Source organism: Streptomyces sp. NBC_00667, assembly GCF_036226825.1.
Classification (GTDB): Bacteria; Actinomycetota; Actinomycetes; order Streptomycetales; family Streptomycetaceae; genus Streptomyces.
The window spans coordinates 3,305,221-3,359,788 of the sequence record NZ_CP109022.1 but is presented as its reverse complement, the minus strand read 5'-3'; the positions used below and the strand labels follow the sequence as shown (position 1 = coordinate 3,359,788).

The window sequence follows — 54,568 nt, the reverse complement described above, 5'->3', positions numbered from 1 at the left end:
GAGCGCGGTCGCGCCCTGCTCGGCGCCGACGAGGTAGAGCAGGAAGAGGGTGACGATGCCCGCGAAGACGGCCCAAGGGGCCAGCGCGGAAAGGGAAATCGGGGCGACGGCGGCGGGAGCCGTCGTGGGCACGGCGGAGTGGGCCATGGCAGAACCTCCAAGGGAACACGCGTCCCGGTCAGTGGTGCTCTTTTGGCGAAGGTGGCGGGTCTGACTTCCCTCCCCGTATCCGTGCGGGAGGTTTCACAGTGGCGCGACCGTGCCGGATTCTCACCGGTACTTCCGTCATACCTTCGTCATGTCGTCCGTGACCGTACCGCGCGCCCGGCCCGATTACCACGGCGTGTGGGCGCCGTCTCACGCCCGGGGCGCGCGCCCTACCCTCTTCCCATGCCCGCTGTACGCCTGCGTCTGGTGACGCCACCGCTCGACCGGGCCGCCCGCCAGGGGCGGTTCGGCCACGGGGAACCCTGCCCGGGCCACGAGGGCCTGCGCGGCCCCGACATGGGCCGGTGGGCCGGCCGGACCCTGGACGAGGTCGCCGCCGAAGACCCGGATGCGCTCCGGCAGTGGCTCACGGATCCGTCGTACGCGCCCCCGGGCGGCGGGGAGTCGGTGGCCGCGCTGATCGCACGAACGGGCGCCCACCTCGCCGGCCTCGCCCCCGGCACGTACCGCGCGCGGGTGGAACAGGCCGTCGTCCGGGCGGCGGTGGTGTACGCCCTGGACCTGCCGACGGCAGCCTTCTGGCGGCTCGACGTACGGCCGGAGACCGTCACCGCGCTCACGGGACGCTCCGGGCGCTGGAACCTGCTCGTGGGGCAGCCGGACGGCCCGGAGGGCGCGGACCCGGGAGACGCGAGCGGCCCGGACCCCGCGACGCGGTCCGGGCCGAACTGAGCGGTGCGCGACGGGCTTACGCGACGATCCAGTCGCTGGTCGCGATGACCGGCTGCACCCCGTCACGGTGGATGGTGCCCTCGATCAGGCCGTACATCCGGTCCGCCGCGAAGTAGACCTCGTTGTCGTTCTTGAGGCCGAACGGCTCCAGGTCGACGAGGAAGTGGTGCTTGTTGGGCAGGTTCAGCCGGACCTCGTTGACCCGCGGGCAGTTGTCCAGGACCCGCTCCGCCATCTGGTTCAGGGTCTGCTGGAGCGAGTAGGAGTACGTCTCCGCGAAAGCGTCCAGCATGTGCTTGCGGACCTTCTTGTACGACCGGTCCCAGTCGTACGCGGGGTCGTCGGCGGCGAGCGCCGAGTGCGCCCAGCGCGCGGTGACCTTGGTCGCCAGGATGCGGTCGTACGCCTCCTGGAGGGTCGTGTACTCGTCCTTGATGTAGCCGTGGAACTCGGAGTTCGTCGAGTTCATCACCGTCAGGTCCTTGAGGCCCGAGATGACCTGGAGCCCCGTCGTCTCGCTGTAGGTGATCTGAGCGGTGCGCACTTCCTGACCCTTGCGGACGAAGGAGTGCTGCTCCTTGCGCGTCGGCACCGGGATGCGGTCCCAGACGTACTCCTCGATGCGGATCTGCGCCTCGCGGATCGGCTGCTGGGAGGAGACGAAGTGCTTGGCGAGGAGGATGCCGAAGGCCTCGGGGGAGTCGATGCCGTGTTCCTTGCCGAAGGCGTAGACGGTGTTCTTCGTGGTGTCCGTCGGCAGGCAGTTGGCGTTGTCGCCGGTCAGGTGGACGTCGCGGAACTCACCGCGGAGCGCGACCGAGACGTTGAGGTCGCGGATCTCGTGCCAGGAACCGTCACTGCCCTTGCGGGTGACCTTGACGATGCGGTTCTCGGCCTTGCCGTACTGGTTCTGGGCCAGGACGTGCTTGCTCATGCTGTCTTCCTTCGGGTCTCGGGAACACGGAGTCCGGTGGTCTGGATCCCGTACGCCCGGCGTCCAGCGTCCGCCCGAAAGAAGGCGTGCCGCTCCCCGCCGTTCGGCCGCGTGGGGCCGCCCCGGGACTGACGTGCATCCCGGTCCGTAGGTGCTGGTGGTGGTGCTGCCGCGGTGCTCGGTGGCGCTTCGCACCGCTCCACGGATTGCAACACGCGTACGGTGCCGTATCCACCGCACGGATCATCCGAATACCCGCACCCACGCCTTGGGCGACCCCACAGCAACGGGGCTGTTCGCGCAGGTCAGACCATGTGCGCGTCCGCGACCGACAACGCCTCGTCGAGGATCGCCAAGCCCTTCGTCACGTCCTGCTCCGAGACGTTGCACGGCGGCGCGACGTGGATGCGGTTGCCGGCGACCAGCGGCCAGAGCCCGCCCTTCTTGCAGGCGGCCGCGAACGCGGCCATCGGCGCGTTGTCGGCGCCGGAGGCGTTGTAGGGGACGAGCGGCTCGCCCGTCTCCGCGTCCCGTACGAGTTCCAGCGCCCAGAAGGTGCCCAGGCCCCGGACCTCGCCGACCGAGGGGTGCTGCTCGGCGAGCGCGCGCAGGCCCGGACCCAGCAGCTCGGCGCCGGTACGGGCGGACTGCTCGACGATGCCCTCCTCCTCCATCGTGTTGATCGTGGCGACCGCCGCGGCGCACGCCAGCACGTGACCGGAGTACGTCAGCCCGCCCGGGTAGGGCCGGCGGGCGAAGGTCTCCGCGATGGCGGCGGAGATGGCGACACCGCCGAGCGGGACGTAGCCGCTGGTCACGCCCTTGGCGAAGCAGAGGAGGTCGGGGGTGACGTCCCAGTGCTCGCAGGCGAACCACTTCCCGGTGCGGCCGAAGCCGACCATGACCTCGTCCAGGATGAAGACGATGCCGTAGCGGTCGCAGAGCTCGCGCACCCCGGCCAGGTAGCCGGGCGGCGGCACGAGCACGCCGGGCGCCCCTCCGACCGTCTCCAGGATGATCGCGGCGATCGACTGCGGGCCTTCGAAGACGATGGTGTCCTCCAGGTGGCGCAGCGCGCGGGCGCTCTCCTCGGCGTCGGTGGTCGCGTGGAAGGGCGAGCGGTAGCGGAACGGGCCCCAGAAGTGGACGACACCGGCGGTCGCCGAGTCGTTGCCGAAGCGGCGGGCGTCACCGGTCAGGTTGATCGCGGTGGACGTGGCGCCGTGGTAGGAGCGGTACGCGGCCAGCACCTTCGGGCGTCCGGTGTGCACGCGGGCCATCCGGACGGCGTTCTCGACGGCCTCGGCGCCCGCATTGGTGAAGAAGATCTTGTCGAGGTCGCCGGGGGTCCGCTCGGCGATGAGGCGGGCCGCCTCGGAGCGGACGTCCACGGCGAAGCCGGGGGCGACGGTACAGAGCTTCGCGGCCTGCTCGGCGATGGCGGCGGCGACCTTGGGGTGCTGGTAGCCGATGTTCGTGTAGACGAGCGCGCTGGAGAAGTCGAGGAAGCGGTTGCCCTCGTAGTCCCAGAAGGTGGAGCCCTCGGCCCCCGCGACGGCGAGCGGATCGATGAGTTCCTGGGCCGACCAGGAGTGGAAGACGTGCTTCCGGTCGGCGTCTTTCACGGCGGCGAGGGCGTCGGCTGCTGCGTTCATAATCCGAGGGTAGTTGTCCAATATGTGGACATACTCGCCGACGGACCTGACGGATCGGGTGGGCACGGCTTCGGCGCCGTCCGGGAGCACCGCTAGCGTCGGCCGCCCGTCTCCGGGGCGGCAGGGCGGGGCGGCCGGGAGGTTTCCGCACGGGGGTGGGAAACGTTCCGGCCGGCCGTCTCGCCGCCCACCGTTTGTTTCGCATGGCGGAAAACTTCTTCCGTTGCACGGAAGAAACTGAAGAGATTCTGTGACGTTCCCGTGGTGGTTGAGAAGGGGTGCATAAAGGAATATCGGGATTGGTTGCCCCGGGCGGGGGTAGGTGCGGCGCGCAGGAGTGCGCGCGGAGACGGGCGTGCGGACACGTACGCGCGGAGACGGGAGGCCCTGTGGCCGAGCAGACTCGGAGGCTGGTCCTGGGCGGCGCGACGACCGGCGTCGTCACCCGTTGCCGCGACTTCACCCGGCAGGCGCTCACGGACTGGCAGTGGCGCCGGGACCCCGAGGCGATGGAGGACGTGCTCCTGCTGGTCTCGGAGGTCGTCACCAATGCCTGTCTGCATGCCGGAGGCCCCCGCGAACTGGTCCTGCGTCACGGCCCGGGCGGCCTGCGCGTGGAGGTCAGCGACGACAGCCCCGATCCCCCCCGCCGCCGGCCGGCGGGCGACCGCAGCCGCCCCGGCGGGCACGGCCTCATCGTGCTGGCACGGCTCGCGAGGAGCTGGGGCGCCGAGCCGTCCGGCGGCGCGTTTCCCGGGAAGACGGTGTGGCTGGAAGTGCCGCCGCCCGCTGTGCCCGCCCAGCCGAGTCCCCCGGCTCCCGACGGGACCCGGGGTCCCCAGCCGTCCCAGGACCGTCCTGCGGGTCCTCAGCGTCCGTGAGGAACTCCTGACGGAGCCGGGTCAAGGTCCGGTTCAGCAGCCGCGAGACGTGCATCTGCGACAACCCGAGCAGCCCGCCGATCTCGGACTGTGTGAGTTCCTGCCCGAAGCGCAGCTCCAGCAGGGTCCGCTCGCGGGGGGAGAGCCCGGCCAGCATCGGCTTGAGGGACTCCAGGCACTCGATGAGGTCGTACGCGGCCTCCTCCTCGCCCAGCGCCGTCGGCGCGGCGTAGGGGTCGCGCTCGCTCTCCTCCTGCGCCGGCGCGTCCAGGGAGCGCGCGGAGTAGGCGCGCGCCGCCTTGCGACCCTCGACCAGCTCTTCCGGCGTGACGTGCAGCTGCGCGGCGAGTTCGATGTCGGTGGGCTCTCGGCCGAGGTCCTGTTCCAGCGCGTCGTGTGCCTTGGCCGTGTCGATGCGCAGCTCCTGGAGCCGCCGGGGGACCTTGACGGCCCAGCTCGTGTCGCGGAAGAACCGCTTGATCTCGCCCGTGATGGTGGGCATGGCGAAGGAGGTGAACTCGACCCCGCGGTCCGGGTCGAACCGGTTGATGGCCTTGATCAGGCCGATCGTGCCGACCTGGACGATGTCCTCCATCGGCTCGCTGCGGCCCCGGAATCGCCGGGCCGCGTACCGCACCAGGCTGATGTTCAGCTCGACGAGGGTGTTGCGGACGTACGAGTACTCGGCGGTGCCCTCCTCCAGCCCGGCCAGCCTGCGGAACAGGGCCACCGAAAGGGCCCTGGCCTCGTGGGTCGCGACGTCTGTGAGCTCTGTACGGTCCATAACTCTGCGCTCCTGCGACGGAGGGGTCCCGGGTAGGGGCCGTCGTTGCGCTGTCCCGGGTGATATACCCGTCCCAACCATTACATACCCGACGTTTCCTTCCGGTCTTCCGGGGCGGCTCCCGGGTTGCGGCGACAGGGATCCGTGCCGGGTCGCACCGCCCGCCCTGGCCCGGCCGCCCCCGGCCCGGTCCACGGCGACGGCAGTCTCCCGCCCCGGCCCCGGCCGCGCGGGGGGCCCGGAAGAGGCCGGTGGGGCTGGCCCCCGTACGGCCGTCCCGGCAGCCGGATGGGGCGGCGCCCGGCTCTCGACAAGCATGGGGCCATGCCCAGTCACCGCCGCCGCAAGGCCGCCGCCCTCTCCGCCCTCGCGCTGTGCGCCGTCGCAGTCACCACCAGCCCGGCCGACGCCACCACCACCCCCGGGACGACCGCACGGCGGGCCGCCGCCGTGCCCGCCCTGGACTGGCAGGACTGCACCCACAAGGGCGCCCTGCCCGGACAGCAGTGCGCGACGCTCGCCGTCCCCCTCGACTACGCCGACCCCGGCGGCCGCCGGCTCCGCGTCGCCGTGACCCGGCTGCGCAGCGATCACCCGCAGGCCCGGCGCGGGACGCTGCTGGTGATCCCCGGCGGCCCCGGCGGCTCCGGCATCCAGAAACTGACGTCGACGGGCCCCGCCCTGGCCCGGGAGCTGGCCGGCGCGTACGACCTCGTCTCCCTCGACCCGCGCGGCGTCGGCGGCAGCAGTACCGCCGCCTGCGGCCTGGCCGAGGAGGACCGGCACCTGGTCACCCTGCGCTCCTGGCCCGGCCCGGACGGAGACGTCGCGCAGAACGTGGCGCGCTCCCGCAGGGTCGCCGAGGCCTGCGCCGCACACGGGGGGCCGGAGCTGCGCAGCTTCACCACCGCCAACGAGGTGCGCGACATCGACCGCCTGCGCCAGGCCCTCGGCGAGCGGAAGCTGTCGGCCTGGGGCACCTCGTACGGGACCTACGTGGGTGCCGTGTACGCCCAGCGGTTCCCGCAGCACACCGACCGCCTGGTACTGGACAGCAGCGGCGACCCCGACCCGGCCCGCGTCGCGCGCGGCTGGCTCGCGAACATGTCGGCCGGCGCCGACGACCGCTTCCCCGACTTCGCGGCCTGGGCGGCCGACCAGGCGCGGGACGCCGAGGGCCTGCGGCTCGCCGCGCACCCCGAGGACGTACGCCCCCTCTTCCTGGAGATGGCGGCGAAGCTCGACAGCGAGCCCAGGCAGTCCAACGTCCCGGATGTGCCGCTGACCGGCAACCGGCTGCGCCAGGCGCTCCAGACCACCCTCTACGGCAACGACTTCGCGCCCCTCGCCCGGCTCCTGCTGGCCACCCGGGACCCGGCCGCCCGACCCGTGCTGCCGCCCGCGGTCTCGGGGCCGCTCCCGGACACGGACGCGGCGGCGGTCCTCGGGGCCATCTGCAACGACGTGTCCTGGCCCCGGGACGTGGCCGCGTACGGGCGCGCCGTCGCCGCCGACCGGACGGCGCACCCGCTCACGGCCGGGATGCCGGCGAACATCACCCCCTGCTCCTTCTGGAAGGACCGCCCGGCGCAGCAGCCCACCCGGATCACCCCGGACGGGCCGTCGAACGTCCTGATGGTCCAGAACCTGCGGGACCCCGCCACCCCGTACGCCGGCGCCCTCAAGATGCGCGAGGCGTTCGGCGGCCGGGCCCGGCTGGTCAGCGTCGACGCGGGCGGCCACGGCTCCTACCTGGGCAACGGCAACGCCTGCGGTGACCGGGCGGTGACCCGGTTCCTCACCACCGGGCAGCGGCCGCCGCAGGACACGTACTGCGGGAGCTGAGCTGCGCCCCTACCCTGGGTGCAGTGCAGGGGGGACCGGTCGTCCAGAGGGAGCGGTCCATGACCCGGCGTCGTTCCCCACGGCCGGTGAGCTCCGGCGACCTCCTGGCCACGCTCGGACGGCTCACCGCGCAGGCGCGGCTGGGGGCCGAGTTCCAGCAGGCCCGCGTGGAGCTGGCCGAGGCCCTGCAACGCGAGATGCTCCCGGCGTCGCTGCCCGATGTGCCGGGGCTGCGCACGGCGGCCTGCTACTCGCCGGCCCGGGGCGGGCTGGAGGTCGGCGGCGACTGGTACGACGGCTTCGAGCTCGGGGACGGGTCGCTCGCGTTCTCCATCGGCGACGTACAGGGCCACGACGTGGAGGCGGCGGCCTTCATGGGCCAGATCCGGATAGCCCTGCGCGCGGTGGCCGCCGCCGCGACCGATCCCGGCGACGTCCTGGCCCGGGCCAACGACCTGTTGCTGTCGGTCGGCCGGGACCTCTTCGCGACCTGCAGTTTCCTCCGCTTCGACCCCCGGACCTGGCGGATCGAGGGCGCCCGCGCCGGGCACATCCCGGCGGTGTGGGCCACGGTGGACGGCTCGTACGGGTTCGCGGAGGACGAGGGCGGGCTCCCACTGGGCGTGCTGGCCGGGGGAGAGTACCCGGTGACGGCCCGGCCCCTCGCGCGGGCGGGCGCGTACGTGCTGCTCACGGACGGGGTGGTGGAGGGGCCGTCGTTCCCGATCGGGACGGGCCTGGGGCAGGTGGCCCGGGTGGTGCGGGACGGGGCGGCGGCCGATCCGGAGGAGCTGGCGGCCGAGGTGCTGCGGGTGGCCGACTCCACCGGCCACGCGGACGACGCGGCGGTCCTGGTCCTGCGGCACGACGCGCCACCCGGCCCGTAGGACCGTCGTCCCGTCGGCGCGACCCGCCACCCGGCGCACGAGACCGTCGGCCCGCGGCGGGACCCGCCACCCGGCGCACCGCGCGTGTCAGGGACCCCCGGGGGGCCCGAGCCGTTGTCTCATACGTGGGATGAGCACCGAGCGAGGGCAGCGGCGGCAAGGTCTGACCCCCACCCCGTCCCTTCTGCGTCAGGCGCTGTGGATCCTCGCGGTGGCCGCCGTCTACTACGGGACCGGCCTGCTGGGGCTGCTCCAGCGCGTGGTCGTCGAGGGAGCGCAGGTCACGCCGTTGTGGCTGCCCACCGGGATCGCCGTCACCGCCCTGCTGTGGCGGGGGCCGCGGATCTGGCCCGGCCTCGCGCTCGGCACGTACCTGGTCATCCGGACGATCGCCCCGGTCGCACCGAGCGGGATCATCATCATTGCCGGCAACACCCTGGCCCCGCTGTTGGCCTACGCGATGCTCCGCCGGGCCGGATTCCGCCCCGAGCTGGACCGGCTGCGCGACGGCCTGGCGCTGGTGTTCCTGGGCGGCCTGCTGCCGATGCTGCTCAGCGCGACCGTCGGGGCCCTCGTGCTGGCCCTCACCGGGAGCCTGCCGTGGGACGGGTTCTGGCCGGTGTGGGCGGCCTGGTGGGCCGGGGACGCGATGGGCGTGCTCGTGGGGATTCCGCTGCTGCTGGCCCTGCCCCGGATGCGGCTCCCGAGCGACCTGTACCGCACGGCGGAGGCGCTGGCGCTGCTGGTCGTGACCGTGCTGGTCACCCTGCTGGTGACGCGCAGCACGCTCTCGCTGCTCTTCCTCGTCTTCCCGCTGCTGATCTGGGCCGCCGTCAGGTTCCAGCTGGTGGGGGCGGCGCCGTGCGCACTGCTGATCTCGGTGGCGACGGTGTCGGCGGCCACCGACCGGGCGGGGCCGTTCGCGGACCACGGCATCCTCGAGGTGATGGCCAACCTGATGGCCCTCAACGGCTCCGTGGCGCTGACCGCGCTGCTGCTGTCGGCGCTGGTCACCGAGCAGAACAACGTCCGCGTGCAGATCCAGCAGGCCTGCGAGGACCTGGCCGAGCTGGTGAACCGGCTCTCCCCGCGCGCCCGGGGCTGAGCGTCTCGGGCTGAGCGTCCGGGGCAAGCGTCCGGGGCTGAGTGCGCGGCCGGGCGGCTACTCGCTGACCAGCACCGGAACGGTCAGTACGGCCCCGGCCGGGGTGCCGGTGAGCTTGCCCGGGGACACGGTGAAGTCGATCCCGTCGCCCGCCGCGCGGGGGCCGTCGTGGCGCTCGGTGCCGTGCGCGTCCTCGCCCTCCTCCTGGTACTGGAACGCCCCGGTGCCCACGAGGTGGCCGGAGGAGTCGTAGTAGGCCACCGACAGTTCCAGGGCCAGGGTGTCGCTGACGTCCGCCGTGATGGTCGCGTGCCCGGTGACGGTCTGCCGGTCCGTGAGGGTGAGCCGCTCCAGCCGCAGCCGGTCGGTGAACGGCCCCTGTTCCACGCGCACTTCGCCCTGGCGGACGGGCTGCGCGAGGACGGCGGCCGGTGCGGGCGCGCTGCGCGGTGCGGGCAGGACGACCGGCGGGGCGGCGGCCGGTTCCCCGGCGGCATCGGCGTGCCCCGCGCCGCCCGAGCAGCCGGTGACGAAGGCGAGTACGGCCACGGCCGGTGCCAGTACGGCCGCGGTGCGGCGCAGGGGGTGTCTCATCGAACGCTCCTGAAAAGGGGGCGGGGCCGGGGGGAGTGCGCCCCCCGGCCCCGACCGCACGAGGGGTCAGTGGTGCTGGGGCGAGCGTCCGAACAGCGAGCGGTACATCTTCGTGTAGAGCTCGGTGTTGTTCTGGCTCGCGGCGAACGCGCTGCCGTTCGGGCCGTAGGCGAAGATCGGCACGTCGGCGCCGGTGTGGTTGCCGGAGAGGTAGGTCAGCCACAGGCTGGCCTCGGGGCTGCCGTCCTTCACGCCCGGCGCGTCGTCCGGGGTGCGGAAGGTGGCCGGCGCGAAGTTCTTCACGTCACCCGAGCCCGCGCCGTTGACGATGCCGGTCGAGCGGGTGGTGTCCTTGGCGCCCGAAGCGGCGCGCGAAGGGGTGCTGTTGTTGGCCGGGTTGCCCGCGTCGGTGTTGGCCGGGGGCGCGACCGCTTCGGCGTTGGTGTAGGTGCCGTGCTCGATGATGTTGAAGCCGGCGCACTCGTGGTCGGCCGTGACGACCACCAGCGTGTGACCGTCCTTCTTCGCGAAGTCGTAGGCCGCCTTCACCGCGTCGTCGAACGCCTTGACCTCGCCGAGCGTCTGCGCGGCGTCGTTGGCGTGCGAGCGCTTGTCGATCTGGGCGCCCTCGATCTGGAGGAAGAAGCCCTTGCCCTTGCCGCGCTCCTGCTGCTTGCGGTCGGAGAGCAGCGCGATCGACTTGCGGGCCATGTCGGCCAGCGTCGGCTCCTGCTTCTGCGGGGCGTCGGCGGGCAGACCGGCCTTGGCCTGCTCGACGGTCAGGTTGCCGCGGTTGAACAGGCCGATGACCTTCTTGCCCTTGGCCTGGTCGAGGTCGGCCTTGGTGGCGACCTTCTGGCTGGCGGCGGTCTGGGCGGGCAGCGCGCCGTCGCCGAAGCTGCCGAGCACCTGGTAGCCCTGGGCCTGGAGGGCCTTCTGGTCGTCCGGCTCGAAGCGGGCGAGACCGCCGCCGAAGATGACGTCGGCGGTGCCGTTGCGGGCGATCTGCTCGGCGATCGGCGTGATCAGCGTCTTGTCGGCGGGGGCGGCCTCGTACGTACCGTCCTCCTTCTTGGGGAGGCAGGCGGCGTCGGAGTAGACCGGGCCCTGGCAGCCGCGCAGCAGCGCGTGGCTGAACTCCGCCGCCGGGGTGGCGTCGGTGATCTCGGCGGTGGAGACGTTGCCCGTGGCGAAGCCGGCCGCCTTGGCCTGCTCCATCAGCGTGGCGACCTTCTTCTCGTACGAGTCCACGCCGATCGCGGCGTTGTACGTCTTGACGCCCGAGGACCAGGCGGTGGCGGAGCTGGCCGAGTCGGTGACGAGGGAGGGCTTGGCGGTGCCCTTCTCGACGGCGTAGGTGGCGACGGCTCCCGTGAAGGGGAGGGTCTCCATGGTGAGCTTCCCGCCGGCGCCGTAGAACCGGTCGCGGGCGGCCGTGACGTGCGTACGGCCCATTCCGTCACCGAGGAGGTAGATGACGTTCCGGATTTCCTTGTCGTGGTCGCTGTTCTGCGGCGCGGAGTTGGCGGCGCCCGCCGTCCCGGCGGCCACTGCACCCGCAAGGGCCAGAACGGTCAACGTCTTCACAGGTCTGCGGCGCATCTGCTGGGGGATCCCCTCGAAAGGACTACTCGGTCCCTCCGAAGCTATGAGCGCCACATGAACGGCCCCTGTTCAACGCGTAACCACCACTCGAACGCAGCACAGCGCACCCCCACCCGGCGGCAAGGTGCGCGTCCTACGCGTCGACCTCCGCCATGAATTCCAGCATCCGGGCGTTGACCACCTGGGGATGGTCGATCTGCGGTCCGTGACCCGTCGCGGCGATGATCTCGGCGCGGGCCCCGGGGATCAGACGCGGTACGCGCTCCAGCTGCCGCCGCGGGTGCACGAGCAGGCTCCGCTTGCCCATGACCAGGAAGAACGGTGTCCGGATCGAGCCCAGTTCGGCGTCGGACAGCGGCAGCGGGGCCGGGCGGCGTATGCGGAAGGCGCGCGCGCCGGCGTGGATCCACTTACGCAGCTCGGGATCGACGATGACGGGCTGTTCCAGCCAGGCGGCGAGCCGCGGACGCAGTGCTTTGGGCGCGAAGCTGGCGAAGAGGCTCACGAAGACCCAGGCGAAGAAGCGCAGGCCGACCTTCTCCAGGCCGCCCGGGTCGAGGGCGGTGACCGAGGCGAGCCGTCCGGGCCGCAGGTGCGCCTGGTTGATGACGAGCCAGCCGCCGTAGGAGGAGCCGACGAGGTGGACCCGGTCGAGGCCGAGGGCGTCGAGGGCCTCGTCCATCCACTGGGCGGCGCGCTCGGGTTGCCACATGGGTTCGCGCTGGACGCTGCGCCCGGCATCGCCGGGGGTGTCGAGCGCGTAGACGGGCCGTTCGGCGCTGAGCGCGGGCGTGTTGGGGTACCACATCGCCGAGCAGTAGCCCGCGCCGTGGATCAGGACGATCGGAGTGCGGGACTCGCCGGCCGGGTCCGTGGGGCCGTACCGGTAGACGTGCGTGGTGCCGAAGCTCGTCTCGACGTCCGTCTCGGAGCGGGCGGGAGCTCCCTTCGCGTAGACGGTTTCGCAGGCGGCGAAGTACCGGTCGCGCAGCTCGTCGTTGACGTAGCGGCCGACGTCGCGGCGCACGCGGGTCGTGTTCTGGGGCACGGGGCACCTCCGAGGAAGATCCGTTCTTCGTGGTACGACCGTATCATGATGTTGGTACGGCGGTATCATGAAAATGGCCCGACAGCGGCGGCCCCGACAGCGGCGGACCCGGCACATGACGGGCCCGGTACATGAGGGGACCGAAACGACGGGCCTCGAAGCGACGGCCCCGGAAACGACGGACAGAGAGCCGAACACATGCCCAAACGCGTGGACCACGAGGAACGGCGCACCCAGATCGCCGAGGCGCTCATCCAGGTCGCGGGGCGGCGCGGGCTGCACGCCGTCGGCATGCGCGACGTGGCCGCCGAAGCCGGCGTGTCACTCCGGCTCGTGCAGTACTACTTCGAGACCAAGGAGAAGCTGCTCTTCTACGGGCTGCAGCACCTGACCGACCGCTTCACCGCCCGCGTGGGCGCCCGCCTGCGGGCCGCCGGTCCCGACCCGGGGCCGCGCGCGACCATCGAGGCGCTGCTCCTGGCCTCCTTGCCGACCGACGAGGAGAGCCGGACCTTCCACCTCCTCTACAGCTCCTACTCGATCCTGTCGGTGACCGACGAGGCGCTGGCCGCCCAGCCCTTCATCGACGGTCCCGACGCCGCGGAGAACGCCCTGACCGGCCTGCTGGAGCGGGCCCGGGCCGAGGGCCTGGCCGATCCGGCCACCGACGCCCGCACGGAGGCGGTCAGCCTGCTGGCGATGACGGCGACGATGGGCACCAGCATCCTGGTGGGCCAGCGCACCCCGCAGTCCGCCCTCGCGGTCCTCGACCACCACCTGGACCGCATCTTCCGGCCCGCCCCCCGGCCGTCGGCCCCGTGAACGGCCCGGCGGGTCGCCGTGGTCACCGGCGCCGCCGGCCCCGCCCTCGTCGACGCCGGGGTCGGTACACCCGGGCCGTCTAGATCCAGCCGTGGTCGCGGGCCAGCAGCGCGGCCTGGAAGCGGTTCGTCGCCCCCAGGCGCTGCATCAGGTCCGCCACGTACTTGCGGTAGGTGCGGACGGAGACGCCGACCTCGCGGGCCCCGCTCTCGTCCTTCTCCGCCTGGTACATCGTGGTCAGCACCTTGCGTTCGATGTCGGTGAGCGCGGCGCCCGTACCCTGGCGGGCCGCGACCGCCTCGCGCAGGTCGACCGAGTCCGACCACATCCGCTCGAACAGCGAGACCAGGTTGGCCACCAGTCCCGGTTGCCGGATCACCAGGGCCCCCAGGCGTGGGTTCTGCGGGTCGATCGGGGTCAGCGCGGCGGCCCGGTCGAAGACGAGCATCCGCTCCAGCGGCTTGTCCGAGATCCGGATCTCGGCCCCCATCGCCGAGATCTCCTGGAGGTAGGCGAGGGTCGGGCCGTCCTCCACCGCCTCCGTGCGCATGATCGTGCGCATCTGTATGCCGCGCCGCAGGATGCGGGCGTCCAGCGGCCGGGACGCCTCGATGCTGGCCGCGCTGAGCGCGCCGTGCGGCTGGGTGGTCAGCCCCTCCTGCCGGGTGAAGAACGTCAACTCGTCGATCACCGCCCGGACGTTGGGGGTCCCCTCCACCCGTTCGATGGCCGGCCGCTCCGACATCTGCTCGGCCACCGGACGCACCGCGTGGCGCTCCGCGAGCAGCGACTCGACTACCCGCTGCTCGGCGGCCACCCGCTGCAGCTCCTCGCGCAGTTCGCGCAGCCTCAGATCGATCAGCCGCTGCACGGCGATCGCGGGCGGAGCGGGCCGGATGCAACCGTTATCGGCCAACGCCGTCAGTTCCACCGACTCCAGCCGTGCCAGCCACTCCTCCACATCGGGCAGCGGCCGGCCGAGCTGGTCGGACAGGTCGGCGGGCGTGGCCTCGGACAGGCGGAGCAGGCATCTGTACAGGTCCTCGTCCTCGGCCGTCATCCCCAGGTGCGTGAGGCTTCCTGCTCGCATGGTTCCCCTTACATGGTGGTGCCCCGTGTGGTCAGCACGGTGTTGTGATCATACGAATCCAGACACCTGCTGACGAACAACGCCGCGCGCCGGTGTGAGGCGCCCGGAGCGGTGGCCGTGCAACTTGCTGCACGACAGGACGCAGGAAGCTGCGCCCGTTTTGCCTCGAACGGGAACCGTCCGGTCGGCAGTCTTCTCCTTGTCGGAACAACGGCGATCCACACAGGGGGAAAAGCACATGGGGAACACCTTCACCCGGCGGGCACGAATCGTTTCTGCCGCCGCGGGGTTCACGGTCGCGGCCGGTCTCACCTTCGGCGGCCCGTTCATCCACCCGCCCGTCCAGGACACGCCGGCGGCCTCCGCCTCGGCGGCGGACCGGGCGCGCTGCGTGCTCTCCCTCGTGGACTTCGTGGAAGGCGACTGCACCGACGTGTTCAAGCCGGCCGGGCGGCCGGACGCGGTCCCGGGCCCCGGCGGCCACGGCAAGCAGGACAAGGAGCCGGTCGTCGACCGGCGCGAGACCTTCGACTGGATCTGAGCGACGTACGAGGAAGGAAAGGGGAGCACGCCGTCATGACCGCCTACTCGGTCCTCATACCGTTCCTGCCGCGCCGGCCGGAACAAGTCCTCCCCTACGCCGCCCTCGTGCACTGGACCCACGCCCAGCGGCTCTGGCAGGGACAGTCCCTGATGGTGGAACCCCACCACGGCTTCGTCCACGCGGCGGGTGCGGGCTTCCGGGTCCCGACCGGGCTGGGGGTGACGCTGATGCCACTGCGCCACCCCTACGAGGCCGCCCTCCAGGCCCGCTCACTGGCCCTGGCCACCGGGCAGCCGGTGGTCGCCGGCTTCGGGCCCGGAGCCCCGTCGCTCCAGCAGGGGCTGCTCGGAGCCCCGTACCGCAGCCCGCTCACCGCGGCCCGCGAGTACCTGACGGCCGTACGGGGCCTGCTGGCCGGTGAGACCGTCCGGATGGCGGGGGAGTACGTCTCCTGCGACGCGGCGCTCGTGCCGTTCCCCTCCCCCGCGGTGGAGCTGGGACTCGGCGTGCTGCGGCCGGCGATGGCCCGGCTCGCCGGTGAGGTCGCCGACGTGGCGATCACCTGGCTGACACCGGCCGCGTACCTGCGGGACACCGTGCTGCCGGCGCTGCGCGAAGGCGCGGCGAAGGCCGGCCGGCCCGTGCCCCGGCTGACGGCGATGGTGCCGCTGGCGCTGAGCCGTACCGGCCGGGCGCCGGCCGAGGTCGCGCTCGCCAGCAACGCCGTGCACCTGGGACTGCCGCACTACACCGACATGCTGCGCAGGTCCGGCATCGAGATCACCGGCACGGACCGGGAAGCGGACGCCCGGGCGCTGGTCGAGGGCCGCGGGTTCCTCAGCGGCGACCTCGCCGAACTCGTGGCGCAGCTGCGGGAGTACGAGGACGCGGGCGTCGACGAGATCGTCCTCAACGTCACCGGTGTGGCCACTCTCCACGGCCCGCAGGCGGCCACGGACGAACTCAAGACCGTCCTGGCCGCTCTGGCCTAGGGCTACTTCGCTACTTCGCTACTTCGCTACTTCGCTACTTCGCTTCAACGCGCGCGGCGCGCCGGGCACGTTCGGCGCGCTCGTCGCGCTCATCGAAATCTTACGAACAAGGGGGAGTCATGGCGGGAATCAAACGGCATCTGATGCTCTGGGGCACGGGAAGGCCCGTCGCGGACCATTTCGCGGCGGGAGCCGCGACGGTCGTCCTGGAGAACCCGGCCCACCTCCCCGCCCTGCTCGGCTCGGACCTCGTCGGCCCGCGCTCCGTGGTGTTCGTACCCGGTCACGTGGACGGTACGGACGCCCCCGCCACGGACGGCCCCGCGGGTCCCCTCGTCGTCGGCTACGAGGGTTCGCTGAGCGAGCCCGGCGCCGAATGCTCCCTCGGCTCCGACTTCTACCTCCAGATCCAGAACTACGGCGTCAGCGCCTACATGTCGGTCGTCGGCCCCACGCTGATCCGCGTCGCCGACGCGATGGACCTCGACGCCTACCTCGCCGACGCCGACCAGGCCCGGCAGACGGGTCTCTTCCCCGAGTTCCTCACCAACCCCGTCATCCAGCTCGCCGACCTGCCGGCCCTCGGCGCGGCCACGGCCGGCGACGGACCGCGCCGCCGGCTCCACGCCGACCAGGACGGCGTCCTGTCCACCGCACCGGGCGGCCCCCGCCTCGGCGTGCTCGGCGAGGACGCGCTGGAGCGACTGGAGTCGCGGTGGGCGGCGCAGGACTGCGCCGGACGGGGCCCGGCAGCGGAGCGCCCCTGGCTGGGGCGCTACCTCGCCGCGGTCGACGCGGTCCGCGACCTGCGGGCCCGCGGTGTGGCCGACGTGAAGGTCTCCGGATTCGGCGGCCGGCTGGGCGCCGCCGCGGCCTCCCCGGCCGCCGACGCCGCCGCGGACGCCACCGACGCGCTCCTGCCGCTGCTGCTGTGGTCCGGGGAGACGGTCTACCTCCACGACCCCGTGGCCGGACGCAGCTTCCGGCTCGACCCCGTCGCCGGGGCACTCGCGGAGGCGCTCCTGGTGTCCGGTTCCGTGGCCGCGGCCTGCGCGCACGCCGACCGGGACGCACTGGAGCGCGTCGCCGCCTACTTTGCGGACGCCGGGATCGCGCTCTGCCCGGCCGAGGTGTCGCCGGCGCGCGAGCTCGTGACGGCGGGGAGCTGACGGCCATGACGACGACGCTGACGACTCCGGCCCCGCCGGTGGACCCCGCCGTCCCCGGAGACCGGGTCCCCGACCCCGCCGTCCCCGGAGACCGGGTCCCCGACCCCGCCGCCGTCCCCGGACGGGCCGGCGAGCTGCTGGCCTCGCTTGGGGAGCGCGCGGTCCTGTGCGACCTGTACGACGCGGTGGGCGCCTCGGTGTACCACGACCTCGCGGGCACCGGCACCCACGAGGTGCGCGAGCTGCTCGGCCTGGTCCGCCGCGTCCCGGGCCGGGTCCTCGACCTGGCGGCGGGCTCCGGACGCCTGACGCTGCCGCTCCTGGCACTGGGCCGCGAGGTCACCGCTCTGGAACTCTCGCCCCACATGCTGGAGTTGCTAGCGCAGCGACTGGAGCAGGCGCCGCCCGCGCTGCGGGAGCGCTGCCTGCCCGTCCGGGCCGACATGAGCGACTTCGCGCTCGGCGGGCAGTTCGCCGTGATCGTGCTGGGCACCACCACGATCTCGCTGCTCGACGCCGAGGGCCGGGTGGGCCTGTACCGGTCGGTGCGCGAACACCTGGCGCCCGGCGGCCGGTTCCTGCTGTCGACGGTCGACATGAGCGCCGCCGGCACCGGTCCGGACGAGGTCGACATGGAGATCGTGACCGACAGCGGACGCGCCTACCGCCTCTTCGAACACTGGACGCCCGACTCCGGCAGCCGCACCGTCACCCTCTTCCCGGCCGTGATCGGCGAGGACGGACCGGTCGAGGTCTGCACCACCACCATCGGCGTGCTGCCCGCCGGACTCCTGGAGGCCGAACTGGCCGCCGCGGGGTTCTCGGTCCTGTCCCGCCATCCGCTGCCCGCCGTCGGCGAGCGCCACCACGACGTACTGCTGGAAACGGAGGTGACCCGGTGAGCGGCACCACGCACGCCGACCCGGTCGGCCACCCGCTGTGGCCCTCGCTGACCGCACCGCAGGACCAGGGCCGCGACGACCTCTGCGCGGTCTCCGCCCAGGGCGTCCGGGTCACCTTCGCCGACGGACGCGAACTGCTCGACGGCTCCAGCGGACTGTGGAATACCAACATCGGCTACGGGAACCCCCGGATCGCCCGAGCCGCCGCCGACGCCCTCCACGAAGCCTCCTACCTCGGTGTCTTCCGCTACGAGAACGTCTACGCCCGCCGCGCGGCGCAGGCCCTGATCGACCTGTGCGGCCCCGCCCACTACGGCCGCGTGCTGTTCTCCACCTCCGGCGGCGCCGCCAACGACCTGGTCATGAAGGTGGCCCGGCAGTACCACGCGCTGGGCGGCCGGGCCCAGCGCAAGGTGGTCGTCGGACTGCGCGGCAGCTACCACGGCCTGACCTACGGCAGCTTCGGCCTGACCGGCGACGACCTCGGCCAGCAGCTCTACGGCGTCGACCAGCGCCTCGTCCGGCACGTCGCCCCCAACGACCCGGCCGAGCTGGGCGCGCTCATGGCCCGCCAGGGCGGCCAGATCGCGGCCGTCGTGGTGGAGCCGGTGCTCGGCAGCGGCGCCGTACCGCTCACCGAGGAGTACGTCGGTGAACTGCTGCGGCTGCGCCGGGAGCACGGCTTCCTGCTGGTCGCCGACGAGGTCGCCACCGGCTTCGGCCGCACCGGCAGCTTCTTCGCCTCCCAGCAGTGGGCCGAACAGCCCGACCTGCTCGTCTCCTCCAAGGGACTCACCAACGGCACCAGCGCGGCAGCCGTCGTGATCGCCTCCCGCCAGGTGGCCGCGGCCTTCAACGAGGCCGGCGCGCTGCTCACCCACGGGGAGACCCAGGCCGGGACCCCGGTCACCTGTGCGGCGGTCCTCGCCACCATCGACGAGATGCGCAGGCTGGACGCGGTCGCCATGGGCCGGCGCCTGTCGGCCCGCCTCGATGCCGAACTGGCGGCGCTCGTCGCCGGGCACCCCCGGGTGGCGGCGACCACGGGACTGGGCTGCTTCCGCTCCGTGCGGCTGTGCGGACCCGACGGGACACCGTTCCCGCAGGGCGAGGTGCACGCCCTGGTCCAGGCGGTCCGGGAGGCCGGGGCCATCGTCCACCCCGGCGTGAACGGGGTGCAGCTGATCCCCGCCCTCACCTACACCGACAGCGACCTCGCCGAACTGCTGGCCTGCGTCACCGCGGGCCTGGAGATCCACCTGGCGCGGACCGCCGACCGGGCGGCGGAGGCCCTCGCGTGAGCGCCGGCTGGCACGCCCCGGCCCAGCAGCTGATCGGCTGCGACAGTCTGGGCCCCTGGCTCGCGGGCCGCGCCGAGCGGAAGGTGACCGTCCTCGTGGACGAGGCCGTCGCCTCGGCCCCGGTGACCGCCCGGGTCCGCGCCCAGCTCGACGGGGGGCGGCACCAGGTACGGGTGCTGGCACTGTCCGGCGCCGGGGACCTGCGGACGGTGGCCGCACTCGCCGACCGGCTGGCGGACACCGAGCTCGTCGTCGGGATCGGCGGCGGCTCCCTCCTCGACCAGGCCAAGCTGGCCACCCTGATCCGCGCCAACCCCGACGCGTACGCCCGCCTCACGGTGCCGCAGCGCAGCGGGCTGCTGGTCCTCGGCCCGGGCACCACGCGGAGCCTCCCGCTGGTCGCCGTCCCCACCACGGTCGGCACCGGCACCGAGTTCAGCGGCGTCGCCTGCCTCAGCTACCCGGAGCAGGGCAAGCGGCTCGTCATGGGCACCGCGCTACGGCCCAAGGTGGCCGTCCTGGACCCCGTCGCGACCGGCACCCTCGACGACGAACTGATCGCCGAGGGAGTCCTGGAGGCGCTGTTCCGCGTGGTCAGCCCCTACGTCGGCGACCACGGGGACCTGCCCACCGAGGACGCGCTCGTCGAGACCATCGCGCAGCGGCTGGTGCTGCTGGGCCACGAGGTGCGCGACGCGCGGCGTGCGGGCCGGCCCACCGACGACCGGCTGCGGCTGGAGATCGCGAAGCTCAGCGGTCTCAGCCACGCCGAGTGGGCGCACCTGGGCCGTGACCTGTACGCGGTCAAGGGCTGGCTCATCGCCAACGAGCTGTCCTCCGCCCTCGGCGTACGCAAGATGACCGCGGTCGCCGCGATCCTGCCGCACCTGTGGCGGGCCATCACGGCCGGTGAGAGCCGTCTCGGTTCGGCCGTCCGGCTGGAGCGGATGTGGTCCCGGCTACGGGCCACCGGCCCCGACACCCTGCCCGCGGACCCGGCAGCGGGCATCGAGGCCCTGATCGACTCATGGCGGATCGGCCGGACGATCACCGCGGGCCCGGACCGGCTCGCCGCCGTCGCGGGCCGCACGGTCCGCGCCTGGGGCGCCGGGCTGCCGATGCTCGGCGGCCTGCGGACCGACGACGTGTACGGGCTGCTGTACGAGGCCGCGGCCTGACGCCGCCCCGGTGACCCGGCACCACCCCCGAGCTTCCGCACCCGCGGCATCCACCGCGCGGTGCGGTCGTCAGAGCACATCTGACTCACGCACCACACCTGATCAACACCTGATCAACACGCGCTCAACCACTACGGAGACAGGAGCACACCATGCAGGACAACCTCGCGCTGGACGCCTTCCCCGCCCTTGAGCTGGGCATGCAGGAGCTCGAAGCCATGGAGGCGCCGGGCTGGTGGACCGGTATCGGCGTCGGCGCCGGTGTCGTGGTCGCCTCCGCGGCGGCCTACGGCAGCTACGTCGGTTCCGCGGCCCTCATCGCCACCTGAGGAGCCCGTACCGCCCAGGGCGGTACGCCTTCACCCCCTTCCCACGACCCGTAAGGAAAAAGGAGCACACCATGCAGGACAACCTCGCGCTGGACGCCTTCCCCGCCCTTGAGCTGGGCATGCAGGAGCTCGAAGCCATGGAGGCGCCGGGCTGGTGGACCGGTATCGGCGTCGGCGCCGGTGTCGTGGTCGCCTCCGCGGCGGCCTACGGCAGCTACGTCGGTTCCGCGGCCCTCATCGCCACCTGAGAAGCCGGTACCGCCCAGGGCGGTACGCCTTCACCCCCTTCCCACGACCCGTAAGGAAAAAGGAGCACACCATGCAGGACGTCCTCAAGCAGGAGATCACCACCCCCGGTCTGGAACTGGGCATGCAGGAGCTGGAGGCCATGGAGGCCCCGGGCTTCTGGTCCGGCTTCAAGCAGGGCCTGGTCATCAGCGGCGTCGCCGTGGCCAGCGCCACGCTCGCCACCTGATCGCTCCGGTAGCTCCCGCTACCCCGATCACCGCTGACCGGATCCCCGGTCTCCCAGGGTGACTTGGTCCCGTGGCGGTGGCGCACAGCCACCGCCGCGGGCCCCTGGCCGGATCACGAACGACATGCACAGAGCCGAAGGAAGAGGGAGACACATGCCGAAGAAGGAATCCCGCAAGGTGTCGAACAGCCAGCTGGGGACGACCGCCGCGCTGCTCGCGCTGGCAATGGCCGTCGCCGGCGCACAGTTGTCCGGGGTCGCGCAGACGGCCGTCATGGCGATCATCGGCCTCGGCCTGCTCGGCGTCCTCGCCCGCCTCGGCGCCAACGCCCGCGCGGACAAGCGATGAGCGCAGCAGGAGTCGTCCGCGCCTCGGGCCTGAGCAAGGACTTCGGCCCGTTCACCGCCGTGCAGGACCTCAGCTTCGAGGTCCGTCCCGGCCGGGTGACCGGCCTCCTCGGCCGCAACGGCGCCGGCAAGTCGACGTCCCTGCGGATGCTGCTCGGACTGGTCCGCCCGACGGCCGGCACCGCCACCGTCTTCGGCCACCCCTACACCGAACTCCCCGACGCCGCCCGCCGGATCGGCGTCTGCATGGACGGCATCGGCCCCACCCCCGGCGCATCCGGCCGCCGCGACCTGCGGATCTGGGCGCGGACCCTCGGCGTGTCGCACACCCGCGTGGACGAGGTACTGGACCGCGTCGGGCTCGCCGACAGCGCCGACCGCGCCGCCAAGGGCTACTCCACCGGCATGCGCCAGCGCCTCGCCCTGGCCACCGCGCTGCTCGCCGACCCCGAACTGCTGGTCCTGGACGAGCCGGCCAACGGCCTCGACCCCGACGGCATCCGCTGGCTGCGCGACACCCTGCGCGCCCTGGCCGCCGAAGGCCGGACCGTGCTGGTCTCCAGCCACCTGCTGGCCGAGGTCGAACAGACCGTGGACGACGTCGTGATCATCCAGCGCACCCTGCGCTTCGCGGGCTCCCTCGCCGAGCTCACCTCCGACGGCGCCGAACGCCTGGAGGACCGGTTCTTCGCGCTGGTGGACGAGAACGCCGAGACCGGCACCCGCACCGAAAGGCTCACCCATGCGTAACCTCGTCCCCGGCGAGTGGATGAAGGCCTGGACCGGCCGGACCTGGCTGGTGCTCGCCTCCGCCGGGATCTTCATGTCCCTCATCACCTGCTTCGGTTACGCCTCCCAGGGCGACGGGGACATCGCCCTCGGCACCACCACCGCCTCCGCCGTCACCGACGACATGGTGCAGGCGTGGATGATGACGTTCCTGATGTCCGCGGTGTTCGGCGCCCTCCTCGTCACCCGCGAGTACTCCTCCGGCGCCATCGCCCGCTCGGTCCTGCTCAGCGGCGGACGGCTGCGGCTGCTGTCCGCCAAGGCGCTGGTCGCCACCGCGGTCGGCGTACTGGGCGGCCTCCTGGCCGTCGCCCTCGCCGCCCTCTGCGCCTTCCTGCTGCCCGCCCGCTTCGGCTTCAGCGCCGACTGGACCGGCCACACCACCCGTATCGCCCTCGGTGTGCTGACCGTCAACGCGCTCGCCGCGCCCTGGGGCGCGCTCCTCGGCTGGATCATCCGCAGCCAGCTCGCCACCGTCGTCACCGTCATGGCGCTCACCCTCCTCGTGGAGCCGGGCCTGCAGGAACTCGCCCCGCAGGTGGCCAAGTACCTTCCCACCATCGCGATGAGCTCCGTCTACCTCGACGGCAAGCCCGAGCTGCTCTCCGTACCGCTCGCGCTCCTGGTCCTCGCCGGCTGGCTCGCCGCCGCCGGGACCGCCGCCCGCCGGCTGCTGCTCTCACGCGACGTCATCTAAGGCGTGATCCAGACATGTCCACCAAGACGGCACCCCACCCGGCACCCCGGCCGGTACCCCAGACGACACCTCGCAAGAGACCCCGGACGGCAGCCATGACGATGCTCAAGACGGCACCCAGGACGGCACCCGGGCCGGCCACCGCCGAGTGGGACCCCGCGCTCCTGGAACGCCCGCGCATCGCGCCCGACGTGGAGATCCACGAGCCCGTCGAGACCGGCGCCCCCTGGGTGCTCCAGCGCGGCCACCACCAGCACTTCCGACTCCAGCCCGACATGGCGCGCCTGGTGCGGGCGATGGACGGCTCCCTCGACCACACCGGTCTCGCCGAGGTCCTCGGACCGCCCTGGACCGCGCACCACGTCGCCTCCGCCGTCAACAAGCTCGCCGAGACGAAGGTCCTCGACGACGGCAAGCCCGTCGAACGCCGAAGCACCTGGTTCCGGTTCGTCCCGCCGATGACGCTCCAGTTCACGGTGCTGCGCCCGGAGCGGCTGCTGGCCCGCCTCGCGCCGGTCGTCAACCTGCTCGCAGGCCGCACCGCGGCCGCCGTCGCGGCCCTGTTCGTCCTCGGCGGCGTCCTCGCCCTGGCCCTCATGGCCCCCGAGGTCGACGCCGCGCTGGGCCGGCCGCTCCCGCTCTCCGCCTACTTCGCCGTGCTGATCGGGGTGCTCGCGACCACCGCCGTCCACGAGGTCGGCCACGGCGCGGTCCTCACGTACCACGGCGGACGGCCGAGCCGGATGGGCGTGATGCTCTTCTACATGTCGCCCGCCTTCTTCTGCGACGTCTCCGACGGCTGGCGGCTCTCCCGCAAGGAACAGCGCGTCCAGGTCGCCCTGGCCGGCATCGCCACCCAGACCGTGATCGCCGGAGCCGCGGCCCTGACCGCCCTGTTCCTGGCCCCCTCGGACCTGCGCGACGCCGTCGTCGTCTTCGCCGTCGCCACCTACACCAGCGGCGTCGTCAACCTGCTGCCGTTCGTGAAGCTCGACGGCTACATCGCGCTCATGAGCCACCTCGACGTCCCGCACCTGCGCGACCACGCCATGACCGACGCACGCCGGTTCCTCGCCAAGATCCTCTTCGGCGGCCGCTACACCCGCGAACTCCCGGGCCGGCCCTGGGCCGTGGCCTTCGGACTGGCCTGCATGGCCTTCCCCCTCTACGTCATCGCCGGGGCCCTGACCCTCTGGTCCGACCTGCTGCAACGGCTCGGCGCCGTCGGCACCAGCACCGTCCTGATGGCCGTCTGCTACCTCGTCTACCGCCTCGGCCTCGGCTTCACCCGCCTCGCCGGCGAGGGCCGCACCGCCGGCGCTTCCCGGTGGCGCACCGCCGCCGCGGCCGTGCTGCTCACCGCGGCGGCGGGGGCCGCGCTGGCCTTCGTCAAGCTGCCCTACACCGTGGCCGCCGGATACGTCGCCCAGGACCGGGGCCGCCTCGAACTGGTCCTGCCGAGCACCGCCGACCTCTCCGCGGTCCGCGAGGGCGCCACCGTCCGGTTCTACCGGGCCGGGGTGATGACCCGGGAGCAGACCGGCACCGCGACCGTCGCCGCTCTGCACCACGCCGACACCAAGGCCCCCCTCTCGGCCTTCCTGCCGGTGGCCTCCACCGCGCTGGAGCTGCCCGTCGTCAGCTACCCGCTGACCGTCGGCCAGGCCCCCGCCGACCGCGCCGGGGCGGCCCAGCTCGACCTCGGCAGGCTCCCGCTGGGGGAGTGGCTGTACACGAAGTACGTCACCCCGCTCTGGAACTAGGGCGTGTCTTCCGGATCACGCCGCGGGCTGATCCGGCCTGATCCGAGAGACACGCCAGACACGCCCAGCCCGTCCGAGCCGTCCCTCCGCCCGTCACGAACGGGCCGTCCCTTCCCGCGTCCCGAACGGAGAGCACCATGGATCTTCGCTACATGAACTACTGCCGGCCCGGCGATCCGTTCTACGACGTACCGGCCGGCGCCGCCGACACCGGCGTGTTCCCCGCGGTGACGGGCCCCGTCCCGGACGGCTGGACCCGCAGCGACAACACCCACTGGCTGCTGATGACGCCGCCGGACACGACGCTGCCCGGCCAGGGCTGGAAGATCCACGTGTCCGCCACCCTCGACAACGCGGCCGCGATCCTCGACCTGGTCTGGGACTTCTGCGTCGCCGAGCGGGTCACCTTCAAGTTCATCCGCAGCGCCGCGATCCTCAAGCTGCGCAACAGCAAGTACGGCGAGCGGGGCAACAGCGGCAAGTTCTTCACGATCTACCCCACCGACGAAGCGCAGCTGGAACGGATCCTCACCCGTCTCGGGGACCTCCTCGACGGCGAGCAGGGCCCGACCATCCTCAGCGACCTGCGCTGGCGCTCCGGCCCGCTGTACGTGCGCTACGGCGGCTTCATCTCCCGCCTGGGCCGCTCCGAGACCGGCGAACTCGTGCACTGCATCGAGGACCCCGAGGGCCGCCTGGTGCCCGACGTACGCGGGCCCTCCTTCCGGCCCCCGTCCTGGGTGAGCCTGCCCGACTGCCTGGCCGGGGCGCTCGCCGCCCGCAACGCCGCCACCCTGCGGGACTTCCCGTTCCGGGCGACCAAGGCCCTGCACTTCTCCAACGGCGGCGGCGTCTACGTGGCGACCGACACCCGCACCGGCGGCTCCGTCCTGCTCAAGGAGGCACGCCCGCTGGCCGGGCTCGACGAGGACGGCGCCGACGCCGTGGCCCGGCTGGAGCGCGAGCACTGGGCGCTGGAGCAGCTGTCCGGCCTGGACTGCATCCCGGCGGTCGTGGACTACCGCAAGGGCCACGAGCACTGGTTCCTGGCCCGGGAGTACGTCGAGGGCAAGCCGCTCGCCCGGGAACTCCTCAGCCGCAACCCCATGGTGGCCGACGACCGCACCCCCGCAGCCGCCGACGCCCACGCCGAGTACACCGCCTGGGCCTTGAAGATCCTCGACCAGGTGGAGCGGGGCGTGGAGGCCATGCACGCCAAGGGCGTCGTCTTCGGCGACCTCCACCCGAACAACATCCTGGTCCGCCCCGACGACACCGTCTCCTTCATCGACCTGGAGACCGCCACCCCCGTGGGCGAGGAGTCCGAGCAGGCCATCGGCGCCCCCGGCTTCCGCGCGCCCGCCGGGTACCGGGGGACCGCCGTCGACCGGTACGCGCTCGCCTGCATCCGGCTGGGCGTGTTCGTGCCGCTGACGGTCATGGCCACCTGGTCCCGGGCCAAGGTGGACCAGCTGATCGACCTGGTCACCGACCGCTTCCCGGTGCCCGCCGACTTCGGCGCGCGGATCCGGCGCGACCTCGGGCCGGCCCCGTACCCCGGCCACGCCGCGGGGACGGACCCGGACCCGCTGTGGACGGCGCCCACCCGCGCGAGCTGGCCCGCACTGCGGCGCACCCTCGCCGAGGACCTGCTGGCCAGTGCCACGCCGCACCGCGAGGACCGGCTGTTCCCCGGGGACATCGAGCAGTTCTCCCTCCCCGGCGGCGGAGCCACCTTCGGCTACGGCGCGGCCGGGGTGCTGTGGACACTGGCCGAGCTGGGCTTCGAGCCCGCCCCCGGGCACCTGGACTGGCTGACGGACGCCGCCCGGCGCACCCCCGGGATGCGGCCCGGCTTCTACGACGGGCTGAGCGGGATCGCGTACGCCCTGGACCGGCTCGGCCGCACCGAGGAGGCCCACGCCGTCCTCGACCGGGTAAGCGCGGCTCCGCTGGAGGACGTGGACCACGGCCTGTCCGGGGGGCTCGCCGGGATCGGCCTGACCCAGCTGCACTTCGGTCGCACCGAGGAGGCCGGCCGGATCGCCGCCCTCCTCGCCGACCAGGCGCCGGGCGGGGTGGCCGGCCGGCCCAGAGCCGGGCTGCTGCACGGTTCGGCGGGCGGGGCGCTGCTGATGCTCCGGCTGCACGAAGCCACCGACGACCCCAAGTACCTGCACGTGGCCGGGGAGTTGCTCCGTCACGACCTCGAGGAGGCGGGCTGGTCCGCCGCCGGGGACCCTTCCGGCGACGCCCCGTGGAAGGTGCCCTTCCTGGCCTTCGGGGGCGCCGGTCTCGCCATGGTGGTGCACGAGGTGGCACGCCGTCTGCCCGACCCGGAGTTCACGGCCGCGCGGGACGCGCTGCGCGAGGTGGCCGCCCCGGCCTTCATGCTCAACTCCGGGCTCTTCCACGGCCGGGCGGGCGCCCTGATGGCCCTGCGGCACCTGCACGACGGGTCCACCGCCGCCGAGGACGCGGTGGAGCGGCACCTCGACGCACTCGGCTGGCACGCGGTGCGCTGCGAAGGCCACCTGGCCTTCTTCGGCGACCACGCCCTGCGGCTGTCGGCCGACCTGGCGACCGGTACGGCCGGCGTCCTCCTCGCGGTGGAGACGGCCCTGGGTGAGCCCGCCCCCGGCCTGCCGTTCCTCGCACCCAGCCCCCGCTGACCCTCCCGGAGCCCACGATGCGCACCCGCACCTACCACCTCGTCGTCGCCCCGGACGGCCGCGCCCCCGCGGGCTCGGCCCCGGAGCTGGCGGCGGTACGGCTGATCTCGTTACTCCCGCCCAACTGGCGTTACAGCCCCGCATACCCCTCGGACGGCACGCTCTCCCTGACCCTCCAGCCCCCGCCCGGAACCCGCGAAGAGGCCGCCCACGCCGTCCTCTTGCGCACCTTCGCCTCCCCCATCCTCCACGGCTGGACCTGGAGCAACGCGCCGGCCGGCTCCGGGCAGGGTGAACCCGGTATCCGGGGACGGGAGCGATCGAGGTCGAGATGAAATCGTGTCAGGCCGAGGCCGACGGGCCGGAGGATTCGGCGGCGCGGCGGTATTCGGCGTTGATGCGCTGGGCCTCTTCGAGCTGGTCTTCGAGGATGACGATCCGGCAGGCGGCCTCGATGGGGGTGCCCTGATCGACGAGTTCGCGGGCGCGGGCGGCGATGCGCAGCTGATAGCGGGAGTAGCGGCGGTGTCCGCCGGCGGAGCGCAGCGGGGTGATGAGGCGGGCTTCGCCGATGGCGCGCAGGAAGCCCTGGGTGGTGCCCAGCATCTCGGCGGCCCGGCCCATCGTGTAGGCGGGGTAATCGTCGTCGTCGAGACGGCCGAACGAGTCGTCTGCTGTCATTGCACCTCTCTCAGGGAACGCATGGAGGGGTCCTGGTGCCGTACGGCACCAGGACCCCGAAGGAACTACTACACCATCTGCCGGCCCTAGTCCTGCGCCGGCCTTCTGTTTCCGCCGGCCCGCCCGAAAGGGGAGGGGCTGAGCGGGGATCGCGGTTGCTTGACCGGAGACCACCTCACTATCGATGTCCTGCGGTACCCGGGCTCGAACCTCCGCCCGGGCGATCCTGATGGTGCCCGGCTCCTCCGTTCTTCCCTCTGGATGGATCACTTACCAAACGCAACTGCGTACTGCTGGTACTGCGTACTGCTGGTACTGCTGGTACTGCGAACTACTGGTACTGCGTACTGCATTGCACTACTGGTGGCCTGTGTCAGCGCCACTCCGGCAGCCAGCCCTGTCGCCCATCCTGCATCTGCTCTGGCTTAGAACCCCACTGCCGAACCTCCCGGTGCGCGCGCCCGCAGCCGACGCCTTCACCGAGGTACTGCTCACTGACTTCACTGCGGGTACTGCCACTGCGTCACTGCGGTACTGCTCACGGCAGCCCCTGATCACTGCGGGCCGCCCGGTCCGGTCGTCAGCCCCGTCGCCGTCCTCCAACAACCCTGGCTTCGGAACTCCACCACCGCACCGTCCTGCGCACTGCAACTGCGGGTACTGCTGCCCGGCAGTTCGTCTCTGCCGAGCCCTTCGCTCTCTCTGGGCTACGAGAGAAACCATAACCACGACACTGCCCAATGTCTACTTCGGCCGAGGCAGATTTTTCCGCACGACGAGGGCAGATAGGCCGTCACGGCCGGACCAGCATGTGCACCGCGGCCGACACGGCAGGTCAGACGCACGAAAGGGCCCGACCGGCACGTGCCGGTCGGGCCCTAGGTGTCGGACGCCGGCTCGAACCCGAAACCGTCGTGCGCGGTGATGCGGTTCAGCGTGCAAGGGCGAGGACGCCCGGAGCGCTGCCCTGGTCATCGACGCCGGGCAGGGAGTCGAGCCCGCGGCAGCGCACCGCCCGTTCGGCTTCGGCCGTCGTGGTCAGGGGCGAGGTGGACGGCCCGTGGCCGCCGAGGTCACGCAGCCGGACCGCACACCTGCGAAACAGGGCGAGTTCGCCGTGCCGATTCATTCAGAACCTCCCTTGATGCGGCACGTATCAAGGAATTCCCGCAGCGGATACGTGGTACAAGGAATCACCGGAACGAGCCGAATTGAATACGAAGTGCATCTGGAGTACATCTGGGCTGCAATCCCGAATGCTTCCTCCCGCAGGTGACCTCACTGCGGGAAATACGCACAGCTGGGGCCCGCACCCCGAAGGATGCGGGCCCCAGCTGCGAAATGCGCGTCAGCGTCAGGCGGGAACGATGTTCTCGGCCGTCGGTCCCTTCTGGCCCTGCGCGATGTCGAAGGTGACCTTCTGGCCTTCCAGCAGCTCGCGGAAGCCCTGGGCTGCGATGTTAGAGAAGTGGGCGAACACGTCCGCGCCGCCGCCGTCCTGCTCGATGAAGCCGAAACCCTTTGCCGCGTTGAACCACTTCACGGTGCCAGATGCCATGTCGAATCTCCTTTGGGGCAGTACATCGGCATCCGCACTGCACGGACACCGTGTCGCCGCGATGATGCCCCGCCGGAAAATGATCCCGGAAATATGAAGCGCTCGGATGGAGCGCTCGGAGTTTTTGGGTACCAAAACTGCAACCGGGATCGACAGTAGCACGCTGCAGTGTTTTGTGTGCGTCGAATATCTCACCGCGTGCGCCGCGGTAAAAACCCTTCCCGCGGGGCCCGTTAAACCCTCCGGCCGCGGAGGCAGATATTGATCCCCCCGACTACCGCGTTTCCTGAACAAGCCGCCCATCCCCTGCGAGCGGCTCCAAGCCCTCCCCGCAGCGGAGCGGATCCGGGGTGTCCTCGGCGGTCTTGCCGACCTGCTCACCAGCTGCTGGCATATCTGTGGGGGACGGCACGCAGGGGGGGCTGATGAGCAATCTGACGGTGCGTTCGTGGAAGAAGCACGGCAAGGACCGGCTCTACGTGAACCTGCCGGACGGAACGGCTGTCGCCTGGGCGGATCGAGCGACGAAGACCGTGACGATCAAGGTCCGGAAGCACCAGGACGAGGCGCTGGCCCTTCTGCGGCGTCACCTCGGGGACGGGCTGACCGTCGGCCCCACCTCTTCGCCTCCTCGTGAACCCGGGTTTACGGCCCCTTCCCGGCAGTCTGGGCAGCCTTGGCACCCCGCCCCGAAGCACCGATCCGAGCGTCCGGCGGCTCTCCCACCCCTCAGTCCCAGCGAGGACTTGGCGAGGAATCGGCCCGGCTCCCGAGTCGTCGCGATGATCGCCGAGAGGGGTCCGTCAGCGGTTCAGCGATTGAAGGCGAAGGTACTGCGGCAGTCATCGGAATGGGACAGCTGGTATGCCGGCCTCGAGGGAGAGCGACGGGTGGGACGCGAGCTGGAACGCCTGTCCGCGTTCGGCTGGCGGGTGCTTCACGGGATCGAGAAGAGCAACGGTGGCGACATCGACCACTTGCTGATCGGCCCCGGCGGCGTGTTCAGCGTCAACACCAAGAACCACAAGGGTGCCTCGGTCTGGGTCGGTGACTCGATGGCCAAAGTCAACGGCGGGAAGCCGCGGCCCTACGCTGCGGCGAGCCAAGCCGAGGCGGACGTGGTGCGGGGGGTGCTGGGGCGGTACTGCACGTTCGATGTGCCCGTCGAGCCGGTCCTGGTCTTCGTCGGCGTCACGTCTCTGCATCGGGCGGCGACGCAGTACACGGTTCGCATCTACCAGGAGCGGGAGGTGGCGGCCCTGGGCCCGCTCACCGGCAAGCTCACCCCGGAGCAGGTGGAGCGGGTGTACACAGTCGCTCGTCACCGACGCGTCTGGCTCCGAGCCTGACCCGCGCATCCGCGCCCGCGCAGAGGTCTGGACAACGCAAAAGCCCCGGGTCGCTGACCTGGGGCTTTGTCGTGGAGCGGATGACGGGAATCGAACCCGCGCTATAAGCTTGGGAAGCTCATGTTCTACCATTAAACTACATCCGCATACGGTTCCAGTCGCCTGGATCCTTATCGTTGGCCACTCTACCTCATGATCGACCCCCGGTGAATCCGCCGCGGGGTCGTTGTCGTTCGTGGGCGGCAGGAGGGTTCGTGGGGGCGGGAGTTGGGGGGTAGCTTATGGTTCGGAGCGGCGGCTGGAGCGGGTCTGGGTCATCCCCTAATGTGGCGATTCGTCGCAGTACGGCTCGTTGGGGAAAGGGACTCGATGGAGCACACCGTCGTCCGTTGTGCCGAAGGGCACGTTTTCAGTACCGCCTCCTTCCCGTTGCGGCAGCTCGGCGCCGCCCGGATCGGCCCGGGCCGGTTGCTGCGGTGTCCGCGGTGTGCGCGGCTGAGGCACGCCGTGCCGGTCGGCGGCCCGAAGCGGTAGCCGTCGGGGCGTAGCGGCGGGGCGCGCGGGCGCCGCTCTCGATTGGGGGTGGCCCGGGCGCTCTGCGTATCCTCGGGACGTGCTTCTCTCTGACAAAGACATCCGGGCCGAGATCGACAGCGGACGGGTTCGCATCGACCCGTTCGACGAGTCGATGGTGCAGCCCTCCAGCATCGATGTGCGGCTCGACCGGTTCTTCCGGGTCTTCGAGAACCACCGCTACGCCCACATCGACCCCGCCACCGAGCAGCCGGACCTGACCCGGATGGTCGAGCCCGAGGGGGACGAGGCGTTCATCCTCCACCCCGGCGAGTTCGTCCTCGCCTCGACCTACGAGGTCATCTCGCTGCCCGAGGACATCGCCTCCAGGCTGGAGGGGAAGTCCAGCCTCGGCCGCCTGGGCCTGGTCACGCACTCGACCGCCGGCTTCATCGACCCGGGCTTCTCGGGCCACGTGACCCTGGAGCTGTCGAACCTCGCCACCCTGCCGATCAAGCTGTGGCCGGGGATGAAGATCGGCCAGCTGTGCATGTTCCGGCTCAGCTCCCCCGCCGAGTTCCCGTACGGCAGCGAGCGGTACGGATCGCGGTACCAGGGCCAGCGCGGTCCGACGGCGTCGCGCTCCTTCCAGAACTTCCACCGCACCCAGGTGAGGCACGAGGCATGAGCGAAGTACGCGAGAACCTGACCTACGACGGGTTCGGGCGCGCCGTGCGCGAGCTGGCGCAGACCATCGCCGACGACGGCTACGAGCCCGACATCATCCTCAGCATCGCCCGTGGCGGCGTCTTCGTCGCCGGCGGACTGGCGTACGCGCTGGACTGCAAGAACATCCACCTGGTCAACGTGGAGTTCTACACGGGCGTCGGCACGACGCTGGAGATGCCGGTCATGCTGGCACCGGTCCCCGAGGCGATCGACTTCACCGCCAAGAAGGTGCTGATCGCCGACGACGTCGCCGACACCGGCAAGACGCTCAAGCTGGTGCACGACTTCTGCCTGGGGACGGTGGCCGAGGTCCGGTCGGCCGTCATCTACGAGAAGTCGCACTCGCTCGTGAAGTGCGAGTACGTGTGGAAGAAGACCGACGAGTGGGTCAACTTCCCGTGGTCGGTCGAGCCGCCCGTGGTCAAGCGTGAGGGCCAGGTCCTCGACGCCTGACGTCGACCAGGACGAGGACGATCGGAAGGGGACCGGCGCGCGAGCGTGGCGCCGGTCCCCTTCCACGTGCCCGGAGGGCTCAGATCGTGCCGAGCTTGATGATCGACAGCAGGGCGATCAGCTGGATCGCGGACGCGCCGAGCGCCTTCGGCCAGGGCAGGTCGTGCGACTTGCTCATCAGCGAGGTGAAGAGCGCGCCGGCCGCGAGCCACGTGGCCCAGCCCAGGACCTGGACGACCATGTTGTCGCCGCCGAGGAAGACCGCGAACAGCAGGCGGGGCGCGTCGGTGATGGACATGACCAGCATCGACAGGCCCACGGTCGGCTGCCACGCGCCGTCGCCGCCCAGCTGGCGGGCGAGGGTGTGGGTGACGCCGCCCAGGATCAGGCCGCAGATGACGAACGCGACACCGGTGCTGAGGACGATCGGGACGGCCTGGGTGAGGGTGGCCTTGATGGCGTCCTCGCGGGCCTTGTCGAAGCCGAAGACCGCGAGCATGCCGTAGAGGAACGTCACGATCAGCGCCGGGCCCCAGACGGGGTAGTCGCGCATCTGCAAGAACGTCGAACCCGGCCGCATCACGATGCCGCGCAGGAGTTCCTTCCACGGCAGCCGCGGACCGGCGGGGGCGGCCGTGGCGCCGGCCTGGTACGTCGCGCCCTGGTAGGGCGCGGCCTGGCCGTACGGGTCCTCGCCGATCGAGAAGGCCTGGGTGTAGCCGGGGTTGTCGGCGTACGAAGCCCCGTGCGGGGGCTGCTGGTACGCCTGGGGGTGCGGTTGACCGTAGGGGTCGAAGTACTCGGGCTCGCCGTGGTCCCCGGCGCCGCCGGTGGCCTGCTGCGGCCACTGCTGCTGCGGTGGGGGACCGGCAGGAGGGTAGGGCTGACGACCGTACGGGGCCTGCGGCGCGCCTGGCGCCTGCCCGTACGGCTGCTGCCGCGAGGGTTGTTGCGGGGGTTGCTGCGGGGTGCGGTTGTTGTCCCGGCCGCGTCCGATCCTGAATCCAGCCACGTGATCGAAAGTACCTGGTCCGGCGGGCGGGGGTGGACGGGCGGCCGGAACCGGGGTCCTTTGCGGCTGAGCTGTGACATCCCCTAGGGGGAGTCCCTGGGGCGTCACGGCCCTCCGGGGGGAAGCGGCAACGGCCGGCCCCCCTGGGCGGGGGACCGGCCGTTGCGCTGCCGCCGTGGCGGCGTGCGGCGTGTACCCAGGCGTCCGCCTGGGAGTGCCTACTTGACGCCCTCGGCCTCGGTACCGGCCTCTGCGGCGCCGGACTTGGCGTCGGCGTCGGCGTCGGCCGCGGGTGCGGGTGCCTCTGCCTTGGCGTCGGCCGCCTGGGCGGCCGGCTCGGCCGCGGCCTTCGGCTCGACCTCGGCCTTGGCGTCCGCCTTCGGCTCGACCTCGGCCAGCGGCTCGGCTTCCGCGGTGGGCGCGTCGGTCTTGGCCTTCGGCTCGGCCTCAACCGCTGCCTTCGGCTCGACCTCGGCCTTCGCGTCGGTGGCCTCGGCCTTCGGCTCGGTGGCCTCCGCCTTCGGCTCGGTGGCCTCGGCTTCCGCCACGGGCGCGTCAGCCTCGGTTTCGACGTCGGCCGTAGGCGTAGCCTCCGCCTCAGCCTCAGCGGCGGCCTTCGCCTCCGCCTCAGCGGCGGCCTTGGCTTCCGCCTCCGCCTTGGCGGCAGCTTCCGCTTCCGCCTCGGCCTTCGCCTTCGCGGCGGCCTCCGCCTCCGCCTTGGCGGCCGCGGCGGCAGCCGCAGCTTCGGCCTCGGCTTCGGCAGCAGCCGCCGCCTCCGCCTCCGCGAGCGCCAGCGCCTCCGCGTCCGGCTCCGGCGCCTTCACCGACTCCAGCAGCAGCTGCGCCACGTCCACCACCTGGACGGATTCCTTGGCCTGGCCGTCGTTCTTCTTGCCGTTCACCGAGTCGGTCAGCATCACCAGGCAGAACGGGCACGCCGTCGACACGATGTCCGGGTTGAGGGACAGGGCCTCGTCGACGCGCTCGTTGTTGATGCGCTTGCCGATCCGCTCCTCCATCCACATCCGCGCGCCACCCGCGCCACAGCAGAAGCCCCGCTCCTTGTGGCGGTGCATCTCCTGCTGGCGCAGCCCCGGCACGGCCGACATGATCTCGCGCGGCGGCGTGTAGACCTTGTTGTGCCGGCCCAGGTAGCAGGGGTCGTGGTACGTGATCAGCCCGTCGACCGGCGTCACCGGCGTCAGCCGGCCCTCGTCGATCAGGTGCTGGAGCAGCTGCGTGTGGTGGATGACCTCGTACTCGCCGCCCAGCTGCGGGTACTCGTTCGCGATGGTGTTGAAGCAGTGCGGGCAGGTCGAGACGATCCGCTTCGCCGACTTCGGCTTCTTCGTCTCCGGGTCGTCGTCGTCCTCGCCGAAGGCCATGTTCAGCATGGCCACGTTCTCCTGCGCCAGCTGCTGGAACAGCGGCTCGTTGCCCAGGCGGCGCGGCGAGTCACCGGTGCACTTCTCGTCGCCGCCCATGATCGCGAACTTGACGCCCGCGATGTTCAGCAGCTCCGCGAAGGCCTTCGTGGTCTTCTTCGCCCGGTCCTCCAGCGCGCCGGCGCAGCCGACCCAGTAGAGGTAGTCGAACTCGGAGAGGTCCTCCGCGTCCTTGCCGACGATCGGGACCTCGAAGTCGACCTCCTTGGTCCACTCCACCCGCTGCTTCTTGGCGAGGCCCCAGGGGTTGCCCTTCTTCTCCAGGTTCTTGAGCATCGTGCCCGCCTCCGACGGGAACGCGCTCTCGATCATCACCTGGTAGCGGCGCATGTCGACGATGTGGTCGATGTGCTCGATGTCGACCGGGCACTGCTCGACGCACGCGCCGCACGTCGTGCAGGACCACAGCACGTCGGGGTCGATGACGCCGTTCTCCTCGACCGTGCCGATCAGCGGGCGCTCCGCCTCGGCCAGGGCCGCGGCCGGGACGTTCGCCAGCTGCTCCGCCGTGGCCTTCTCGTTGCCCTCCATGTCCTTGCCGCCACCCGCGAGCAGGTACGGCGCCTTGGCGTGCGCGTGGTCGCGCAGCGACATGATCAGGAGCTTCGGGGAGAGCGGCTTGCCCGTGTTCCAGGCGGGGCACTGCGACTGGCAGCGTCCGCACTCGGTGCAGGTGGAGAAGTCGAGGATGCCCTTCCAGGAGAACTGCTCGACCTGGGAGACGCCGAAGACGTCGTCCTCGCCCGGCTCCTCGAAGTCGATCTCCTTGCCGCCGCTGGTCATCGGCTGGAGGGCGCCGAGGGCGGTGGAGCCGTCCGCGTTGCGCTTGAACCAGATGTTCGGGAAGCCGAGGAAGCGGTGCCAGGCGACACCCATGTTGGTGTTGAGCGAGACCGTGATCATCCAGATCAGCGAGACGCCGATCTTGACCATCGCGGTGAAGTAGATGGCGTTCTGCAGGGACCCGAGCGAGAGCCCCTTGAAGGCCAGCACCAGCGGGTACGACACGAAGTACGAGGCCTCGTACGAGTCCACGTGGTGGATCGCGCCCTCGAGGCCGCGCAGGCACAGGATCGCGAGGCCGATGGTGAGGATGACGTACTCGACGAAGTACGCCTGCCAGGCCTTGGAGCCGGCGAAGCGCGACTTGCGGCCCGCCCGGGACGGGAGCGACAGCAGGCGGATCACGATCAGCACGGCGATGCCGACGATCGTCATCAGGCCGATGAACTCGGTGTAGAGCTCGAACGGCAGGAAGTCGCCGACGATCGGCAGCACCCAGTCGGCCTGGAAGAGCTGGCCGTAGGCCTGCAGCAGCGTCGGCGGCAGCGTCAGGAAGCCGATGGCGACGAACCAGTGCGCGAAGCCGACGATGCCCCAGCGGTTCATCCGGCTGTGGCCGAGGAACTCCCTGACCAGGGTGAGCGTTCGTTCCTTCGGACGGTCCGTGCGGCTGCCCGCCGGCACGGGTTGGCCGATTTTCACGAACCGGTAGATCTGCGCCACGGCTCGGGCGAGCAGCGCGACGCCGACCACGGTCAGGACCAGCGACACGATGATCGCGGCGAGTTGCATGGGAGGGCTCCTCGGGCGGGACTTACTAAGCGGTAACTTATTGAGTCAAGGCTTGAGATTACCCAGTTCCCGCGCCGCAATGTAGGTGGGCGTGCGGTGATCTGTGTCGCTCAGGCTGCCCTCTGTCGGCAGGCCGCCCGAGGGGTCCGGGCGAGGATCGCCAGATCCATCCCCAGCCAGTGACTCTCCACATAGTGCCGGTCCAGCAGGGCCATCTCTTCCCAGGGCAGGTCGGAGCGGGCGCTCACTTGCCACAATCCGGTCATACCGGGCCGCACGAGCAGCCTATCGGTCCTTTCTGCGCCCGCTTCGGGGCGCGGGCCGACCAGTGACATCTCGCCCCGCAGCACATTGAGCAGCTGCGGCACCGCGTCCAGGGCGCACCGTTCGACGAGCTCGCCCGCCCGTCCGGCGCCCTCCGTCCGCAGCCGCCAGGTCCGGAACGCCCGCCCGCCGAGCCCGGCCGCCGGCTCCCGTACGAGGACGCGCGGGCCCGGTGACCCGCGCCGCCCGGCCCCGGCCGCGTACAGCACCGCGCCGGCCGCCAGCAGCGGCACGGTGAAGACGAGCGTCAGCAGCAGCGCGCCGAGGAGGTCGAGGACCCGCTTCGCCGAGAGGTCGGGCCGCGGGAGCGACCGGGCGGGACGCCGGAGCGCGGGGAGCGTGAGGGGCGGCAGCGGCATGCACGCACCGTGCCGCACGGCCGTCCCGCGCCCCGGGTGCCGCGCGGCGGGCGTCGCCCGCTCGGCCCCGCCACCGGGGCGGAAAGGCGCTGGTTGAGCGTAAGGCTGGCGTAAGAGTTGAGTCGACTCGGCTCACCTCTGTTGACGCGGGCCGGGGGGTTCGTGCATGGTTGAGTCTGTTCCACTCAAGTCAGCTGGAGGAATCAAAATGGCACGTGCGGTCGGCATCGACCTGGGCACCACTAACTCCGTCGTCAGCGTTCTGGAAGGCGGCGAGCCCACCGTCATCACCAACGCCGAGGGCGCCAGGACCACGCCGTCCGTCGTCGCCTTCGCCAAGAACGGCGAGGTCCTCGTCGGCGAGGTCGCCAAGCGCCAGGCGGTCACGAACGTGGACCGTACGATCCGCTCGGTCAAGCGCCACATGGGCACTGACTGGAAGATCAACCTGGACGGCAAGGACTTCAACCCGCAGCAGATGAGCGCCTTCATCCTGCAGAAGCTGAAGCGCGACGCCGAGGCCTACCTGGGCGAGAAGGTCACGGACGCGGTCATCACCGTCCCGGCCTACTTCAACGACTCCGAGCGTCAGGCGACGAAGGAGGCCGGCGAGATCGCGGGCCTGAACGTCCTGCGCATCGTCAACGAGCCGACGGCCGCCGCCCTGGCCTACGGTCTCGACAAGGACGACCAGACCATTCTCGTCTTCGACCTCGGTGGCGGCACCTTCGACGTGTCCCTCCTGGAGATCGGCGACGGCGTCGTCGAGGTGAAGGCCACCAACGGTGACAACCACCTCGGTGGTGACGACTGGGACCAGCGCGTCGTCGACTACCTGGTGAAGCAGTTCGCCAACGGCCACGGCGTCGACCTGTCCAAGGACAAGATGGCGCTCCAGCGCCTGCGCGAGGCCGCCGAGAAGGCGAAGATCGAGCTGTCCTCCTCCACGGAGACGACGATCAACCTGCCCTACATCACGGCTTCCGCCGAGGGCCCGCTGCACCTGGACGAGAAGCTCACCCGCGCCCAGTTCCAGCAGCTGACCGCGGACCTGCTCGACCGCTGCAAGACCCCGTTCCACAACGTCATCAAGGACGCCGGCATCCAGCTGTCCGAGATCGACCACGTGGTCCTGGTCGGCGGCTCCACCCGCATGCCGGCCGTCGCCGAGCTCGTCAAGGAGCTCACCGGCGGTCAGGACGCCAACAAGGGCGTCAACCCGGACGAGGTCGTCGCCATCGGCGCGACCCTGCAGGCCGGTGTGCTCAAGGGTGAGGTCAAGGACGTCCTGCTCCTCGACGTGACCCCGCTGTCCCTCGGCATCGAGACCAAGGGCGGCATCATGACCAAGCTCATCGAGCGCAACACGACCATCCCGACCAAGCGCTCCGAGATCTTCACGACGGCCGAGGACAACCAGCCGTCCGTGCAGATCCAGGTCTACCAGGGCGAGCGCGAGATCGCGGCGTACAACAAGAAGCTCGGCATGTTCGAGCTGACCGGTCTGCCGCCGGCCCCGCGTGGCGTCCCGCAGATCGAGGTCTCCTTCGACATCGACGCCAACGGCATCATGCACGTCACGGCCAAGGACCTCGGCACGGGCAAGGAGCAGAAGATGACCGTCACCGGCGGCTCTTCGCTCGGCAAGGACGAGGTCGACCGCATGCGCCAGGAGGCGGAGCAGTACGCGGACGAGGACCTGCGCCGCAAGGAGGCCGCGGAGACGCGCAACCAGGCCGAGCAGCTCGTGTACCAGACGGAGAAGTTCGTCAAGGACAACGAGGACAAGGTCCCGGCCGACGTCAAGAGCGAGGTCGAGGCGGCCGTCGCGGAGCTCAAGGAGAAGCTCAAGGGCGACTCCGCCGAGGGCGACAACACCGCTGAGATCCGTACGGCCACGGAGAAGGTCGCCGCGGTCAGCCAGAAGCTCGGCCAGGCGATCTACGCCGACGCCCAGGCGGCCCAGGCCGCGGGCGGCGCCGGTGACGCCGGCCAGGCCAAGGCCGACGACGACGTGGTCGACGCCGAGATCGTGGACGACGAGAAGCCGAAGGGTGGCGCTGCCTGATGTCGGAGGAGACCAAGGGTTTCGACGAGGAGCCCGAAGTCCCCACCGGTGCCGGCGCGGACGACGCGGCAGCCGAGCCGAAGGCCGCCGACTCCTCCAAGGAGGACGAGGCGGCCCCGGCCGGGGACGCAGCAGCCGAGGCCCTCGGCAAGGAGAGCGCCCTCCTGGCGCAGCTGGACCAGGCCCGCACCGCGCTCGGTGAGCGCACCGCTGACCTCCAGCGGCTCCAGGCGGAGTACCAGAACTACCGCCGGCGGGTGGAGCGGGACCGGATCGCCGTCAAGGAGATCGCGGTCGCGTCCCTCCTGACGGAGCTGCTCCCGACGCTGGACGACATCGGCCGGGCGCGGGAGCACGGCGAGCTGGTCGGCGGCTTCAAGTCGGTGGCCGAATCGCTGGAGACGGCGGCCGCCAAGATGGGGCTGCAGCAGTTCGGCAAGGAGGGCGAGCCCTTCGACCCGACCGTCCACGAGGCCCTGATGCACTCGTACGCGCCGGACGTCACCGAGACGACCTGCGTGGCGATCCTGCAGCCGGGCTACCGGATCGGCGAGCGCACCATCCGTCCCGCCCGGGTCGCGGTGGCCGAGCCCCAGCCGGGCGCGGCTCCCGCCGCGAAGTCCGAGTCCGCGGACGGCGACACGCCGTCTGACAAGGACACGGATGCCCCGGACAAGGGCTGACGTCGAACATGTAGGTGTACGAGAGGAGGGCCACCGGGGATGAGCACGAAGGACTTCGTCGAGAAGGACTACTACAAGGTCCTCGGTGTCCCCAAGGACGCCACCGAGGCCGAGATCAAGAAGGCGTACCGGAAGCTCGCCCGCGAGTTCCACCCGGACGCCAACAAGGGCGACGCCTCGGCCGAGGAGCGCTTCAAGGAGATCTCCGAGGCGAACGACATCCTCGGGGACGCGAAGAAGCGCAAGGAGTACGACGAGGCGCGCGCGCTGTTCGGGAACGGCGGCTTCCGCCCCGGGCCCGGCGGGGCCGGCGGTTCGTTCAACTTCGACCTCGGTGACCTCTTCGGCGGCACGCAGCCGGGCGGCGCGGGCGGCGGCTTCGGCGGCGGCCTCGGTGACGTCTTCGGCGGCCTGTTCAACCGCGGCGGCGCGGGCCCCGGTGCGGGAACCCGCACCCAGCCCCGCCGCGGCCAGGACATCGAGTCGGAGGTCACCCTCTCCTTCACGGAGGCGGTGGACGGGGCCACGGTCCCGCTGCGGATGTCCTCGCAGGCGCCCTGCAAGGCCTGTTCGGGCACCGGCGACAAGAACGGCACCCCCCGGGTGTGCCCGACCTGCGTCGGTACGGGCCAGGTCTCGCGGGGCAGCGGCGGCGGCTTCTCGCTGACCGACCCCTGCGCGGACTGCAAGGGCCGCGGCCTGATCGCCGAGACCCCCTGTGACGTCTGCAAGGGCAGCGGCCGGGCCCGCAGCTCCCGCACCATGCAGGTCCGGATCCCGGCGGGCGTCTTCGACGGCCAGCGGATCCGGCTGCGCGGCAAGGGCGCCCCGGGTGAGCGCGGTGGTCCCGCCGGCGACCTGTACGTGGTCGTCCACGTCGGCAGCCACCCCGTGTTCGGCCGCAAGGACGACAACCTGACGGTGACCGTCCCGGTGACGATCGCGGAGGCGGCACTCGGCGCCGAGATCAAGGTGCCGACGCTGAACGGTCCCCCGGTCACGCTGAAGCTGCCGCCGGGCACGCCCGGCGGCCGTACGATGCGCGCCCGGGGCAAGGGTGCGGTCCGCAAGGACGGCACCCGCGGAGACCTGCTGGTGACGGTCGAGGTGGCCGTCCCGGCGGAACTGTCGGACAAGGCCCGCGAGGCGCTGGAGATGTACCGCGACGCGACCGGGTCCGAGGACCCGCGTGCCGCGCTGTTCGAGTCCGCGAAGGGAGCATGAGATGGACGGCCGCCGCAGGAACCCGTACCAACTGACCGATGAGACACCGGTCTACGTGATCTCGGTGGCCGCCCAGCTCTCGGGTCTGCATCCGCAGACCCTGCGCCAGTACGACCGCCTCGGGCTGGTCTCACCGGACCGGACGGCGGGCCGCGGACGTCGGTATTCGGCCAGGGACATCGAGCTGCTCCGCACCGTGCAGGCGCTGTCCCAGGACGAGGGCATCAACCTGGCGGGGATCAAGCGGATCATCGAGCTCGAGAACCAGGTCGCGGCGCTCCAGCAGCGCGTGGCCGAGCTGTCCACCGCTGTGGACGGCGCGGCCGCCGCCCTGCGGGCAAGGGAAGCGCAGGTCCACGCCTCGTACCGGCGTGACCTGGTGCCGTACCAGCCGCCGCAGCCCGGCAGCGCCCTGGTCGTCTGGCGCCCCAAGCGCCCGAAGGACTGAGGGCGCAGCCGGCGCACAGCACGGGGAAGGCCCCGCCCGGATGGTTCCGGGCGGGGCCTTCCCGCTTCTTCGCGGCGTCAGACGTGGCCCGGGGGCAGTGGTGGGGCCGCGCTGTGCAGGATGCCCGACTGGGCGATGAGGAAGCCGAGTTGGGCGCGGCTGCCGCTGCCCAGGGCGGTCGCCAGCTTCGCGATGTGCGCGCGGCAGGTGCGGACGTTCATTCCCAGCCGGCGTGCGATCGCCTCGTCCACGTGCCCTTCTATGAGCAGCTGGGCTATGGAGCGCTGCACGCCGGAGATACCATCCGGCGTGTGCGTGTACGTCACCTCGTCGCCCAACGGCACGGCTCTGCGCCAGAGTTGCTCGAAGACCTTGATGAGGTAGTCGACCAGCCCCGGGTGCCGCAGCTCCAGGGCCACCCGGCGGTCGTCGCTCGCGGGGATGAACGCCACCGTGCGGTCGAAGATCATGAGGCGCTCTATCAGCTCTTCGAGCGTGCGGATCTCCACCTTCCCCGTGGAGATGCGGTCCACGTAGGCGAGCGTGCCCTGGCTGTGCCGCACCGTGTGCTGGTAGAGCGTCCTGATGCTCACCCCGCGGTCTATCAGCGGCGCGGCGCGCTCCAGGGCCTCGCTGAGGATGAACGTGGGCCTGGCGCCGCCCGGCTGGACCGTCAGGGCCTCGGTGTGGCACTCGGCGGTGGCGAGGTCCAGGGCGGCGTTGATCTGGTCGATGCCCTCGAGCACGGTGATGGCATGGGTGTTGGCGGGACTCTGGGCGCTGATGGCCAGGAACGGCTCGAATGCATCGGTGAGATCTACAGCGGTGCGTCTGCGGTCCTGGATCTCGCGTTCGATGGGGTGGAGCCGTTGGGCGAGTGCGACGGACGGGGGAACCGCGCGGAGCTGGTTCGCGTCATCGGGGTCGGGTCTCAGTAGAGCGAATTCGAGCAGGCAGGGGGCGTTCCTGACCTCACCGCGGGCGACGCGGCCGCTGCTGAGCGCGGCCGCGTAGAGGCGTGCTCCCTCGGCGCACATCGCCGTGACGGGGTGGGGATGTGTCGGGTTTGTCTCGCTTCTTGTCAAATCTCCACCCCCCAGGGTCCTGAACATGTAAGAACATGATGCATCGTCCCTGTGGCACTGACGTGCCTGAATGAGCCATCGTCTGTCACTGCGGGGGAGAGGATTCCATCAAGTGAGGACGAAGCCGACCATGTATAAGAGAATGCTTCGCTCGGCGCTTGCCGTTGTTTTCTCCGCCGTTGCGGTCTTCGGAGCAGTCGTCGCCGTGGGCGGGGACGCGGGAAGCGTTCAGGCCAGTGCCGGTGCGCCCGTCGAGTCGGTAGGCAAGCACGATCTCGGCTGGAACACCGCTCCGCAAGACCTCGGCTGGGACACCGCGCCTGCGCAGGTTTCCCGGTGACCCCCGACGACCGTGACTTCCGTCGCGAGATGGCTTCGGCGTACCGGTCCGGATGGCAGTTCATCGACCTCGCCACGGCGATCCCCCACGCCGGCGACTCGCTGATGGTCACCCTGTTCGGCCAGCCGATCGTCGTAGTACGAGAAGAGGACGAAGACGTCCGGGCCTACCGCTGTCTGCGCCGCCCCCGGGGCGCACCGCAGCCCGTCCGCTGCGAAGTGCGGTACGGAATGGTCTTCGTCAACCTCGACCAGCGTGACCACCAGCTGTTCGAGCCCGATATCACCGCCGCCACCCCCCGAAGTGCCTGAAGCGATTCCCCCTCGTTGCACATCGCTCAGGCGCTACCCCCACACAACGGCGCCATCGTGGACCTGACCACGATGGCGCCGTTGTGATGTCGGCGCCTCAGGCGCGGCCCATCGCCCGGTCCAGGGTGATCTCCAGGACGACCCGGTCCGGATTCGGCGAGGGCATCCGTCCGTACCGCTGCGCGTAGCGCTCCACCGCGTCGGCCACCGACGCCTCGTCCGTAACGACCGTGGCGCGCCCCTCCAGGGTGGCCCAGCGCCGGCCCTCCATCTGGCACACCGCGACCCTCGCGACGCCGTTCGGCGCGGCCAGCACGTTGCGGACCTTCTTGCTGTGCTTGTTGCTGATCACCCGGGCCAGCCCGGCCTCGGGGTCGTACGTGACACCGACCGGCACCACGTGCGGGCTGCCGTCCGGGCGGGGGGTGGTGAGGGTGCACACGTGCCGTTCCCGCCAGAAGGCGAGGTATGCGGGCGTGGGGTGGCGTACGTCGTGGGGCATGTGCCGAGCGTACGTCCGCGGCCGCCCGTGTCTTTGGCCGGTGGCCGTCGAAAAACTGCCTTGAGTGGAATAGACTCAACTTTGTATCCGCTGTATCTATCAGACCAGGGGATCCGGATCAGAACCTGCCAGGGAGAGGAGAGCGGCGGTGGACGCCGAGCTGACGAACAAGAGCCGGGACGCGCTGAACGCGGCCACGAGCAGGGCCGTGAAGGACGGCCACCCGGACCTGACCCCCGCGCACCTGCTGCTGGCCCTCCTCGCCGGCGAGGACAACGAGAACCTCGTCGACCTGCTCGCCGCGACCGAGGCCGACCAGGCCGCCGTGCGCGCCGGCGCCGAGCGGCTGCTGGCGGCCCTGCCCCGCGTCACCGGCTCCACGGTCGCGCCCCCGCAGCCCACGCGCGAGCTGCTCGCCGTCCTCGCCGAGGCCGACGACCGGGCCGGGAAGCTCGGCGACGAGTACCTCTCCACCGAACACCTCCTCATCGCCCTCGCCGCCAAGGGCGGCGCGGCCGGCGAGGTCCTGACCGCCCAGGGAGCGACGGCGCGCAAGCTGCTGGACGCCTTCGAGAACGCACGAGGAGGGCGGCGGGTGACCACTCCCGACCCCGAGGGCCAGTACAAGGCCCTGGAGAAGTTCGGCACCGACTTCACGGCGGCCGCCCGCGAGGGCAAGCTCGACCCGGTCATCGGCCGCGACCACGAGATCCGCCGCGTCGTTCAGGTCCTGTCCCGCCGTACGAAGAACAACCCGGTGCTCATCGGCGAACCCGGCGTCGGCAAGACGGCCGTGGTCGAGGGCCTGGCCCAGCGCATCGTCAAGGGGGACGTCCCCGAGTCGCTCAAGAACAAGCGGCTCGTCGCCCTCGACCTCGGCGCGATGGTCGCCGGCGCGAAGTACCGCGGCGAGTTCGAGGAACGCCTCAAGACCGTCCTCGCCGAGATCAAGTCCAGCGACGGCCAGATCATCACCTTCATCGACGAGCTGCACACGGTCGTCGGCGCCGGCGCCGGCGGGGATTCGGCCATGGACGCGGGCAACATGCTCAAGCCCATGCTCGCCCGCGGCGAGCTGCGCATGGTCGGCGCGACCACGCTCGACGAGTACCGCGAGCGGATCGAGAAGGACCCGGCGCTGGAGCGCCGCTTCCAGCAGGTGCTGGTCGCGGAGCCGACCGTCGAGGACACCATCGCCATCCTGCGCGGCCTCAAGGGCCGCTACGAGGCCCACCACAAGGTCGTCATCAACGACAGCGCCCTCGTCGCCGCGGCCACCCTCTCGGACCGCTACATCACCTCCCGGTTCCTCCCCGACAAGGCCATCGACCTGGTGGACGAGGCCGCGTCGCGGCTGCGCATGGAGATCGACTCCTCCCCGGTGGAGATCGACGAGCTCCAGCGCGCGGTCGACCGGCTGCGCATGGAGGAGCTGGCGCTCAGGAACGAGTCCGACCCGGCCTCCATCGAGCGCCTGGAGAAGATCCGCAAGGACCTGGCGGACAAGGAGGAGGAGCTGCGCGGCCTGACCGCACGCTGGGAGAAGGAGAAGCAGTCCCTCAACCGCGTCGGCGAGCTCAAGGAACGCCTGGACGACCTGCGCGGGCAGGCCGAGCGCGCCCAGCGCGACGGCGACTTCGACGCGGCGTCCAAGCTGCTGTACGGGGAGATCCCCGCGCTGGAGCGCGAGCTCGCGCAGGCCACGGAAGCCGAGGCGGAGGCCACCCAGGCCGGCCCGTCCAAGGACGCCATGGTCAAGGACGAGGTCGGCCCGGACGACATCGCGGACGTGGTCGGCGCCTGGACGGGCATCCCCTCGGGCCGCCTCCTCGAAGGCGAGACGCAGAAGCTGCTGCGCATGGAGGCCGAGCTGGGCCGCCGTCTGATCGGCCAGGAGGAGGCCGTGCGGGCCGTTTCCGACGCCGTGCGCCGCACCCGGGCCGGCATCGCGGACCCGGACAGGCCGACGGGCTCGTTCCTCTTCCTCGGCCCGACGGGCGTGGGCAAGACCGAGCTGGCCAAGGCGCTCGCTGACTTCCTCTTCGACGACGAGCGGGCGATGGTCCGCATCGACATGTCCGAGTACGGCGAGAAGCACTCCGTGGCCCGGCTGGTCGGCGCGCCGCCCGGCTACGTCGGCTACGAGGAGGGCGGCCAGCTCACCGAGGCCGTGCGCCGGCGCCCCTACTCCGTCGTGCTGCTGGACGAGGTGGAGAAGGCCCACCCCGAGGTCTTCGACGTCCTGCTCCAGGTCCTGGACGACGGCCGCCTCACGGACGGGCAGGGCCGGACGGTGGACTTCCGCAACACCATCCTGATCCTGACCTCCAACCTGGGCAGCCAGTTCCTGAGCGGCCCCGGTTCCGCGGACGCCTCGGCCACGCCGGAGGACCGCAAGGCCAAGGTCCTGGAAGTGGTGCGGGCCTCCTTCAAGCCGGAGTTCCTCAACCGCCTGGACGACCTGGTGGTCTTCTCCGCGCTGACCCGCGACGAGCTGGCCCACATCGCCGAACTCCAGATCGGCCGCCTCGCCAAGCGGCTCGCCGACCGCCGGCTGACCCTGGACGTCACGCCGCAGGCCCTGGCCTGGCTGGCGGACAAGGGCAACGACCCGGCGTACGGTGCCCGGCCCCTGCGCCGCCTGATCCAGACGGCCGTCGGCGACCGCCTCGCCAAGGAGATCCTGGCGGGCGAGGTCCGCGAGGGCGACACGGTACGGGTGGACGTGGCGGGAGAGGACCTGCTGGTCGGCAAGGCGCTGTGAGGCCGCAGGTGCGGCCGCAGGTGTGGGGCAGGCGCCGTGAGGCAGGAGCCGCAAGGCCGGACCGGGCCCCGGGCGACCGGGACCCCGGTCCGGCCAGGCCCTTACCCGAGCCCTACTCGTGTCCGCCCGGAGCGGATCGGACGTGCGGGGCTGGACACGGGGTAGGACCGATGGGGGAGGATGACACCATCCGCACGAAGGGAAGTACACGGTGAGCATCGACCCGGCCTCGATTCCGAATTTCGGAGGGCAGCAGCCCGATCCGCAGGCCACGGGACCGGCGGGCCCCGTCGTCCCCGACCAGGATTTGGTCAAGCAGCTGCTGGAGCAGATGGAGCTCAAGTACGTCGTCGACGACGAGGGTGACCTCGCGGCGCCGTGGGAGGAGTTCCGGACCTACTTCATGTTCCGCGGCGACGGCGACCAGCAGGTCTTCTCGGTGCGGACCTTCTACGACCGTCCGCACGGCATCGAAGACAAGCCGCAGCTCCTGGAGACGATCGACGACTGGAACCGTCGCACCCTGTGGCCGAAGGTCTACAGCCACACGCACGACGACGGCTCCGTCCGCCTGATCGGCGAAGCGCAGATGCTGGTCGGCACCGGCGTCAGCCTGGAGCACTTCGTGTCCTCCACCGTCAGCTGGGTCCGCGCCTCGATCGAGTTCGACAAGTGGCTCGTCGAGCAGCTCGGCCTGGAGCAGGACGTCGAATCCGCCGAGGGCGGGGACGACAAGGACGACGAGGACAACTGACCCGTCACAGCGGTACCCGCGCCACGAGGAGCAGGTACACCCCGTAGCCGTACGAGAGCCCGGCCAGCCCCGCGGTCACCACGACCGCGGTGCGGGGCCGGGCTTTGGCCATCACGGCGGCGGGCGCCAGCAGCAGCGGGAACGCGGGCAGCAGGAAGCGCGGCTTCGACTCGAAGAAGCCGCTGCCGCCGTAGGTGATCAGCATCAGCACCCCGGTGTACACGAGCAGCGCCAGCGGGGCCCGGTCCAGCACCAGCGGCACCGCCAGCAGCGCCGCCACGACCAGCACCGCCACGGTGACGGTGGTGGCGAGCGGTACCGGGCCGCCGGTCAGCACCTTCTCGGCGTCGCGCAGTGTGCCCACGCCGAAGTCGAAGCGGGACCCCCAGCGCCGCTGGACGGTGAAGTACCCGCCGACGGGATGCCCCGTGCGCGCCCCCACCGCCAGGACGTACGCGGCCCAGCCGGCCGGGGCCAGCAGCGCGGCCGCCCACACCTCGGGCGCGCGGGGGCCCCGTATCGCCAGCGCGTGCAGGGCCGTCAGGGACACGGCGGCGGCGACGGCGATCCCGGTGGGCCGGGTCAGTCCGGCAAGGACGGCCAGGGCGGCGGCCCACAGCCAGCGCTCCCGCAGCACCGCGTACAGGGCCCAGGCGGCGAGCGCGGCCAGCAGCGCCTCGGTGTAGCCGGCGCTGAGCACCACGGAGTGCGGCAGCGTGGCCCACAGCGCGACCAGCAGCACCCCGCCCCGGGCCCCCAGCAGCCGCTGCCCGACCCGGTGGACCCCGAGGGCGGCCGCGGCCGCGGCGGCCCACGCGACGGCCAGCGCGGCGAGGGCGGTGCCGCCCGCGAGGCGCACCAGTACGGGGTAGAGCGGGAAGAACGCGTAATCGCTCTGTACGGAGCCGTTCGCCCACATCTGGGTCCGCCCGTACCCGTGGGCGGCGATGCCGAGGTACCAGACGGAGTCCCAGGACCCGCCGAGCACCCGCACCGGGTCCCGGCCGGCCCACCAGGCGCCGGCGGCGATGATCAGCGCCCCCGCCCCGCGTACGACGGCGAACACCCCGAGCGCGAGCAGGGCCGGCGACGGGCCGTCCGTGCCCGTCTGCGGCGGCCGCAGGGACACCGTCGGACCCGTCGAAACCGCAGCCATGTCTCCCGGTCTTCCCGCCGGCGCTTCCGGCGCGTTCGCGTGCGTCAGCCTCACTCCGGCGCCGATACCCCGGAGCCCGCGGTGGAACGGGCTCCCGGCCGGCCTCCCCACGACGGGCAAACCCTACGAGCCCGACCCCCGCCCCGGCTTGTGCCCGACACCCGCCCGGCACCCGCCCGGTCACCGTTTCCCCAGGTGGCACCCGCGAACGCCGCCCCCGCGACAAAGTCTTTCGGGGGACCCGCACACACCCGTTCGGGCGCCTGCGCAGCCCCGGCCCTACAGCCGGCCGAGGCGGGCGACGGCCTCGTGGAGGACCTCGTCGCGTTTGCAGAAGGCCCAGCGGACCTGGGTGGCACCGGCCGACCGGTCGTCGTAGAAGACCTGGTTCGGGATGGCGACCACGCCGCAGCGGGCGGGCAGGGCGCGGCAGAAGGCCAGGCCGTCCTTCTCGCCGAGGGGGGTGATGTCGGTGGTGATGAAGTACGTGCCCTGGGGGCGGAACACCTCGAAGCCCGCCGCCACGAGCCCGTCGGCGAGGAGGTCGCGCTTGGCCAGGTGCTCCGTGCGGAAGGTCTCGTAGAACGGGTCCGGCAGGGCCAGGGCCTCGGCGATCGCGTGCTGGAAGGGGCCCGAGGAGACGTAGGTGAGGAACTGCTTCGTCGAACGGACGGCCGAGACCAGCGCGGGCGGGGCGGTGATCCAGCCGACCTTCCACCCGGTGAACGAGAACGTCTTGCCCGCGGAGGAGATGGTGACCGTGCGCTCGCGCATGCCGGGCAGCGAGGCGAGCGGGGTGTGCGAGCCCTCGAAGACCAGGTGCTCGTAGACCTCGTCGGTGACCACCAGCAGGTCCCGCTCGACCGCCAGCTCGGCGACGGCCGCCAGTTCCGCCGGGGTCAGGACCGTGCCCGTGGGGTTGTGCGGGGTGTTCAGCAGGAGCAGCCGGGTGCGCGGGGTGACGGCGGCGCGCAGGGCGTCCGCGTCGAGGCGGAAGTCCGGGGCGCGCAGCGTCAGCGGGACGCGGACCGCGCCGGCCATGGCGATGCAGGCGGCGTAGGAGTCGTAGTAGGGCTCGAGGGCGATGACCTCGTCACCCGGTTCGAGCAGGGCGAGGAGGGAGGCCGCGATGGCCTCTGTGGCCCCGGCCGTGACCAGGACCTCCGTGTCGGGGTCGTACGTCAGCCCGTAGAAGCGCTGCTGGTGCGCGGCGATCGCGAGGCGCAGCTCCGGGACGCCCGGGCCCGGCGGGTACTGGTTGCCCCTGCCGTCCCGGATCGCCCGTACGGCCGCTTCGGCGATCTCGGCGGGCCCGTCGGTGTCGGGGAACCCCTGGCCGAGGTTGATCGACCCGGTGGCGGTGGCCAGCGCCGACATCTCCGCGAAGATCGTGGTGCCGAAGGCCGCCAGACGGCGGTTCAGGAAGGGGCGGCTGCCGCCCGCGGGTGCGTTCATGGCGGCCATCCTGCGGGCAACCTCTGGAGTTGCTCAAGTGTGCTTTGGCGCGGGTGGCCTGCGGGCATCTCCCCGGCACACGGGACACGGGGGTCCCGGCACCCCGGGGATCCGGGGGTTCAGAGAGGGGCGAGGCGATGGTTCTTGCCGTAGTGCTCTTGGGTGTCTTCGTCGTCGGGGTCGTCGTGGTGGCCGTCAAGGCCGCCTCGGTCGGGAGCGGCGGCAGCGGAAGCCGTAGTGGCAGCAGCTGGTGGGCCGGGGGAGGGGACGGTTCCTCCGGCGGGTGCTCCAGCAGCTCGTCGTGCGGGTCCTCGTCCTCCTGCGGGTCCTCGTCCTCGTGCGGGTCCTCGTGCGGTGGCGGTGGCTGCGGATCCAGTTGACGACCGGTACGGCCGGTACCGCGTAAACGGGGTGTCCGGCGGGGACAACTTCCCTTGTGCACCACCTTGTTAGCACCCGCGTCCGCCTGCGCGTTACGACGTACGGGCGGCATGCGGTTGAACACGTGAACCGGGTAGCCCCCGGGGGGATGTAAACCCCTTCAACTTGGGTAAAAACGCTGTGAGTGCCGTGCCTTTCATGATTCCCTCGGTTGAGTAGACCAGTCCTCGGACCTCCCTGGACTTTCTGTGGACCCGTGCCGGTGTCCCCCACCCGTTGACCAACCGCTGGCGGTTCCCCGGCCCACCTACCTCGCGCGTTTGCGGAGCCGACTCATGCTCACGACCCTCCAGACCACCTACACCGACACGCGTGCCGCCGATCTCGCCTGGGCCCTGGGACGGGACCGGCTGCCCGCCCTCGCCGTACTGAACCTCCAGCTCGCGGGCGCGAAGGTGGAGCTGCGCCTGCTCGGTGCCTCCCATCAGGTGCTCCTGGAGGAAGGCGAGGTCCTCTGCTCGGAGACGGTCGCCTGCATGCCCGGCAGCAGTACCCCGCTGCCGCTGGGGGTGGCCGAGCGGTGGGGCGACTGGGAGTACGAGTTCGCCGCGCGCGTCGAGACCCTTTCGCGCGGCTCGTTCGCCGGGCGCGCCCAGGAACTGCTCGCGCTGGTCGCGGATCACCCGAACGGGCTCGCCGGGACCTTCCCGGGCAGCCCGCACGCCTTCACCGCGCTGCTGGCGCAGCGTCACGAGGGGCAGGTGCGGTGGCGGACCTGGCACGCGTACCCGCAGGAAGGCCAGTTGGTCGCCACTCGTACGCGGGTCGGCGTACGGAGCGGCACGGGCGCGGAGACGCCGGCTTCGGTGGCCGTGGCATCGCTGTAACGGGTGACACGGCGCGGCCCGGGGGGTTACTCCAATTGGCTGGATCGGTGCACCACTTGCACCCATGTGAGTGACGGGGTGCAAGTGGGCGGTGACGTACGGTTCGCTGCATGATCGACCGTTCCGTACCGCGTCGGGTGCTGCCGGCTCCGGGGCCCGTGGCGACCCTCCCGGCCGCCCTGCCCGTACGGCCCCGGACCGGGCGGCTCCTCGTACTGGCCACCGTCTTCGTCTGCGCCGCCTGCGGTCTCGTGTACGAATTGGAGCTGCTCGCGCTCGGCTCCTACCTCATCGGAGACTCCGTCACCCAGGCGTCGGTGGTGCTGTCCGTCATGGTTTTCGCCATGGGCGTCGGCTCCCTGCTCGCCAAACGGCTCCGCAGACGGCCCGCGTTCGGCTTCGCCGCCGTCGAGGCGGCCCTGGCCCTGCTCGGCGGACTCTCCGCCATGGCCCTGTACGCGAGCTTCGCCTGGCTGGGGGAATCACGGCCCGCGCTCGTCGCGTTCTCCTTCACCATCGGCGTGCTCATCGGCGCCGAGATCCCGCTGCTGATGGTGCTGATCCAGCGCATCCACCGGCAGGACGCGGGCGGCGCGGTGGCGGACCTGTTCGCCGCCGACTACGTGGGCGCCCTCGTCGGGGGACTCGCCTTCCCCTTCCTGCTCCTGCCGGTGCTCGGCCAGCTCACCGGGGCGGTGCTCACCGGCACCGTCAACGCCGCCGTCGGCGGGGGGCTCGTCCTGTGGCTGTTCCGCCGCGACCTGAGCCGCCGCTGCCGCAGAACGCTGATCGCCGCAAATTTGACCGTCCTCGTCGTCCTCGCCTCGGCGACCGTGCTGGCCGACGACTTCGAACGGATCGCGCGCAGTGCCGTCTACGGGGGGGACGTGCGGGTCGCCGTCCAGAGCGAGGTGCAGGAACTGGTGCTGACCGGGCCCGCCGGCGGGTCACCGCGCTCGCTGGACCTGTACCTCGACGGGCGGCTGCGGGTCAGCGGCTACGACGAGTACCGCTACCACGAAGCCCTCGTCCACCCGGCGATGGCCGGCCCGCACTCCCGGGTCCTGGTCCTCGGCGGCGGTGACGGGCTCGCCGCCCGCGAGGTGCTGCGCTACCGGGACGTCGCCTCCGTCACCGTCGTCGAGCTCGACCCCGGAGTGGTCCGGCTCGCCCGCACCGACCCGATGCTGTCCGAGCTGAACGGCGCGGCGTACGAGGACCCCCGCCTCGGCGTCGTCACGCAGGACGCCTTCAACTGGCTGCGGGGCCCGGGCGCCCGGGACCGCTTCGACGTCATCGTCTCCGACCTGCCCGACCCGGGGATCACGCCCAGCACGAAGCTGTACTCGCAGGAGTTCTACGGGCTGGCCGCGCGCGCCCTGCGGCCCGGCGGCCGGATCGCGGTGCACGCGGGGCCGCTGGTCACCCGGCCGCGTACGTACTGGACGGTCGAGGCCACCCTCCGGGCGGCCGGCCTGCGGACCGCGCCCTACAGTGCGGGCGGCCGCCTCTCCGGCTTCGCCGCCGGGCCCGACCGCGGCCAGGGCGGCTCCGGCGCGCGGCCGCAGGACTGGGGCTTCGTCCTCGCCGCCCGGGACGCCGTACCGCAGCTGCGGGTCGACCTCGACACGCCGGAGCTGCGCTCGGTGTCCACGCCGGCCCTCCAGGACGGGGCCCGGGAGGCGGAACGCACCCGCGTGCCGGGCCTGCCGCCGTCGACGCTCCCGCACCCGAGGTACACGTAGGGCCCGGGTCGGCGCAGGACCGGGTACAGGAAGCGGTCTCGTCGGTAGGCTCGTCCGCATGGAGCATCAGCTGTTCGTTCCGGTACCGGCAGACGACCTGCGCGCCGTGCTGCGCGATCCCGCCCGGGTGGCCCGTTGCGTACCCGGGCTCCAGCAGGACGCCGACACTGCGTCCGGGCCGCTGGCGGGCCGGCTCAAGGTGCGGGTCGGCGGGCACACGGTGACCTACCGGGGGGCGCTGGCCGTCACGGAGCGGGACCCCGATCACTTCGCCGTCGAAGGGGAGGGCGTCGAGGTGCGGGGCAGCGGGACCGTCAAGCTCGCGCTGACGCTGCGGCTCACCGCCGAGGGGAACGGCACCCGGCTGGAGCTCTCGGGCGGGGGCGCGGCCGACGGGCGGGCCGCCGGTTTCCCGCCGGAGGCCACCGCCGCGGCCGTGCAGCGGCTGCTGGACCGTACCGCCGACAACCTCGCCGCCGCGGTGGCCGCGGAGCCGGAGCCGGCGGCCGAGCCGGCCGGGGCCGCGGAGCCGGTGGCCGAGCCGGTCGCGGATCCCGTCGCGGACGCCGAGGACGCCGAGGACGCCGACCCGGGCTTCGACGACGTCGAGGACGGCATCACCGAGATCACCGAGTCCGTATTCGACGCCGAGGTCCCGCCCCCGTCCCTCGACCCCCTCGCCGGAGGCGGCTTCGAGGACCGTGGCGAACCGGGTGCGCTCGACGGACCCGCCCTGCCCCCCGCCGAAGCCGCCCACGCCCGCCGCACGATGATCGGCCGCAGCGCCGAGGAAGTCGACCACGCACCCCCGCGCGGGCGCTACGCCCCCGTCCCGGCCCCCTCCTCCGTCACGGCCGGGGCCGGCCTGCGCTGGATCGCCCCGGCGGCCGCCGTGGCCGTCGCCTCGGCCGTCGTTCTCGGCCGCGTCCTGCGCCGCCGCCGCTAGGCCTTCTCTTCCGGATCTTGCCTGACCCGCGCCGCCGGCTTGACCGGCGAGATCCGAAGGAGACGGCCCAGGCCGTGTCGTAGAAACAGCCCGGCCGCGGTTTAGGGTCGGCCGTATGAGTACGCGACTGAGCGCCGGCGGCGCCGAGCTGACGATCGACCAGGAGAACGGCTGCCGGATCAGCAGTCTGCGCGTCGACGGGACGGAGCTCCTGCTCCAGGGCCCCAAGTACGGTGCCTTCCCGATGGTCCCGTGGTGCGGGCGCACCGCGGACGGCCGGTTCCGCGACGGGGCGACCGTCCACCAGCTGCCGCTCAATCACCCCCCGCACGCCATCCACGGCTTCGGCCGGGAGGCGGCCTGGAGCCCGGCCCACAGCACCGGCACCGAGGCCGTGTTCACCTACGACCTCGCCGACCCGTGGCCCTACCCGGGCCGGGTGACCCAGGTCTTCCAGCTCGGCGAGGACGCGCTGACGCTCACCATGGGCGTGGAGACGTACGGGGACTCCT

The 54,568-nt window shown here is 71.8% G+C and carries 53 protein-coding genes, 1 tRNA gene and 2 pseudogenes (2 of these 56 running past the window's edge); 37 read left to right on the top strand and 19 right to left on the bottom strand.

Annotated features, from left to right (window positions below; translation table 11 throughout):
• Positions 1-147, bottom strand: the 5' portion of a protein-coding gene (locus tag OHA81_RS15615; protein WP_190185673.1) for a CbtB domain-containing protein. 69 nt of this gene lie to the left of the window's left edge; the window shows 147 of its 216 coding nt (coding positions 1-147); the start codon lies at positions 145-147; its stop codon lies beyond the left edge, outside the window.
• 243 nt (positions 148-390) lie between these two features.
• On the opposite strand from OHA81_RS15615, the gene OHA81_RS15610 reads away from it, so the two are divergent.
• Positions 391-900, top strand: coding sequence for a histidine phosphatase family protein (locus OHA81_RS15610; RefSeq protein ID WP_329196494.1), 510 nt, complete (start codon positions 391-393; stop codon positions 898-900).
• 16 nt (positions 901-916) lie between these two features.
• Here OHA81_RS15610 and pucL read toward each other — a convergent pair whose 3' ends face one another.
• Positions 917-1,834 (bottom strand): factor-independent urate hydroxylase, encoded by a 918-nt coding sequence (gene pucL / locus OHA81_RS15605; RefSeq protein WP_329196493.1) that lies wholly within the window; start codon positions 1,832-1,834, stop codon positions 917-919.
• Positions 1,835-2,139: 305 nt separating this feature from the next.
• On the bottom strand, positions 2,140-3,489 hold the full coding sequence (locus OHA81_RS15600; RefSeq protein WP_329196491.1) for an aspartate aminotransferase family protein: 1,350 nt from the start codon (positions 3,487-3,489) through the stop codon (positions 2,140-2,142).
• A 509-nt stretch (positions 3,490-3,998) separates the two neighbouring features.
• Here OHA81_RS15600 and OHA81_RS15595 point away from each other — a divergent pair.
• Positions 3,999-4,370, top strand: coding sequence for an ATP-binding protein (locus OHA81_RS15595; RefSeq protein WP_329202308.1), 372 nt, complete (start codon positions 3,999-4,001; stop codon positions 4,368-4,370).
• On the opposite strand, the pseudogene OHA81_RS15590 reads toward OHA81_RS15595, so the two are convergent.
• Positions 4,360-5,235, bottom strand: a pseudogene (locus OHA81_RS15590) (SigB/SigF/SigG family RNA polymerase sigma factor); the annotation flags it as partial. The gene OHA81_RS15595 and the pseudogene OHA81_RS15590 overlap by 11 nt on opposite strands.
• A 243-nt stretch (positions 5,236-5,478) precedes the next feature.
• Here OHA81_RS15590 and OHA81_RS15585 point away from each other — a divergent pair.
• The 3 genes from OHA81_RS15585 to OHA81_RS15575 all read left to right on the top strand — a co-directional run bounded on the left by OHA81_RS15585 (position 5,479) and on the right by OHA81_RS15575 (position 8,991).
• Positions 5,479-6,999, top strand: a complete 1,521-nt coding sequence (locus tag OHA81_RS15585) for an alpha/beta hydrolase (protein ID WP_329196489.1) — start codon at positions 5,479-5,481, stop codon at positions 6,997-6,999.
• A gap of 59 nt (positions 7,000-7,058) precedes the next feature.
• Positions 7,059-7,886, top strand: coding sequence for a PP2C family protein-serine/threonine phosphatase (locus OHA81_RS15580; RefSeq protein WP_329196488.1), 828 nt, complete (start codon positions 7,059-7,061; stop codon positions 7,884-7,886).
• Between the two features lie 130 nt (positions 7,887-8,016).
• On the top strand, positions 8,017-8,991 hold the full coding sequence (locus OHA81_RS15575) for an MASE1 domain-containing protein (protein WP_329196486.1): 975 nt from the start codon (positions 8,017-8,019) through the stop codon (positions 8,989-8,991).
• 57 nt (positions 8,992-9,048) lie between these two features.
• On the opposite strand, the gene OHA81_RS15570 is transcribed toward OHA81_RS15575, so the two are convergent.
• The 3 genes from OHA81_RS15570 to OHA81_RS15560 form a co-directional block, all read right to left on the bottom strand.
• Positions 9,049-9,585, bottom strand: a complete 537-nt coding sequence (locus tag OHA81_RS15570) for a hypothetical protein (RefSeq protein ID WP_329196485.1) — start codon at positions 9,583-9,585, stop codon at positions 9,049-9,051.
• A gap of 66 nt (positions 9,586-9,651) precedes the next feature.
• Entirely contained in the window at positions 9,652-11,187 is a 1,536-nt protein-coding gene (locus OHA81_RS15565) for an alkaline phosphatase (RefSeq protein ID WP_329196483.1), read from the bottom strand.
• A 136-nt stretch (positions 11,188-11,323) separates the two neighbouring features.
• Positions 11,324-12,238: an alpha/beta fold hydrolase gene (locus OHA81_RS15560; protein ID WP_329196481.1), complete on the bottom strand. Its 915-nt coding sequence runs from the start codon at positions 12,236-12,238 to the stop codon at positions 11,324-11,326.
• Between the two features lie 198 nt (positions 12,239-12,436).
• Between OHA81_RS15560 and OHA81_RS15555 the strand changes: the two genes are divergently transcribed.
• Positions 12,437-13,060 (top strand): TetR/AcrR family transcriptional regulator, encoded by a 624-nt coding sequence (locus OHA81_RS15555; protein WP_329196479.1) that lies wholly within the window; start codon positions 12,437-12,439, stop codon positions 13,058-13,060.
• 79 nt (positions 13,061-13,139) lie between these two features.
• Here OHA81_RS15555 and OHA81_RS15550 read toward each other — a convergent pair whose 3' ends face one another.
• Entirely contained in the window at positions 13,140-14,150 is a 1,011-nt protein-coding gene (locus OHA81_RS15550; RefSeq protein ID WP_329196477.1) for a LuxR C-terminal-related transcriptional regulator, read from the bottom strand.
• A gap of 238 nt (positions 14,151-14,388) precedes the next feature.
• Here OHA81_RS15550 and OHA81_RS15545 point away from each other — a divergent pair, with 238 nt between their 5' ends.
• From OHA81_RS15545 to OHA81_RS15475, 15 genes are all read left to right on the top strand, one after another.
• Positions 14,389-14,691 (top strand): hypothetical protein, encoded by a 303-nt coding sequence (locus OHA81_RS15545; protein WP_329196475.1) that lies wholly within the window; start codon positions 14,389-14,391, stop codon positions 14,689-14,691.
• 35 nt (positions 14,692-14,726) lie between these two features.
• Positions 14,727-15,686: an LLM class flavin-dependent oxidoreductase gene (locus tag OHA81_RS15540; RefSeq protein WP_329196473.1), complete on the top strand. Its 960-nt coding sequence runs from the start codon at positions 14,727-14,729 to the stop codon at positions 15,684-15,686.
• A gap of 119 nt (positions 15,687-15,805) precedes the next feature.
• A complete protein-coding gene (mpaB, locus tag OHA81_RS15535; RefSeq protein WP_329196471.1) occupies positions 15,806-16,855 on the top strand; it encodes a daptide biosynthesis RiPP recognition protein in 1,050 nt (349 codons plus the stop codon).
• Positions 16,856-16,860: 5 nt separating this feature from the next.
• Entirely contained in the window at positions 16,861-17,757 is an 897-nt protein-coding gene (gene mpaM, locus OHA81_RS15530) for a daptide-type RiPP biosynthesis methyltransferase (RefSeq protein ID WP_329196470.1), read from the top strand.
• Positions 17,754-19,058, top strand: a complete 1,305-nt coding sequence (gene mpaD, locus OHA81_RS15525; RefSeq protein ID WP_329196468.1) for a daptide-type RiPP biosynthesis aminotransferase — start codon at positions 17,754-17,756, stop codon at positions 19,056-19,058. The genes mpaM and mpaD overlap by 4 nt, the downstream gene beginning before the upstream one ends.
• Positions 19,055-20,236, top strand: coding sequence for a daptide-type RiPP biosynthesis dehydogenase (gene mpaC, locus OHA81_RS15520; RefSeq protein WP_329196467.1), 1,182 nt, complete (start codon positions 19,055-19,057; stop codon positions 20,234-20,236). Before mpaD ends, mpaC begins: the two co-directional genes overlap by 4 nt.
• Before the next feature lie 152 nt (positions 20,237-20,388).
• Positions 20,389-20,565 carry a daptide-type RiPP gene (locus OHA81_RS15515; protein WP_243629023.1) on the top strand — a complete coding sequence of 59 codons (177 nt, stop codon included), beginning with the start codon at positions 20,389-20,391 and terminating at the stop codon, positions 20,563-20,565.
• A 71-nt stretch (positions 20,566-20,636) separates the two neighbouring features.
• Positions 20,637-20,813, top strand: a complete 177-nt coding sequence (locus tag OHA81_RS15510) for a daptide-type RiPP (protein ID WP_243629023.1) — start codon at positions 20,637-20,639, stop codon at positions 20,811-20,813.
• Positions 20,814-20,884: 71 nt separating this feature from the next.
• Positions 20,885-21,040 carry a daptide-type RiPP gene (locus OHA81_RS15505; protein WP_329196463.1) on the top strand — a complete coding sequence of 52 codons (156 nt, stop codon included), beginning with the start codon at positions 20,885-20,887 and terminating at the stop codon, positions 21,038-21,040.
• A 154-nt stretch (positions 21,041-21,194) separates the two neighbouring features.
• Entirely contained in the window at positions 21,195-21,389 is a 195-nt protein-coding gene (locus tag OHA81_RS15500) for a hypothetical protein (RefSeq protein WP_329196461.1), read from the top strand.
• Positions 21,386-22,138 carry an ABC transporter ATP-binding protein gene (locus tag OHA81_RS15495; protein ID WP_329196459.1) on the top strand — a complete coding sequence of 251 codons (753 nt, stop codon included), beginning with the start codon at positions 21,386-21,388 and terminating at the stop codon, positions 22,136-22,138. Before OHA81_RS15500 ends, OHA81_RS15495 begins: the two co-directional genes overlap by 4 nt.
• On the top strand, positions 22,131-22,874 hold the full coding sequence (locus tag OHA81_RS15490; RefSeq protein WP_329196458.1) for an ABC transporter permease: 744 nt from the start codon (positions 22,131-22,133) through the stop codon (positions 22,872-22,874). Before OHA81_RS15495 ends, OHA81_RS15490 begins: the two co-directional genes overlap by 8 nt.
• 95 nt (positions 22,875-22,969) lie before the next feature.
• Positions 22,970-24,637, top strand: coding sequence for a daptide biosynthesis intramembrane metalloprotease (mpaP, locus tag OHA81_RS15485; protein WP_329196456.1), 1,668 nt, complete (start codon positions 22,970-22,972; stop codon positions 24,635-24,637).
• A 137-nt stretch (positions 24,638-24,774) separates the two neighbouring features.
• Positions 24,775-27,309 (top strand): class III lanthionine synthetase LanKC, encoded by a 2,535-nt coding sequence (gene lanKC / locus OHA81_RS15480; RefSeq protein WP_329196454.1) that lies wholly within the window; start codon positions 24,775-24,777, stop codon positions 27,307-27,309.
• A gap of 17 nt (positions 27,310-27,326) precedes the next feature.
• The gene (locus tag OHA81_RS15475; RefSeq protein WP_329196452.1) at positions 27,327-27,644 is read left to right on the top strand and encodes a hypothetical protein; all 318 of its coding nucleotides are present in this window, start codon (positions 27,327-27,329) and stop codon (positions 27,642-27,644) included.
• Positions 27,645-27,651: 7 nt separating this feature from the next.
• On the opposite strand, the gene OHA81_RS15470 is transcribed toward OHA81_RS15475, so the two are convergent.
• The 3 genes from OHA81_RS15470 to OHA81_RS15460 form a co-directional block, all read right to left on the bottom strand.
• Positions 27,652-27,990: a MerR family transcriptional regulator gene (locus OHA81_RS15470; RefSeq protein ID WP_329196450.1), complete on the bottom strand. Its 339-nt coding sequence runs from the start codon at positions 27,988-27,990 to the stop codon at positions 27,652-27,654.
• A 931-nt stretch (positions 27,991-28,921) separates the two neighbouring features.
• Positions 28,922-29,119, bottom strand: a complete 198-nt coding sequence (locus tag OHA81_RS15465; protein WP_329202659.1) for a hypothetical protein — start codon at positions 29,117-29,119, stop codon at positions 28,922-28,924.
• A gap of 225 nt (positions 29,120-29,344) precedes the next feature.
• A complete protein-coding gene (locus tag OHA81_RS15460; protein ID WP_030304224.1) occupies positions 29,345-29,548 on the bottom strand; it encodes a cold-shock protein in 204 nt (67 codons plus the stop codon).
• 425 nt (positions 29,549-29,973) lie between these two features.
• Here OHA81_RS15460 and OHA81_RS15455 point away from each other — a divergent pair, with 425 nt between their 5' ends.
• On the top strand, positions 29,974-30,897 hold the full coding sequence (locus tag OHA81_RS15455; protein ID WP_329196446.1) for a nuclease-related domain-containing protein: 924 nt from the start codon (positions 29,974-29,976) through the stop codon (positions 30,895-30,897).
• Positions 30,898-30,969: 72 nt separating this feature from the next.
• On the opposite strand, the gene OHA81_RS15450 is transcribed toward OHA81_RS15455, so the two are convergent.
• Positions 30,970-31,043: transfer RNA gene (locus OHA81_RS15450), tRNA-Gly, on the bottom strand.
• Between the two features lie 467 nt (positions 31,044-31,510).
• Between OHA81_RS15450 and dcd the strand changes: the two genes are divergently transcribed.
• A complete protein-coding gene (gene dcd, locus OHA81_RS15445) occupies positions 31,511-32,098 on the top strand; it encodes a dCTP deaminase (RefSeq protein ID WP_125603638.1) in 588 nt (195 codons plus the stop codon).
• Positions 32,095-32,592, top strand: coding sequence for a phosphoribosyltransferase (locus tag OHA81_RS15440; RefSeq protein ID WP_329196443.1), 498 nt, complete (start codon positions 32,095-32,097; stop codon positions 32,590-32,592). Before dcd ends, OHA81_RS15440 begins: the two co-directional genes overlap by 4 nt.
• Before the next feature lie 79 nt (positions 32,593-32,671).
• Here OHA81_RS15440 and OHA81_RS15435 read toward each other — a convergent pair whose 3' ends face one another.
• From OHA81_RS15435 to OHA81_RS15425, 3 genes and pseudogenes are all read right to left on the bottom strand, one after another.
• Positions 32,672-33,604, bottom strand: coding sequence for a Yip1 family protein (locus OHA81_RS15435; protein WP_329196442.1), 933 nt, complete (start codon positions 33,602-33,604; stop codon positions 32,672-32,674).
• A 761-nt stretch (positions 33,605-34,365) separates the two neighbouring features.
• A pseudogene (locus OHA81_RS15430) lies at positions 34,366-36,624 on the bottom strand ((Fe-S)-binding protein); the annotation flags it as partial.
• A gap of 110 nt (positions 36,625-36,734) precedes the next feature.
• Positions 36,735-37,307, bottom strand: coding sequence for a sugar transferase (locus OHA81_RS15425; protein ID WP_329196440.1), 573 nt, complete (start codon positions 37,305-37,307; stop codon positions 36,735-36,737).
• A gap of 208 nt (positions 37,308-37,515) precedes the next feature.
• Between OHA81_RS15425 and dnaK the strand changes: the two genes are divergently transcribed.
• From dnaK to OHA81_RS15405, 4 genes are read left to right on the top strand one after another with little or no spacing between them, the layout of a single operon-like run.
• Entirely contained in the window at positions 37,516-39,375 is a 1,860-nt protein-coding gene (dnaK, locus tag OHA81_RS15420; protein WP_329196439.1) for a molecular chaperone DnaK, read from the top strand.
• Complete coding sequence (gene grpE / locus OHA81_RS15415) at positions 39,375-40,058, top strand: nucleotide exchange factor GrpE (RefSeq protein ID WP_329196437.1); 684 nt, start codon at positions 39,375-39,377, stop codon at positions 40,056-40,058. The genes dnaK and grpE overlap by 1 nt, the downstream gene beginning before the upstream one ends.
• A gap of 39 nt (positions 40,059-40,097) precedes the next feature.
• A complete protein-coding gene (dnaJ, locus tag OHA81_RS15410; protein ID WP_329196435.1) occupies positions 40,098-41,282 on the top strand; it encodes a molecular chaperone DnaJ in 1,185 nt (394 codons plus the stop codon).
• A 1-nt stretch (position 41,283) separates the two neighbouring features.
• Positions 41,284-41,730, top strand: coding sequence for a heat shock protein transcriptional repressor HspR (locus OHA81_RS15405; RefSeq protein WP_329196433.1), 447 nt, complete (start codon positions 41,284-41,286; stop codon positions 41,728-41,730).
• 77 nt (positions 41,731-41,807) lie between these two features.
• Here the strand turns inward: OHA81_RS15405 and OHA81_RS15400 are convergent, their stop codons facing one another.
• A complete protein-coding gene (locus OHA81_RS15400) occupies positions 41,808-42,842 on the bottom strand; it encodes a helix-turn-helix transcriptional regulator (protein WP_329196431.1) in 1,035 nt (344 codons plus the stop codon).
• 85 nt (positions 42,843-42,927) lie between these two features.
• Between OHA81_RS15400 and OHA81_RS15395 the strand changes: the two genes are divergently transcribed.
• Complete coding sequence (locus OHA81_RS15395) at positions 42,928-43,155, top strand: hypothetical protein (RefSeq protein ID WP_329196429.1); 228 nt, start codon at positions 42,928-42,930, stop codon at positions 43,153-43,155.
• A 29-nt stretch (positions 43,156-43,184) separates the two neighbouring features.
• Positions 43,185-43,466 carry a (2Fe-2S)-binding protein gene (locus OHA81_RS15390; protein ID WP_136210630.1) on the top strand — a complete coding sequence of 94 codons (282 nt, stop codon included), beginning with the start codon at positions 43,185-43,187 and terminating at the stop codon, positions 43,464-43,466.
• A 97-nt stretch (positions 43,467-43,563) separates the two neighbouring features.
• Here OHA81_RS15390 and OHA81_RS15385 read toward each other — a convergent pair whose 3' ends face one another.
• Entirely contained in the window at positions 43,564-43,968 is a 405-nt protein-coding gene (locus OHA81_RS15385; protein ID WP_329196427.1) for a pyridoxamine 5'-phosphate oxidase family protein, read from the bottom strand.
• A 148-nt stretch (positions 43,969-44,116) separates the two neighbouring features.
• Between OHA81_RS15385 and clpB the strand changes: the two genes are divergently transcribed.
• Positions 44,117-46,732, top strand: a complete 2,616-nt coding sequence (clpB, locus tag OHA81_RS15380) for an ATP-dependent chaperone ClpB (protein WP_329196425.1) — start codon at positions 44,117-44,119, stop codon at positions 46,730-46,732.
• Positions 46,733-46,943: 211 nt separating this feature from the next.
• Complete coding sequence (locus OHA81_RS15375; protein WP_329196423.1) at positions 46,944-47,486, top strand: YbjN domain-containing protein; 543 nt, start codon at positions 46,944-46,946, stop codon at positions 47,484-47,486.
• Between the two features lie 4 nt (positions 47,487-47,490).
• Here OHA81_RS15375 and OHA81_RS15370 read toward each other — a convergent pair whose 3' ends face one another.
• Positions 47,491-48,642 carry a hypothetical protein gene (locus OHA81_RS15370; protein ID WP_329196421.1) on the bottom strand — a complete coding sequence of 384 codons (1,152 nt, stop codon included), beginning with the start codon at positions 48,640-48,642 and terminating at the stop codon, positions 47,491-47,493.
• A gap of 279 nt (positions 48,643-48,921) precedes the next feature.
• The gene (locus tag OHA81_RS15365; protein WP_329196420.1) at positions 48,922-50,106 is read right to left on the bottom strand and encodes a pyridoxal phosphate-dependent aminotransferase; all 1,185 of its coding nucleotides are present in this window, start codon (positions 50,104-50,106) and stop codon (positions 48,922-48,924) included.
• A 274-nt stretch (positions 50,107-50,380) separates the two neighbouring features.
• Here OHA81_RS15365 and OHA81_RS15360 point away from each other — a divergent pair, with 274 nt between their 5' ends.
• From OHA81_RS15360 to OHA81_RS15340, 5 genes are all read left to right on the top strand, one after another.
• The gene (locus tag OHA81_RS15360) at positions 50,381-50,503 is read left to right on the top strand and encodes a hypothetical protein (RefSeq protein WP_329196419.1); all 123 of its coding nucleotides are present in this window, start codon (positions 50,381-50,383) and stop codon (positions 50,501-50,503) included.
• A gap of 310 nt (positions 50,504-50,813) precedes the next feature.
• The gene (locus tag OHA81_RS15355; RefSeq protein WP_329196418.1) at positions 50,814-51,365 is read left to right on the top strand and encodes a DUF2617 family protein; all 552 of its coding nucleotides are present in this window, start codon (positions 50,814-50,816) and stop codon (positions 51,363-51,365) included.
• A gap of 110 nt (positions 51,366-51,475) precedes the next feature.
• On the top strand, positions 51,476-53,110 hold the full coding sequence (locus tag OHA81_RS15350) for a polyamine aminopropyltransferase (protein ID WP_329196415.1): 1,635 nt from the start codon (positions 51,476-51,478) through the stop codon (positions 53,108-53,110).
• A 58-nt stretch (positions 53,111-53,168) separates the two neighbouring features.
• Positions 53,169-54,056 carry an SRPBCC family protein gene (locus tag OHA81_RS15345; RefSeq protein WP_329196413.1) on the top strand — a complete coding sequence of 296 codons (888 nt, stop codon included), beginning with the start codon at positions 53,169-53,171 and terminating at the stop codon, positions 54,054-54,056.
• Between the two features lie 115 nt (positions 54,057-54,171).
• A protein-coding gene (locus OHA81_RS15340) for an aldose epimerase family protein (RefSeq protein WP_329196412.1) crosses the window boundary here: on the top strand, positions 54,172-54,568 show its 5' portion. It continues 392 nt past the right edge of the window; 397 of the gene's 789 nt are visible here — the first part of the coding sequence; its start codon is at positions 54,172-54,174; its stop codon lies beyond the right edge, outside the window.

Coding starts and splice junctions, on each gene's coding strand:
- pucL (WP_329196493.1), bottom strand. CDS start 1,834: ATGAGCAAGCACGTCCTGGCCCAGAACCAGTACGGCAAGGCCGAGAAC.
- OHA81_RS15345 (WP_329196413.1), top strand. CDS start 53,169: ATGGAGCATCAGCTGTTCGTTCCGGTACCGGCAGACGACCTGCGCGCC.
- OHA81_RS15455 (WP_329196446.1), top strand. CDS start 29,974: ATGAGCAATCTGACGGTGCGTTCGTGGAAGAAGCACGGCAAGGACCGG.
- OHA81_RS15465 (WP_329202659.1), bottom strand. CDS start 29,119: ATGAATCGGCACGGCGAACTCGCCCTGTTTCGCAGGTGTGCGGTCCGG.
- OHA81_RS15540 (WP_329196473.1), top strand. CDS start 14,727: ATGACCGCCTACTCGGTCCTCATACCGTTCCTGCCGCGCCGGCCGGAA.
- OHA81_RS15505 (WP_329196463.1), top strand. CDS start 20,885: ATGCAGGACGTCCTCAAGCAGGAGATCACCACCCCCGGTCTGGAACTG.
- grpE (WP_329196437.1), top strand. CDS start 39,375: ATGTCGGAGGAGACCAAGGGTTTCGACGAGGAGCCCGAAGTCCCCACC.
- mpaP (WP_329196456.1), top strand. CDS start 22,970: ATGACGATGCTCAAGACGGCACCCAGGACGGCACCCGGGCCGGCCACC.
- dnaJ (WP_329196435.1), top strand. CDS start 40,098: ATGAGCACGAAGGACTTCGTCGAGAAGGACTACTACAAGGTCCTCGGT.
- OHA81_RS15355 (WP_329196418.1), top strand. CDS start 50,814: ATGCTCACGACCCTCCAGACCACCTACACCGACACGCGTGCCGCCGAT.
- mpaB (WP_329196471.1), top strand. CDS start 15,806: ATGGCGGGAATCAAACGGCATCTGATGCTCTGGGGCACGGGAAGGCCC.
- OHA81_RS15475 (WP_329196452.1), top strand. CDS start 27,327: ATGCGCACCCGCACCTACCACCTCGTCGTCGCCCCGGACGGCCGCGCC.
- OHA81_RS15365 (WP_329196420.1), bottom strand. CDS start 50,106: ATGGCCGCCATGAACGCACCCGCGGGCGGCAGCCGCCCCTTCCTGAAC.
- OHA81_RS15570 (WP_329196485.1), bottom strand. CDS start 9,585: ATGAGACACCCCCTGCGCCGCACCGCGGCCGTACTGGCACCGGCCGTG.
- OHA81_RS15575 (WP_329196486.1), top strand. CDS start 8,017: ATGAGCACCGAGCGAGGGCAGCGGCGGCAAGGTCTGACCCCCACCCCG.
- OHA81_RS15440 (WP_329196443.1), top strand. CDS start 32,095: ATGAGCGAAGTACGCGAGAACCTGACCTACGACGGGTTCGGGCGCGCC.
- OHA81_RS15400 (WP_329196431.1), bottom strand. CDS start 42,842: ATGTTCAGGACCCTGGGGGGTGGAGATTTGACAAGAAGCGAGACAAAC.
- OHA81_RS15550 (WP_329196477.1), bottom strand. CDS start 14,150: ATGCGAGCAGGAAGCCTCACGCACCTGGGGATGACGGCCGAGGACGAG.
- OHA81_RS15370 (WP_329196421.1), bottom strand. CDS start 48,642: ATGGCTGCGGTTTCGACGGGTCCGACGGTGTCCCTGCGGCCGCCGCAG.
- OHA81_RS15490 (WP_329196458.1), top strand. CDS start 22,131: ATGCGTAACCTCGTCCCCGGCGAGTGGATGAAGGCCTGGACCGGCCGG.
- OHA81_RS15515 (WP_243629023.1), top strand. CDS start 20,389: ATGCAGGACAACCTCGCGCTGGACGCCTTCCCCGCCCTTGAGCTGGGC.
- OHA81_RS15600 (WP_329196491.1), bottom strand. CDS start 3,489: ATGAACGCAGCAGCCGACGCCCTCGCCGCCGTGAAAGACGCCGACCGG.
- OHA81_RS15580 (WP_329196488.1), top strand. CDS start 7,059: ATGACCCGGCGTCGTTCCCCACGGCCGGTGAGCTCCGGCGACCTCCTG.
- OHA81_RS15585 (WP_329196489.1), top strand. CDS start 5,479: ATGCCCAGTCACCGCCGCCGCAAGGCCGCCGCCCTCTCCGCCCTCGCG.
- OHA81_RS15460 (WP_030304224.1), bottom strand. CDS start 29,548: ATGGCATCTGGCACCGTGAAGTGGTTCAACGCGGCAAAGGGTTTCGGC.
- OHA81_RS15385 (WP_329196427.1), bottom strand. CDS start 43,968: ATGCCCCACGACGTACGCCACCCCACGCCCGCATACCTCGCCTTCTGG.
- OHA81_RS15470 (WP_329196450.1), bottom strand. CDS start 27,990: ATGACAGCAGACGACTCGTTCGGCCGTCTCGACGACGACGATTACCCC.
- OHA81_RS15545 (WP_329196475.1), top strand. CDS start 14,389: ATGGGGAACACCTTCACCCGGCGGGCACGAATCGTTTCTGCCGCCGCG.
- dnaK (WP_329196439.1), top strand. CDS start 37,516: ATGGCACGTGCGGTCGGCATCGACCTGGGCACCACTAACTCCGTCGTC.
- mpaM (WP_329196470.1), top strand. CDS start 16,861: ATGACGACGACGCTGACGACTCCGGCCCCGCCGGTGGACCCCGCCGTC.
- OHA81_RS15555 (WP_329196479.1), top strand. CDS start 12,437: ATGCCCAAACGCGTGGACCACGAGGAACGGCGCACCCAGATCGCCGAG.
- OHA81_RS15565 (WP_329196483.1), bottom strand. CDS start 11,187: ATGCGCCGCAGACCTGTGAAGACGTTGACCGTTCTGGCCCTTGCGGGT.
- OHA81_RS15350 (WP_329196415.1), top strand. CDS start 51,476: ATGATCGACCGTTCCGTACCGCGTCGGGTGCTGCCGGCTCCGGGGCCC.
- OHA81_RS15390 (WP_136210630.1), top strand. CDS start 43,185: ATGGCTTCGGCGTACCGGTCCGGATGGCAGTTCATCGACCTCGCCACG.
- OHA81_RS15500 (WP_329196461.1), top strand. CDS start 21,195: ATGCCGAAGAAGGAATCCCGCAAGGTGTCGAACAGCCAGCTGGGGACG.
- lanKC (WP_329196454.1), top strand. CDS start 24,775: ATGGATCTTCGCTACATGAACTACTGCCGGCCCGGCGATCCGTTCTAC.
- OHA81_RS15405 (WP_329196433.1), top strand. CDS start 41,284: ATGGACGGCCGCCGCAGGAACCCGTACCAACTGACCGATGAGACACCG.
- OHA81_RS15495 (WP_329196459.1), top strand. CDS start 21,386: ATGAGCGCAGCAGGAGTCGTCCGCGCCTCGGGCCTGAGCAAGGACTTC.
- OHA81_RS15425 (WP_329196440.1), bottom strand. CDS start 37,307: ATGCCGCTGCCGCCCCTCACGCTCCCCGCGCTCCGGCGTCCCGCCCGG.
- OHA81_RS15510 (WP_243629023.1), top strand. CDS start 20,637: ATGCAGGACAACCTCGCGCTGGACGCCTTCCCCGCCCTTGAGCTGGGC.
- OHA81_RS15595 (WP_329202308.1), top strand. CDS start 3,999: ATGGAGGACGTGCTCCTGCTGGTCTCGGAGGTCGTCACCAATGCCTGT.
- OHA81_RS15610 (WP_329196494.1), top strand. CDS start 391: ATGCCCGCTGTACGCCTGCGTCTGGTGACGCCACCGCTCGACCGGGCC.